Origin of the sequence: Corynebacterium sp. AOP12-C2-36 (assembly GCF_052379185.1) — a bacterium.
Lineage (GTDB): Bacteria > Actinomycetota > Actinomycetes > Mycobacteriales > Mycobacteriaceae > Corynebacterium.
The window spans coordinates 171,652-229,322 of the sequence record NZ_JBQSYJ010000001.1 but is presented as its reverse complement, the minus strand read 5'-3'; the positions used below and the strand labels follow the sequence as shown (position 1 = coordinate 229,322).

The 57,671-nt window shown below is 68.3% G+C and carries 44 protein-coding genes (2 of these 44 only partly in view); 16 read left to right on the top strand and 28 right to left on the bottom strand.

The window, feature by feature from the left end:
* On the top strand, positions 1–298 hold the 3' end of the coding sequence (locus ACT3UN_RS00995; protein ID WP_301444024.1) for an L-threonylcarbamoyladenylate synthase. Its footprint begins 494 nt before the window's first position; only the last 298 of its 792 coding nucleotides appear in the window; the start codon falls outside the window, past its left edge; its stop codon occupies positions 296–298.
* Between the two features lie 28 nt (positions 299–326).
* On the opposite strand, the gene ACT3UN_RS00990 is transcribed toward ACT3UN_RS00995, so the two are convergent.
* From ACT3UN_RS00990 to rimP, 8 genes are all read right to left on the bottom strand, one after another.
* Complete coding sequence (locus tag ACT3UN_RS00990) at positions 327–1,088, bottom strand: 4'-phosphopantetheinyl transferase family protein (protein WP_444655807.1); 762 nt, start codon at positions 1,086–1,088, stop codon at positions 327–329.
* On the bottom strand, positions 1,085–1,972 hold the full coding sequence (locus tag ACT3UN_RS00985; protein WP_441578735.1) for a metallophosphoesterase family protein: 888 nt from the start codon (positions 1,970–1,972) through the stop codon (positions 1,085–1,087). Before ACT3UN_RS00985 ends, ACT3UN_RS00990 begins: the two co-directional genes overlap by 4 nt.
* Before the next feature lie 36 nt (positions 1,973–2,008).
* Positions 2,009–3,358: an MATE family efflux transporter gene (locus tag ACT3UN_RS00980; protein WP_444655805.1), complete on the bottom strand. Its 1,350-nt coding sequence runs from the start codon at positions 3,356–3,358 to the stop codon at positions 2,009–2,011.
* Positions 3,355–3,798: a 30S ribosome-binding factor RbfA gene (gene rbfA, locus ACT3UN_RS00975; protein ID WP_301443632.1), complete on the bottom strand. Its 444-nt coding sequence runs from the start codon at positions 3,796–3,798 to the stop codon at positions 3,355–3,357. The genes ACT3UN_RS00980 and rbfA overlap by 4 nt, the downstream gene beginning before the upstream one ends.
* Positions 3,799–3,989: 191 nt before the next feature.
* On the bottom strand, positions 3,990–6,965 hold the full coding sequence (infB, locus tag ACT3UN_RS00970) for a translation initiation factor IF-2 (RefSeq protein ID WP_444655803.1): 2,976 nt from the start codon (positions 6,963–6,965) through the stop codon (positions 3,990–3,992).
* 125 nt (positions 6,966–7,090) lie between these two features.
* Positions 7,091–7,501: a YlxR family protein gene (locus ACT3UN_RS00965; protein ID WP_441578732.1), complete on the bottom strand. Its 411-nt coding sequence runs from the start codon at positions 7,499–7,501 to the stop codon at positions 7,091–7,093.
* 132 nt (positions 7,502–7,633) lie between these two features.
* Positions 7,634–8,743, bottom strand: coding sequence for a transcription termination factor NusA (gene nusA, locus ACT3UN_RS00960; protein WP_444655801.1), 1,110 nt, complete (start codon positions 8,741–8,743; stop codon positions 7,634–7,636).
* Entirely contained in the window at positions 8,740–9,297 is a 558-nt protein-coding gene (gene rimP, locus ACT3UN_RS00955) for a ribosome maturation factor RimP (protein ID WP_301444236.1), read from the bottom strand. Before rimP ends, nusA begins: the two co-directional genes overlap by 4 nt.
* Positions 9,298–9,300: 3 nt before the next feature.
* Here rimP and ACT3UN_RS00950 point away from each other — a divergent pair, with 3 nt between their 5' ends.
* Positions 9,301–10,308: a hypothetical protein gene (locus ACT3UN_RS00950; RefSeq protein ID WP_444655799.1), complete on the top strand. Its 1,008-nt coding sequence runs from the start codon at positions 9,301–9,303 to the stop codon at positions 10,306–10,308.
* A 324-nt stretch (positions 10,309–10,632) separates the two neighbouring features.
* On the opposite strand, the gene ACT3UN_RS00945 is transcribed toward ACT3UN_RS00950, so the two are convergent.
* Entirely contained in the window at positions 10,633–12,387 is a 1,755-nt protein-coding gene (locus tag ACT3UN_RS00945; protein WP_444655797.1) for a proline--tRNA ligase, read from the bottom strand.
* Positions 12,388–12,438: 51 nt separating this feature from the next.
* Between ACT3UN_RS00945 and yaaA the strand changes: the two genes are divergently transcribed.
* Positions 12,439–13,218 carry a peroxide stress protein YaaA gene (gene yaaA, locus ACT3UN_RS00940; RefSeq protein ID WP_441578729.1) on the top strand — a complete coding sequence of 260 codons (780 nt, stop codon included), beginning with the start codon at positions 12,439–12,441 and terminating at the stop codon, positions 13,216–13,218.
* Positions 13,219–13,259: 41 nt separating this feature from the next.
* Here yaaA and cobA read toward each other — a convergent pair whose 3' ends face one another.
* Both cobA and mqo read right to left on the bottom strand, forming a co-directional pair.
* On the bottom strand, positions 13,260–14,273 hold the full coding sequence (cobA, locus tag ACT3UN_RS00935) for a uroporphyrinogen-III C-methyltransferase (RefSeq protein WP_441578728.1): 1,014 nt from the start codon (positions 14,271–14,273) through the stop codon (positions 13,260–13,262).
* 22 nt (positions 14,274–14,295) lie between these two features.
* The gene (gene mqo, locus ACT3UN_RS00930) at positions 14,296–15,798 is read right to left on the bottom strand and encodes a malate dehydrogenase (quinone) (protein ID WP_444655795.1); all 1,503 of its coding nucleotides are present in this window, start codon (positions 15,796–15,798) and stop codon (positions 14,296–14,298) included.
* 202 nt (positions 15,799–16,000) lie between these two features.
* Between mqo and ACT3UN_RS00925 the strand changes: the two genes are divergently transcribed.
* The 3 genes from ACT3UN_RS00925 (at position 16,001) to ACT3UN_RS00915 (ending at position 19,716) form a co-directional block, all read left to right on the top strand.
* The gene (locus tag ACT3UN_RS00925; protein WP_441578726.1) at positions 16,001–17,161 is read left to right on the top strand and encodes an alpha/beta hydrolase; all 1,161 of its coding nucleotides are present in this window, start codon (positions 16,001–16,003) and stop codon (positions 17,159–17,161) included.
* 181 nt (positions 17,162–17,342) lie between these two features.
* A complete protein-coding gene (gene mtr, locus ACT3UN_RS00920; protein ID WP_441582264.1) occupies positions 17,343–18,788 on the top strand; it encodes a mycothione reductase in 1,446 nt (481 codons plus the stop codon).
* A 76-nt stretch (positions 18,789–18,864) separates the two neighbouring features.
* Entirely contained in the window at positions 18,865–19,716 is an 852-nt protein-coding gene (locus tag ACT3UN_RS00915; protein ID WP_441578724.1) for an SDR family oxidoreductase, read from the top strand.
* A gap of 102 nt (positions 19,717–19,818) precedes the next feature.
* Here ACT3UN_RS00915 and ACT3UN_RS00910 read toward each other — a convergent pair whose 3' ends face one another.
* From ACT3UN_RS00910 to ACT3UN_RS00890, 5 genes are all read right to left on the bottom strand, one after another.
* Positions 19,819–20,022: a hypothetical protein gene (locus ACT3UN_RS00910; protein WP_301442902.1), complete on the bottom strand. Its 204-nt coding sequence runs from the start codon at positions 20,020–20,022 to the stop codon at positions 19,819–19,821.
* 114 nt (positions 20,023–20,136) lie between these two features.
* The gene (locus tag ACT3UN_RS00905) at positions 20,137–21,171 is read right to left on the bottom strand and encodes an ABC transporter substrate-binding protein (protein ID WP_444655793.1); all 1,035 of its coding nucleotides are present in this window, start codon (positions 21,169–21,171) and stop codon (positions 20,137–20,139) included.
* Complete coding sequence (locus tag ACT3UN_RS00900) at positions 21,165–21,941, bottom strand: ABC transporter ATP-binding protein (protein ID WP_301442900.1); 777 nt, start codon at positions 21,939–21,941, stop codon at positions 21,165–21,167. Before ACT3UN_RS00900 ends, ACT3UN_RS00905 begins: the two co-directional genes overlap by 7 nt.
* Positions 21,938–22,705: an ABC transporter permease gene (locus ACT3UN_RS00895; protein WP_444655791.1), complete on the bottom strand. Its 768-nt coding sequence runs from the start codon at positions 22,703–22,705 to the stop codon at positions 21,938–21,940. The genes ACT3UN_RS00900 and ACT3UN_RS00895 overlap by 4 nt, the downstream gene beginning before the upstream one ends.
* Positions 22,702–23,778, bottom strand: a complete 1,077-nt coding sequence (locus ACT3UN_RS00890; protein WP_441582265.1) for a LacI family DNA-binding transcriptional regulator — start codon at positions 23,776–23,778, stop codon at positions 22,702–22,704. Before ACT3UN_RS00890 ends, ACT3UN_RS00895 begins: the two co-directional genes overlap by 4 nt.
* A 131-nt stretch (positions 23,779–23,909) precedes the next feature.
* On the opposite strand from ACT3UN_RS00890, the gene ACT3UN_RS00885 reads away from it, so the two are divergent.
* Both ACT3UN_RS00885 and ACT3UN_RS00880 read left to right on the top strand, forming a co-directional pair.
* Positions 23,910–25,160 carry an aryl-sulfate sulfotransferase gene (locus tag ACT3UN_RS00885; RefSeq protein ID WP_441578720.1) on the top strand — a complete coding sequence of 417 codons (1,251 nt, stop codon included), beginning with the start codon at positions 23,910–23,912 and terminating at the stop codon, positions 25,158–25,160.
* 69 nt (positions 25,161–25,229) lie between these two features.
* Positions 25,230–26,624, top strand: coding sequence for an acetamidase/formamidase family protein (locus ACT3UN_RS00880; RefSeq protein ID WP_444655789.1), 1,395 nt, complete (start codon positions 25,230–25,232; stop codon positions 26,622–26,624).
* Between the two features lie 40 nt (positions 26,625–26,664).
* On the opposite strand, the gene ACT3UN_RS00875 is transcribed toward ACT3UN_RS00880, so the two are convergent.
* The 3 genes from ACT3UN_RS00875 to ACT3UN_RS00865 all read right to left on the bottom strand — a co-directional run bounded on the left by ACT3UN_RS00875 (position 26,665) and on the right by ACT3UN_RS00865 (position 28,363).
* Complete coding sequence (locus tag ACT3UN_RS00875) at positions 26,665–27,444, bottom strand: TM2 domain-containing protein (RefSeq protein WP_441578718.1); 780 nt, start codon at positions 27,442–27,444, stop codon at positions 26,665–26,667.
* 68 nt (positions 27,445–27,512) lie between these two features.
* Positions 27,513–28,073: a putative molybdenum carrier protein gene (locus ACT3UN_RS00870; protein ID WP_444655787.1), complete on the bottom strand. Its 561-nt coding sequence runs from the start codon at positions 28,071–28,073 to the stop codon at positions 27,513–27,515.
* Complete coding sequence (locus ACT3UN_RS00865; RefSeq protein WP_444655785.1) at positions 28,070–28,363, bottom strand: helix-turn-helix domain-containing protein; 294 nt, start codon at positions 28,361–28,363, stop codon at positions 28,070–28,072. Before ACT3UN_RS00865 ends, ACT3UN_RS00870 begins: the two co-directional genes overlap by 4 nt.
* 141 nt (positions 28,364–28,504) lie before the next feature.
* On the opposite strand from ACT3UN_RS00865, the gene ACT3UN_RS00860 reads away from it, so the two are divergent.
* Positions 28,505–34,792, top strand: a complete 6,288-nt coding sequence (locus tag ACT3UN_RS00860; RefSeq protein WP_444655783.1) for a DUF4011 domain-containing protein — start codon at positions 28,505–28,507, stop codon at positions 34,790–34,792.
* A 61-nt stretch (positions 34,793–34,853) separates the two neighbouring features.
* Here the strand turns inward: ACT3UN_RS00860 and ACT3UN_RS00855 are convergent, their stop codons facing one another.
* Complete coding sequence (locus tag ACT3UN_RS00855) at positions 34,854–37,955, bottom strand: exonuclease domain-containing protein (RefSeq protein WP_441578716.1); 3,102 nt, start codon at positions 37,953–37,955, stop codon at positions 34,854–34,856.
* A 234-nt stretch (positions 37,956–38,189) separates the two neighbouring features.
* On the opposite strand from ACT3UN_RS00855, the gene ACT3UN_RS00850 reads away from it, so the two are divergent.
* The 3 genes from ACT3UN_RS00850 to ACT3UN_RS00840 all read left to right on the top strand — a co-directional run bounded on the left by ACT3UN_RS00850 (position 38,190) and on the right by ACT3UN_RS00840 (position 43,140).
* On the top strand, positions 38,190–39,206 hold the full coding sequence (locus tag ACT3UN_RS00850) for a DUF3883 domain-containing protein (protein WP_444655781.1): 1,017 nt from the start codon (positions 38,190–38,192) through the stop codon (positions 39,204–39,206).
* A 116-nt stretch (positions 39,207–39,322) separates the two neighbouring features.
* Positions 39,323–41,338 carry a DUF2075 domain-containing protein gene (locus ACT3UN_RS00845; protein ID WP_444655779.1) on the top strand — a complete coding sequence of 672 codons (2,016 nt, stop codon included), beginning with the start codon at positions 39,323–39,325 and terminating at the stop codon, positions 41,336–41,338.
* On the top strand, positions 41,335–43,140 hold the full coding sequence (locus ACT3UN_RS00840; protein ID WP_444655777.1) for a DNA/RNA helicase domain-containing protein: 1,806 nt from the start codon (positions 41,335–41,337) through the stop codon (positions 43,138–43,140). Before ACT3UN_RS00845 ends, ACT3UN_RS00840 begins: the two co-directional genes overlap by 4 nt.
* A 669-nt stretch (positions 43,141–43,809) precedes the next feature.
* Here ACT3UN_RS00840 and ACT3UN_RS00835 read toward each other — a convergent pair.
* The 5 genes from ACT3UN_RS00835 to ACT3UN_RS00815 are packed head-to-tail and all read right to left on the bottom strand — an operon-like array spanning position 43,810 to position 48,346.
* Positions 43,810–44,463 carry a CoA transferase subunit B gene (locus ACT3UN_RS00835; protein ID WP_441578713.1) on the bottom strand — a complete coding sequence of 218 codons (654 nt, stop codon included), beginning with the start codon at positions 44,461–44,463 and terminating at the stop codon, positions 43,810–43,812.
* Positions 44,460–45,230, bottom strand: a complete 771-nt coding sequence (locus tag ACT3UN_RS00830; protein ID WP_301443677.1) for a CoA transferase subunit A — start codon at positions 45,228–45,230, stop codon at positions 44,460–44,462. Before ACT3UN_RS00830 ends, ACT3UN_RS00835 begins: the two co-directional genes overlap by 4 nt.
* Positions 45,227–45,544 (bottom strand): AtuA-related protein, encoded by a 318-nt coding sequence (locus tag ACT3UN_RS00825; protein WP_301443678.1) that lies wholly within the window; start codon positions 45,542–45,544, stop codon positions 45,227–45,229. The genes ACT3UN_RS00830 and ACT3UN_RS00825 overlap by 4 nt, the downstream gene beginning before the upstream one ends.
* Positions 45,544–46,929: an acyclic terpene utilization AtuA family protein gene (locus ACT3UN_RS00820; protein ID WP_441582267.1), complete on the bottom strand. Its 1,386-nt coding sequence runs from the start codon at positions 46,927–46,929 to the stop codon at positions 45,544–45,546. Before ACT3UN_RS00820 ends, ACT3UN_RS00825 begins: the two co-directional genes overlap by 1 nt.
* A 40-nt stretch (positions 46,930–46,969) precedes the next feature.
* Positions 46,970–48,346, bottom strand: a complete 1,377-nt coding sequence (locus tag ACT3UN_RS00815) for a CitMHS family transporter (RefSeq protein WP_444655775.1) — start codon at positions 48,344–48,346, stop codon at positions 46,970–46,972.
* A gap of 152 nt (positions 48,347–48,498) precedes the next feature.
* Here ACT3UN_RS00815 and ACT3UN_RS00810 point away from each other — a divergent pair, with 152 nt between their 5' ends.
* The 4 genes from ACT3UN_RS00810 to ACT3UN_RS00795 all read left to right on the top strand — a co-directional run bounded on the left by ACT3UN_RS00810 (position 48,499) and on the right by ACT3UN_RS00795 (position 56,396).
* Positions 48,499–49,458: a LysR family transcriptional regulator gene (locus ACT3UN_RS00810; RefSeq protein WP_444655773.1), complete on the top strand. Its 960-nt coding sequence runs from the start codon at positions 48,499–48,501 to the stop codon at positions 49,456–49,458.
* A gap of 573 nt (positions 49,459–50,031) precedes the next feature.
* The gene (locus ACT3UN_RS00805; RefSeq protein ID WP_444655771.1) at positions 50,032–54,057 is read left to right on the top strand and encodes a Pls/PosA family non-ribosomal peptide synthetase; all 4,026 of its coding nucleotides are present in this window, start codon (positions 50,032–50,034) and stop codon (positions 54,055–54,057) included.
* A gap of 9 nt (positions 54,058–54,066) precedes the next feature.
* Positions 54,067–55,536 (top strand): heparan-alpha-glucosaminide N-acetyltransferase domain-containing protein, encoded by a 1,470-nt coding sequence (locus ACT3UN_RS00800; RefSeq protein WP_444655769.1) that lies wholly within the window; start codon positions 54,067–54,069, stop codon positions 55,534–55,536.
* 14 nt (positions 55,537–55,550) lie between these two features.
* Positions 55,551–56,396 carry a hypothetical protein gene (locus ACT3UN_RS00795; RefSeq protein ID WP_444655767.1) on the top strand — a complete coding sequence of 282 codons (846 nt, stop codon included), beginning with the start codon at positions 55,551–55,553 and terminating at the stop codon, positions 56,394–56,396.
* A gap of 11 nt (positions 56,397–56,407) precedes the next feature.
* On the opposite strand, the gene ACT3UN_RS00790 is transcribed toward ACT3UN_RS00795, so the two are convergent.
* The 3 genes from ACT3UN_RS00790 to ACT3UN_RS00780 all read right to left on the bottom strand — a co-directional run.
* The gene (locus ACT3UN_RS00790; RefSeq protein WP_301444065.1) at positions 56,408–56,890 is read right to left on the bottom strand and encodes a nuclear transport factor 2 family protein; all 483 of its coding nucleotides are present in this window, start codon (positions 56,888–56,890) and stop codon (positions 56,408–56,410) included.
* Positions 56,891–56,966: 76 nt separating this feature from the next.
* Complete coding sequence (locus tag ACT3UN_RS00785; RefSeq protein WP_444655765.1) at positions 56,967–57,152, bottom strand: hypothetical protein; 186 nt, start codon at positions 57,150–57,152, stop codon at positions 56,967–56,969.
* Positions 57,153–57,167: 15 nt separating this feature from the next.
* Positions 57,168–57,671: the 3' portion of a cholesterol oxidase substrate-binding domain-containing protein gene (locus ACT3UN_RS00780; RefSeq protein ID WP_301444067.1), read on the bottom strand. 1,182 nt of this gene lie beyond the right edge of the window; the window shows 504 of its 1,686 coding nt (coding positions 1,183–1,686); its start codon lies beyond the right edge, outside the window — the gene reads right to left on this strand; it ends in the stop codon at positions 57,168–57,170.

Here is a 57,671-nt window from a genome sequence, read left to right as displayed (position 1 = left end):
CCGTGGCCTGATCGAGGGCATCGGCGACGAGATCGCCGGCGAGGCCGACCTGATCATCGAGGGCAACGACTACGTGGCCTCGATCCAGCCGGACAAGAGCATCGACACCCGCTACGAGCAGGGTGTGATGGTCTCCATGGTCGACGACGACGGCACCCTGGTCCCCGAGCAGAACGGTGAGCGCGGCGTGACCCCCTGCCCCACCCTGATCCGCAAGGGCATCTACAACGACGAGATCGTGCTGATCCTCGCCGACCAGTTCAACTCCTGGGACTTCCGCCAGGGCGGCTACTACTGATCCGTACCGGTCAGTTGGAAGACCCCGGTCAGTTGGGGATCGCGCAGACGGTGACCACGTAGCCGTCGCGGATCACCCAGTGACCGCTCAGGGAGGGCAGCGGGGTGGGCTGCGAGAGCACCCGGGCGTGCCAGCGGCCGCCGACCTCAGGGGACGAGGCGGCGGACGAGGCGGCGGCGCCGAAGGTGTCGGCGACGTCGAGCTGCAGCTCGACCTCGTCGAAGTCCAGGAAGCGTCCCACCACGGGGAACCATGCCTTGTACACCGCCTCCTTGGCACTGAACAGCACGGTGCCCAGCGAGCGTCCCGGGGCGCGCTGCGCGGCGCGCTGCAGTGAGCGGCGTTCGCGCGCGGAACTCACCGCGGACAGCACGCCGTCCGGCAGGCGTTGGGCGACCTCGACGTCCAGCCCGAGACTGCGCCACCGGTCGGTGCGCGCCACGAGTGCCACGCGCAGCCCGCGGGTGTGCGAGATCGTGCCGGTGACGTGGTCCGGGAACAGCGGCATCCCCTTGTCGCCGCGCAGGATCGGGCCGTCCACGCCGAGTCCGCGCAGCGCGCGGTGGGCGCACCAGCGACCGTCGCCGAACTCGGACCTGCGCGAGTCCACCGCGGCGCCGACGATGCGGCGCTCGTCGTCGTCCAGTTCCTCGTAGTGGGCCAGGTCGATGAGGTCGCCGGGGTGGTACTCCACCAGGCCGGCGTCCGGCGGGACGACGTCCCGGGGCACCACCGGGGCGCGGTCGGAGTCGCCGAGGCCCACGGCGACGTAGGGGGCTGCGATGATCATCCCGCTTCCTCTCCGGTGTTGTCGGTCAGCACCGGGTACGGCCAGAGGTCCCGTTCGCGGCGCTGTTCGAGGGTCCGCTCGCGCTCCCGGGGGTAGCCCAGCGACACCTCGACATGACGGACACCGTCCACCTCGGTCACGACCGGGATGTGCAGGTGCCCGTAGACGACGGTCTCGGCACCGAAACGTACCGGCCAGTCCTGCGTGTGCCGGCTTCCCGACCACAACGCCACCTCCGGCAGCCGCAGACGCGAGGTCACCTCACGCACCAGCGGCCAGTGGTTGACCAGCACCGTCGGCCCCGAGACCTTCGACAGTCGCCGCACAGTGTAACCCAGCCGACGCTGGCACCAGAGCGGAACGTCCACATAGGGTGCGATGGCGACCTGGTCGGTGAACACCACCCCGTTGCCCTCCGCCGCCGACAGCGCGGACTCCACGCTGACCAGCGGGTCGCGCCAGGAGTGGTCGTAGAGGGTGAACATGGGCACCACCGTGCGTCCGGCGAAGCGCGGGTAGGGGTCCTCCGGGGTGAGCACGCCCATCGCCTGGCAGCCCTTCACGAGCTCCTCGTACTTCTCCTCGGCGTGGACCTCGTCGGCGGCGCGGGAGAACAGTTCGTGGTTGCCGGGCACCCAGATGACCTGGGCGAAGCGTTCGGAGAGTTCGCGCAGCACGTCCAGGATCGTGGAGGTGCGTTCGGCGACGTCGCCGGCGACGATCAACCAGTCGCCGGGATGACGCGGGCGCACGGTCTCGTCGACCAGTTCGCGGTTGCCGCGGGCGGCCACGTGCAGGTCCGAGACGGCCCAGAGCGTACGCGTGCGCCCGCCCGGGTTCGCTCCGGGTTTGCCGTCGGGGTTGCCGTCCGTCTCGTCCTCCACGCCAATCACCCTGACCACTCTAGTCACTTCAGTCTCTTACGTCACTCCCGGTGCCCGGGTCCACCGCCCGCTGCGGTAGCGCCACACCACCGCGGCCAACCGGATCACGATGAAGGCCAGCAGCCCGCACCACACCCCGGTCAGCCCGAGGTCGAAGGCGAAGGACAACCACACGCCGGGCAGGAAACCCACCAGTACCGAAACTATCGACGCGGTCCGCAGGAACGCTACGTCCCCCGCGCCCAGCAGCACACCGTCGATGGCGAAGACGACTCCGCCGAGAGCGACCATCGCCACCAGGATCCACCACGGCCCCCACATCGTGGAGAGCACCGTGTCGTCCGTGGTGAACAACCGGGGGATGACGTGCGCCCAGGCCGCCAGCAGCCCGGCGAGCACCAGACCGGCACCCACGGAGAACCGCAGCACCTGGTTGCCCACCCGCCAGGCGGTCCGCACCGAGGCCGAGCCCAGCGCGGCACCGACGAGGGCCTGCGCGGCCACCGCCACCGAGTCCAGCACCAGCGTCAGGAAGTTCCACAGCTGCAGCATCACCTGGTGGGCCGCCAGGGACGACTCCCCCATCCGTCCGGCCACTGCCGCGGCGGACAGGAACGCCACCTGGAAACTCATCGAGCGCAGGATCAGGTCGCGTCCCATCGACAGCTGCGGACGGATCACCGCCCAGCTCGGGGTGACCGGCCGCCCGTCGCCCTCGCGGCGCCAGGTGCGCACCAGGCACACCACGAAGCAGGACGCCGTGATCACCTCGCCGAGCACGTTGGCGTACGCCGAGCCGACCAGACCGAAACGGTCGACCGCCCACGGCACCGTGACGACCATCGGCAGCACGCCGGCCAGGGTGAAGTACAACGGGGCGCGGGTGTTCGCCACCCCGCGCAGCCAACCGTTGCCGGCCATGGTCAGCAGCGCCGGGATCACCGACAGCGAGGTCACGCGCAACCAGCGCGCCGCCTCGGCGGCGACGGGAGACCCCTCACCGCCACCGGTCAGCGCCGCGGTCACCGGGGTGGCGAAGACCGCCACCAGCACCGCCAGCACCGCGCCGACGGCCACCGCCACCCAGGACGCCTGGATGCCCTCGGACACGGCGCCGGGGGTGTCCCCGGCACCGTGCCTCCGCGCCGCCCGCGCCGTCGTCCCGTAGGACAGGAACGTCAGCTGGACGGTGACCTGCGCGAGTACCGTCGCGCCGGCCGCCAGGGCGGCGAGTTCGGACGCGCCGAGGCGTCCGACGACGGCGGTGTCCCACAACAGGTACAGCGGGGTGGCCGCCAACACCGCGAGGGCGGGCCACGCCAGACCGAGGATGGTCCGGGTGTCCGCCCTCACGTCGTTGGCCGAGCCGGGTGGGGTGGTGCTCACTCCTCCGGCTCGTCGGCCGACTTGTAGGGGTCCGCCTCGCCGGCCGGGGTGGCGCCTTCGGCCTGCGCGCGCACACGCGAGTCGATGTCGCGGGCCTTCGCGAGCAGCTCCTCCAGGTGCGCCGAGGCCTCCGGCACGGTGTCGAGTTCGAAGCGCAGCGTGGGGGTGAAGCGCACCGACAGCTGGTCGCCGACGATCTTGCGCAGCTGGCCGCGGGCGCGGTGCAGCGCCTCGGCGGCCGCGGCGGTGTCCGGCTCCTCGTCGACGGTGCGTCCGCGCACGGTGTAGAACACCGTGGCGTCGTGCAGGTCGCCGGTGACCCGGCAGTCCGTCACGGTGACGAACTCCAGCCGCGGGTCCTTCACGTCGCGCTCGATCGCCGAGGCGACGATGGTCATGATGCGCTTCGCCATACGGGCGGCGCGGGCGTGGTCAGCCATCTGGGGCTCCCCTTCTTCCTGGACGCTGTGGGTCCGGTGGACTTCTTACGGGTTGATTCTAGTCGGTGGCACGGCAGACACGACCCGACCCCGCCCCGCGGGGGACTCATGGGTGAGTCACCTCGACGGGACGGGGCCGGTGGTGCGCCGGGGATCAGGGCTCCCGGCAGGCCCGAAGGCTGCGGCTGACTCTACTTGCCGTCCTTCTTGTCCTTCTTGACGTCCTCGCGCGGGACCTCGACCAGCTCGTAGGCCTGGATCGTGTCGCCGACCTGGATGTCCGGGTAGGACAGGACCATACCGCACTCGTAACCGTGGCTGACCTCGGTGACGTCGTCCTTCTCGCGGCGCAGGGACTCGATGGTGGCCTTCTCGGTCACCACGCTGCCGTCGCGGATCAGGCGGATCTGCGCGTTGCGGCGCATCTTGCCCGTCTGGACCATCGAACCGGCGATGAGGCCGACGGCGGAGGCCTTGAACAGCTGACGGATCTCGGCGGTACCGACCTCGCGCTCCTCGTAGACCGGCTTGAGCATGCCCTTGAGAGCCTGCTCCACCTCGTCGATGGCGTCGTAGATGACCGAGTAGTACCGGATCTCCACGCCCTCGGAGTTGGCGACCTCGGTGGCCTTGCCCTCCGCACGGACGTTGAAGCCGATGATGATCGCGTCGGACGCGGCAGCCAGGTCGACGTTGGTCTGGGTGACAGCACCCACACCGCGGTCGATGATGTTCAGGCTGACCTCGTCGTCGACCTCGATCTGCAGCAGGGAGTCCTCCAGCGCCTCGACCGTACCGGCGTTGTCGCCCTTGAGGATGAGGTTGAGCTGGCTGGTCTCCTTGAGCACCTTGTCCAGGTCCTCCAGGCTGATCCGCTTGCGGGACCGGGCCTGCATCGCGTTGCGGCGACGGGCGTTGCGCTGGTCGGCGATCTGCCGGGCGGTCCGGTCGTCGTCCACGGCGAGCAGGTTGTCGCCTGCACCGGAGACGCTGGTGAGGCCCAGGACCTGCACCGGCATCGACGGGCCTGCGGCCTTGACGTCGTCGCCGTGCTCGTCGACCATGCGGCGCACACGACCGTGGGCGTCACCGACGACGATGGAGTCACCGACGCGCAGCGTACCGCGCTGGATGATGACGTTGGCGACCGGGCCACGACCGCGGTCCAGGTGCGCCTCGATGGCGACACCCTGGGCGGGCATGTCCGGGTTGGCGACGAGCTCGAGCGAGGCGTCGGCGGTCAGGACGACGGCCTCGAGGAGGTCCTCGATGTTCGTGCCCTGCTTGGCCGAGATGTCGACGAACATGGTGTCGCCGCCGTACTCCTCGGGGACCAGACCGTACTCGGTGAGCTGGCCACGGATCTTCTCCGGGGACGCGCCCTCCTTGTCGATCTTGTTCACCGCGACCACGACCGGGACGTCGGCGGCCTTGGCGTGGTTGATCGCCTCGACCGTCTGCGGCATCACGCCGTCGTCCGCGGCGACCACGAGGATCGCGATGTCCGTCGCCTTGGCACCACGGGCACGCATGGCGGTGAACGCCTCGTGACCGGGGGTGTCCAGCAATGTGAGCAGACGCTCGTCACCGTTGACCTCGACCGGCACCTGGTAGGCACCGATGTGCTGGGTGATGCCGCCGGCCTCGCCGCCACCGACGTTGGTCTTGCGGACCGTGTCGAGCAGGCGGGTCTTACCGTGGTCGACGTGACCCATGACGGTGACCACCGGGGAACGGTGCTGGAGGTCCTCACGACCACCGACGTCCTCACCGAACTGCAGGTCGAAGGACTTCAGCAGCTCACGGTCCTCGTCCTCCGGGGAGACGACCTCCACGGAGTACGCCATCTCGTCACCGAGCAGCTTCAGCGTGTCGTCCGGGACAGAGGCGGTCGCGGTGACCATCTCGCCGAGGTTGAACATCGCCTGGACCAGTGCGGCCGGATCGGCGTTGATCTTCTCGGCGAAGTCGGACAGCGACGCGCCACGGCGCAGGCGAATCTTCGCGCCCTTGCCGTTCGGCAGCTTGACGCCACCGACCACGCTCGGGGCCTGCATCGCCTCGTACTCGTTACGCTTCTGCCGCTTCGACTTACGTCCGCGACGCGGTGCGCCACCGGGACGGCCGAAGGCACCTGCGGTACCGCCACGACGTCCGCCGCGTGCGCCGCGGGGACCACCGGGTCCACCGGATCCGGTGCTGCCCTGGCCGCCACGGCCACGACCGCCGCCGCCACCGGTGCTGGCCTTCGCCGGCATCTGCCCGGGGCTCGGGTGGCTGGGCATCGAGGCGGGACTGGGACGACGCCCACCCGGCTTCGCTGCGCCGCTACCGCCCGGACGCGGTGCCGGACGACCGGTGGAACCACCGGGACGAGGCATGTCGGACTTGGAGCCCTGACCGCCCTGGCCACCCTGACCTGCCTGCGGGCGCGGTGCGGGACGCTCCGTGCCGGAGGAGAAGGGGTTGTTGGCCACGCGCGGGGCGCGTCCACCGGGCTTCGGGCCCGGCTTGGCACCCGGACGGGCACCGCCCGGCTTCGGCCCCGGGCGCGGGCCCGGCTTGGACGACGCGGCGTCCTGCGCGGAGGCGGGCGTCGCCTCGGCGGACTTCGCGGCGGGCTTGGGGGCGGGCTTCGCCGCACCCGGCTTCGGACGCTCTGCCGCCGGCTTCGCGGCAGGCTTGGCGTCGGTCTTGGCGTCGGCAGGCGTCGCGGCCGGGGTGGTGGCTGCAGACGTGTCCTGCGCAGGAGCCTCGTCGGCCGGGGTGGCCGGACGTGCCTGGGCAGGGGTGGGCTTCGCGGCAGGCTTCGCACCGGGCTTTGCGGCACCGGGCTTCGCCGAGGTCGCGGGACCCGGCTTGGCGCCGGGCTTTGCGGCACCGGGCTTCGCCGAGGTTGCGGGCCCCGGCTTCGCCGCTGCGGCGTCGCCGGACGCCTGGGCGGTCGGCTGACCGCTCAGGTCCGGCAGGGCTGCGCCGTCGGCGCCGTCCTGCTTGGACTCGGCGGACGCGCCGTAGTGGTTCTTCATCTTCTTGACGACCGGCGGTTCCACCGTCGAGGACGCCGACTTCACGAACTCACCCTGCTCCTTGAGCGTGGCGAGAAGTTCCTTGCTTGTCGTTCCGAGCTGCTTAGCCAGCTCATGGACACGTAGCTTTCCGGGCACTGCTCTCCTTCGTTATGTCGGAGTCGCAGGCCGGTGGCCCGTGGATCTTCACTCCACGAGGTCGACTACGTACGACTCCAGGTCAGTTGGACACTCATCGCTGATGCTGCTTCATCGTGCGCTCATCAGTAATCGGTTTCCTTTTCCTTCTCGGCCACCGGGCTGGTGGTCAGATGCGGTGACTGCCGACCCGTCGACGGCCCCGGCACGTTCCCACGTCCACCACGGGGGCGGGTGTTCAGGAACTCCAGTACAGGGGTCGTGTCCACGTCGGCGGACACTTTCAGCGCCCGGACAAAAGCCCGGCGCTGTACGGCGGTCTCGTACGCCTTGACGTCCGCGGTGATCCACGCACCACGGCCCGGCAGGCGCCGTCCGGGATCGGGCACGACACGAGTCGTGCCCTCTCCCCCACCGGTGACGTCCCTCACCGCGACACAGCGCAGGAGCGCGGACGCGGGACGGACGGCACGGGTGGCGATGCAGGTCCGCTGGGGACCCGCATCCGACGAGGCGGTGGTGACACGATCAGACACGTGCAACCTCTATTCTCCTCGCCGTCAGACCGATACACAGTCTAACGTGCGACAGCCCCGCGGGGCCAACCGCCACGACGACGGGGTGCCCCGCACGTCCCCCACCTGTGCGGACGCTGAATTACAGGCGTGTCAGACCTGCGCCACCGGGTCGCCGAGCTGGTTCCCGCTCTGCTCGTCCGCGTCACGGTCGGCACCGTCGGCACTGTCGGCACGGTCCTGCCGGACGCCACGGTCGCCCTCCTCGCCGCCGTCGGGGTCGGACTCGGGGCGGATGTCGATCTTCCAGCCGGTTAGCCGGGCGGCCAGGCGGGCGTTCTGGCCCTCCTTGCCGATCGCCAGCGACAGCTGGTGGTCCGGCACGATCGCGCGGGCGACCTGCATGTCGTGGTCGGTGACGTCCACACGCACCACCTTCGACGGTGCCAGGGCGTTGCCCACGTACACGTCCGGCTTGTCGGAGTGGTCGACGATGTCGATCTTCTCCCCGCCGAGCGCCTCCATGATCGCGGTGACACGCTGGCCGCGCGGGCCGATGCAGGCACCCTTGGCGTTGAGGCCGTTGACCGTGGAGGTCACGGCGATCTTCGAGCGGTGGCCGGCCTCACGGGCGATCGCGGTGATGTCCACCGACCCGTCGGCGACCTCCGGGACCTCGAGGGCGAACAGGCCACGCACCAGCTCCGGGTGCGTGCGCGACAGCAGGATCTGCACCCCACGCTGCCCCTTGTTCACCGCGGTGACGAAGCACTTCACCCGGTCGCCGTGCTCCAGCTTCTCGCCGGGCATGTGCTCGGCGGCCAGGATCAGGCCGTCCTGCCCGTCGGCCTCGGTACCCAGGTGGACCACGGTGATGCCGCGGTCGTTGGCGCGGGCGTCACGGTTGACGACACCGGAGACCACCGTGCCCTCCAGATCCGCGTAGCGGGTGTACGTGGAGTCCGCCCGGGCGATGTTGATCTGACCACGGATCGCGTCGCGCACGGCCTTGGCCGCCGCCCGGCCGAAGTCCTCCGGGGTGTCGTCGAACTGCCCGGTGACGTTGCCGTCCTCGTCACGCTCCACACGCAGCACCGTGACGGTGCCGTCGGTCCGGTCGATCTCGACACGGGCCGGCCCGTCCACCTTGGTCAGCTCCCGGTAGGAGTCCAGCAGGGCCGCGGAGATCGCCCCCAGCAACGCGCTGCGGCGCACGTGCTCGATGTTCTCCAGGGCGGTCAGGGCACTCAGGTCAATTTTCACTTGTCGTCCTTCTGCGCGTGCAGCGCACGGTACTTCTCGGGATCAAGGCCCACCAGCTCACGTTGGTCCGCCGGGGGCTCGGAAAACTCAACTTCTACCAAAGCACCGGCCACCGAGGCCAATCCGCGGGGCTCGACGCGGGGGGCGGCCTTCTTGCCCTCGCCGTCCAGGACCAGCCACACGGTGTCGTCTTCCTGCTCCACCGCGGCGACGCGCGCGGCCTCGCCGCCCACTGACACCAGTCGTCCGACGTTGCGACGGAAGTGCCGCAGCTGCGTCAGCGGCGTGTCCAGCCCCGGGGTGGTCACCTCGAAGGTGTACCCCGGGCCGAAGCGCAGCGCGCCGGACGTCTCACGCGCGTCGAACTCCGCCGAGACCTCCCGACTGAGCTCCTCGAGCTGGTCGAGGTCCGGACGGTCGTCGGCGTCGACGGCGACACGCACCGCCGACTTCGCCCCCGCCCTGGTCACGGTGATCGATTCGAGGTCGAGGCCGAGCTGCGCGGCCAACGGGGAGATGACCTCGGCGAGGTCCTGTTCAGAAGGGAAAGCCATGCCGTGAAGACTATCACCGGTGCGGGATGGCACTATGGGACCGTGCACGCCAGCGATCCCACCCCGTCCCCCGCCCGACACCCCGGGCGCCTCGTCCGACCTGTCGTCGCCGTCGCCGCGACGTTGGCCATCGGGGCCACCGGTGGCGCGCTGACCGCCTGCTCCAGCGAACCGCCCCGCCCCGACCAGGGCCTGGAGTCGCTCGTGGCCCAGCTGGGCGAGTTGGAGGGCACCGACGCCGCCGGGGGGACGGCGATCTTCACCGAACAGGTCGACGCCCTCAACGACGAGATCGTGCGACTGTGCGGCACCGACCGTGACGGGCAGCCGCCCGAGGGCTGCGAGCCGACCGGGGGAAGCACCGGGGAGGCGACGGACGTCAACGACGTCCGTGAGTTGATGCTGCGGCTCATCGAACGCGAGGACGCCGACAGCGACACCGCCCCGGACGACGACGCCGAACGCGGCCGGGCCGTCCTGCTCACCGGGCTCTTCGCCGCACTGGCCACCCTCGACGACTCCACCGCCGGTGGCAGCGCCATCGACCAGGAGCTCCTCGACCTCGGCTTCGGCGGTATCGGTGAAGACGGCGAGGTCTCCGAGCAGACCGCGCAGGCGCTGGCCCCGGCCACCGAACTGGTCAACCAGGCGGTGTACCTCTCCGGCGTGGTACTGCCGGTCGCCGGGTCCAACCGCTCCACGGTCACCACCGTGGCCAGCCGGATGCGCACCGTGCGCGACGAGCTCACCGCTGCCTCCGGGGTCGCCGCCGACGTCGGCTACAGCACCCCGGACGACTTCACCCCGCCCACGGACTCGTCCTCGGCCGCGGGCACCCTGCTCGAGGCCGTCCACGCCGTCACGGTCGCCCTGCGCGATGCCGTGGACGAGGTCGACGACGCCGACCGTGCCCTGGTCGCCACCCTGTGCGCCATGTCCGCACGTGCGGAGGCCGCCCTGGAGGACGCCCTGGGCCAGGATCCGCTCGACGTCAGCGTGCGCGGCGAGTAGGCGGTCCCGGTAGCCGGCTCCGCACAGGCGGTCACAGACGCGGGAAGGGCCCGCCGGGTGTTCCGGCAGGCCCTTCGCTCGTTCTGCTTCTTCTTGTCGGGGATCCGTCGGGCCCTGGTGCGTAGCTTCAGGTGCTCCTGAAGCTGCTCCGGGTCCATCTTCCGGCTCCCCGCGAGGCGGGAAAAGTGTGACGTATTCCTGTCCGAGACTCTCACCTCCTCACGACTCGTGGCGTGCTGTGTGCACCTTGAGCGTACAGGTCGCCCCAGGGCCGCGCGAGCGACCTGAGGGCTCAAGGTGGGAGGGCCCGGACGGGCGGGACGTCTAGCCGCGGCGCTCCAGGAAGAGGTCCACCGCGGTGGTGTAGGCGATGTTGTCCACGTCGCCGGTGAGCCGGTTGCGCAGTTCCACGGTGCCCTCGGCGAAACCGCGGCCGACCACGAACACCAGGGGCACGCCCAGCAGCTCGGCGTCCTTGAACTTCACGCCGGGGCTGACCTTCGGGCGGTCGTCGAACAGCACCTCCAGGCCGGCCTCGGCCAGCTTGGCGGTCAGGTTCTCGGCGGCCTCGCCGGCGGCGGCGTCCTTGTTGGCGATGACCACGTGCACGTCGTAGGGGGCGACCTCGCTGGGCCAGCGCAGACCCTTGTCGTCGTGCATCTGCTCGGCGAGCACCGCGATCAGCCGGGAGACGCCCAGGCCGTAGGAGCCCATCGTGGGCACCGAGCGCTTGCCGTTGACGTCCAGGATCTGCACGTCGAAGGCCTCGGTGTACTTGCGGCCGAGCTGGAAGATGTGGCCGATCTCGATGCCGCGCTCCAAGGTGAGCGTGCCCATGCCCTCCGGTGCCTCGTCGCCCTCGCGCACGTTGGCGGCCTCGACGTAGCCGTCCGGGGTGAAGTCGCGTCCGGCGACCATGTTGACCACGTGGTGGTTGGCCTTGTCCGCCCCGGTGATCCAGGACGTGCCGGTCACGATGCACGGGTCGGCGAGCACGCGCACGTCGTTGTCCGCCAGGCCCCGCGGGCCGACGTAGCCCTTGGCCAGGAAGGGGTTGGCGGCGAAGTCCTTGTCGTCGGCGAGCTCCACCGTCGCCGGCTCCAGCGAGGCCTCCAGGCGCTTCATGTCGGCCTCGCGGTCACCGGGCAGCAGGACACCGGTGAGCTCCGGCTCGCCGCCGGGCTCGGTGACCTTGACCAGCAGGCACTTGAGCGTGTCGGTGAGCTGCACCTCCCGACCGTCGACCGTGATGCCCTCGGTGCGTGCCCACTGCACGAGCGAGTCCATCGTCGGGGCGTCCGGTGTCTCGTACACCGTGGCCTCGGGCAGCCCGTCCACCTCACGCTCCTGCGGGTGCGGGGTCACGACGGCCTCGACGTTGGCGGCGTAGTCGCCGTCGGTGGCGCGCACGAAGGTGTCCTCGCCGTTCGGGGAGATCGCCAGGAACTCCTCGGAGGCCGAGCCACCCATCGCGCCGGACGTGGCCGCACAGATCGCGTACTCCACGCCCAGCCGGTCGAAGACCGCCTGGTAGGCGCGACGGTGCGCCTGGTAGGCCTGCTCAAGGCCCTCATCATCCATGGTGAAGGAGTAGGAGTCCTTCATGATGAACTCACGGCCGCGCAGGATGCCGGCACGCGGACGCTCCTCGTCGCGGTACTTGTTCTGGATCTGGTACAGGGTGACCGGGAAGTCCTTGTAGGAGTTGTACTCCCCCTTCACCAACGAGGTGAACAGCTCCTCGTGGGTCGGGCCCAGCAGGTAGTCCTGCCCCTTGCGGTCCTTGAGACGGAACAGCGAGTTGCCGAACTCCTCCCAGCGTCCCGACGCCTCGTAGGCCTCACGCGGCAGCAGCGCCGGCAGGCTGATCTCCTGGGCGCCGATGGCGGCCATCTCCTCACGGACGACCTTCTCCACGTTGCGCAGCACCCGCAGGCCCAGCGGCAGCCAGGAGTACACGCCCGGAGCCGCCCGGCGGATATACCCGGCACGCACCAGAAGCTTGTGGCTGGGGACCTCTGCGTCCGCAGGGTCGTCGCGCAGGGTGCGCAGGAAAAGGGACGACATCCGGGTGATCATGACCGGTACTCTAGTTCAAAGCAGTATGTGTGTATCGCTAGGGTGTACCGCATGTTTATCCTGCTCCCCCCGTCCGAAACGAAGGCGTCCGGCGGCGACGGCCCGGCCCTGGATCTCGACTCCCTCTCATTTCCCTCACTGAACGAGATCCGGCGCCGCAACATCGCCGACCTCTCCGCCCTGGAACCGGACGCTGCGCTGGACGTTCTCGGTATTTCGGAGACCCTGCGCGGCGAGGCGGAGGCCAACACCCGGCTGCTGTCCGCCCCCACCGTCCCGGCCATCCGGCGCTACACCGGCGTGCTCTACGACGCCCTCGACGTGACCACCCTTTCGGTGCCCGCCAGGGCCCGCCTGGGGGTGGGGTCGGCGCTCTTCGGTGTGCTCTCCGCGGACGACCCGGTGCCGCACTACCGGCTCTCGTCCGGCACGAAGTTGCCGACCCGCGAGGGGCAGGACGCCCCGGCCACGCCGCCGACGATGAAGGCACGCTGGGGTTCGGCGGTGACCGAGGCGCTGCGGCAGGTGCCCGGCACGGTGGTGGACCTGCGCTCCGGCGGCTACCGCCAGCTCGGACGCCTGCCCGGTGCGGTGACGGTGCGGGTGGAGTCCGTGCGGGAGGACGGCTCACGCAAGGTCGTCAGCCACTTCAACAAGCACTACAAGGGCCTGCTGGCCCGCGAGCTGGCGTCGGCGGACGTGGATCTGACCACCCCGGGGGACGTGGAGGGTGTCGCCGAGATCGCCCGCAACGCCGGGCTGACCGTCGAGGTCAACCAGGCGAACAGCGCCGGGAAGGCTCCGGCCGACTCGCTGACGCTGGTGGTGTGACCGCTCGCGGCCGGAGAGTGGTAACACTTCCGTGCGGCGGATCAGCTGGACTGCGCCGCTTCGTCGATGCGCCGGGCCGCGGCCTCGCCGATGACGATGATCGCAGGCGAGCCGAGTCCCTGCTCCTCGATGGTCGAGCCCAGGGTGTCCAGGGTCGCGGTGGTGACGCGCTGCTGCGGGGTCGAGGCGTTCTCCACCACGACCGCCGGCGTTGACGCGTCGCGCCCGCGGGCCACCAGTTCCGCGGCGATCGCCCCGGCGTTGCGCACGGCCATGATCAGCACCAGCGTGCCGGTCAGCCCCGCGACCGCCGGCCAGTTCACCAGCGACTTCGGGTGCCCCGGCGGCACGTGGCCGGACACGACCGTGACGTCGTGGTTCAGGCCGCGGTGGGTCAGGGAGAGCCCGGCCGCCGCCGGCGCGGAGGTCACCGAGGTCACCCCGGGGATCACCCGCACGGGCACACCGGCGTCCACGCAGGCCTGCACCTCCTCGTGGCCACGCCCGAAGATGTAGGGGTCCCCGCCCTTGAGACGCACCACCCGGTGACCGGCCAGCGCGCGCTCGACCATGAGCTCGTTGATGCGGTCCTGGGAGACCTGGCGGGAGTACGGGATCTTGGCCACGTCGATGACCTCCGCACCGCGCTCGGCGGCTTCCTCTGCCAGCGTCACCGCGCCGAGGTGGTCGGCCAGGACGACGTCGGCCTCCTGCACCGCGCGTACACCGGCGACGGTGACCAGGTCGGCGTCCCCCGGGCCACCGCCGACGAGCGTGACTGTGCCTTCAGCGCCGGCACTCGCGACGGTGGTCTCCCCCGCCCGCCGGTCGTCCACCGGGACGCCGTGTGCGGCGGCCCAGGCGACGGCGTCGGACGCTGCGTCCTGCGCGGTGGCCGCGGGTACGCGCACCAGCGCGAAATGCGCGTCCCCCGGTACGTCCCCGGCACGTCCCACCGTGGGGACGGCCCCCTGGTCACGAAGCAGCTCGGCGGTGACGGCCGCGTCCGGGCCGTCCACCACGAGCACCGGCACACCGGTCAACACAAGACTCATGGTCGTGCAGTCTAGTCCCCTGCTAGTCGCCGAGCTTCAGGGTCTTCTGGCTGCGCTCCCACTGCTCGTTGAACAGCGCGGTGTCCTTGGAGATGCGTCCGCCGTAGGAGGGGATCATCTCCTTGAGCTTCGGGGCCCAGTCTGCCATGCGGTTGCCGAAGCAGCGCTCCAGCACCTCGATCATCGCCGAGGGGGCGATGGAGGCGCCCGGGGAGGCACCCATCAGGCCGGCGATCGAGCCGTCACCGGAGTTGATCAGCGCGGTGCCGAACTCCAGCGAACCGAACTTCGGCGCACCGATCGGCTTGATGACCTGGACGCGCTGACCGGCGGTGACCAGCTCCCAGTCCTTGCCGTCGACGTTGGGCATGTACTCGCGCAGCGACTCCACGCGGGCGGCCTGGTCCTTCAGCAGCTCCTCGACGAGGTACTTCGTGAGCCCCATCTCCTGGGCGGCGACACCCAGGTAGGACGGGATGTTGCCCGGGCGCAGGGACTTGAACAGGTCCAGCAGCGAACCGTTCTTCAGGAACTTCGGCGTCCAGCCGGCGTACGGGCCGAACAGCAGGCCCTTCTTGCCGTCGATGATGCGGGTGTCCAGGTGCGGCACCGACATCGGCGGGGCGCCCTTGGCGGCCTTGCCGTACACCTTCGCCGAGTGCTGCTCGATGAGCTCCTCGTTGGTGCAGCGCAGCCACTCGCCGGAGATCGGGAAACCGGCGTAGCCGCGGATCTCCGGAATGCCGGCCTTCTGCAGCAGCGGCAGGGCCATTCCGCCGGCGCCGACGAACACGAAGTTCGCGTGCACGGTGGACTTGTCGCCGTTGTGCAGGTTCTTCACGGCGATCTTCCAGCCGGAGCCCTCGCGGGTGATGTTGGTGACCTCGTTGCCGTAGCGCACATCCACGCCCTCGGCCGTGACGGCGTCGAGGTACTGGCGGGTCAGGGCACCGTAGTTGATGTCCGTGCCGGCGTCCGTCCAGGAGATCGCGACCGGCTCGTGGAAGTCACGGCCGTCGGCCATCAGCGGAAGCTTCTCGGAGAAGACCTCCTCCGAGTCGGTGTAGTGCATGTTCGGGAACAGCGGGTGGTCCTTCAGGGCCTCGTAGCGGGCCTTGATGTAGTCCACCTGTGCCGCGCCGTGGCCAAAGGAGGTGTGCGGGGTCTTGTTGATCCACTCGCTGGGCTCGCCCAGGGTGCCGTTCTCCACGAGGTAGGACCAGAACTGGCGGGAGGCCTGGAACTTCTCGTTGATGCCCACGGCCTTGGAGATGTCGATCTTGCCGTTGACCTCGGGCGTGTAGTTGAGCTCGCACAGGGCCGAGTGGCCGGTGCCGGCGTTGTTCCACGGCGAGGAGGACTCTGCCCCGGGGACGTCCATGCGCTCGATGATCAGCTGGCTCCAGTCGGGCTGGAGCTGACGCAGCATCACGGACAGGGTGGTGGAGATGACACCGGCGCCGATGAGGGCGACGTCGACGTGATCATTCTGGGAAGGTGACACGTTAAGCTCAATCCTTTTCATCGCTGCTTGTTCGCCGCAACCCGGTGATCGTCCGGGCTGCCCCAAGGGCAGTCCCATAAACCACACGCGGCGTCCACAATGGTGCGATGATACGTCCCGGGTCGCTCGCCCGTACAACCCGCCCCCACCGCCGGCGCCGGGACCGGTCCTGCCCCCGCACGCCACGACGGGCCGCACCCGAGGGGCACTAGACTTGCCTTCCGTGAACGCCCTCAGCCACCAGAATCTCGCCAGCGTCCTGTCCCGGCCCCTCGGACAAAGCGTCCATGAACTGGCCTTCGAGCCCGATCTCCTGGGCGACGGGTACTCTCGCCACACCGTCGATTTCGGGATCGACCCGGACGAGGAGACCTCCGCCGGACGTGGGGGCGAACCAGGCACCGTGTGCGCCACCCTCGTCCGGTACCGCCCGCAGGACACACCGGAATGGGGGGAGCGTCCGGCGGTGCTGTTCGTCCACGGCATGACCGACTACTTCTTCCAGACCCACGTCGCCGAACACTTCCACGGACTCGGCTACGCCGTCTACGGCATCGACCTGCGCAAGTGCGGACGCTCCCACCGCGAGGGCCAGACCTGGCACCACGTGAGTTCACAGTCCCTCTACGACGAGGACCTCGCCGTGGCGCTCTCGATGCTCAGCGCCGGCCACGGCAGCACCACCCTGGTGGGCCACTCCACCGGCGGGCTGGACGTGACGATGTTCGTCGCCCGGCTGCACGCCGCCGCCCGTCTCGGCGACGAGGCCCGCGGCGTCCTGCACGACAGCGTGGACGCCGTCGTGCTCAACAGCCCGTGGCTGGACCTGCAGTTCGACGCCGCGACGAACTTCATCATCCGGCGGCTCTTCCCGCTGGTCTCCGGCATCTGGCCGACGTGGCACGTGCCCGGGGGCATCAACCCCAGCTACGGCTACAGCCTGCACGTCTCGCGCAACGGCGAATGGGACTACGACCTGGAGTACAAGCCGACCTCGCCGCGTCCCAAGCAGGTCAGCTGGCTGGTCGGGGTGAGCAAGGAGATCAACAAGCTGCACACCGGCGGGTTCTCCACCGGGGTGCCCACGCTGCTGCTGTGCTCCGACGCGCACGGCGCCGGCCGCATGGTGGCGGACACGTCCGGTGCGTCCGGTGCGTCCGGCGGGGCTGGCGGTTCGGGCGCGAAGGTGCCGGAGCCGAGCTCGTACGTGACCGACACCGTGCTGCGTCCGGCGCAGATGGTGGCCGCCGCACCGCTGGTCGACCCGTCCTGCGAGGTGCGCGTGGTGCCCGGGGCGATGCACGACATCTTCCTGTCCTCCCCCGCGGTACGAGCCGACGCCTTCGCCGCGGTGGACGCCTGGCTCCCCGGCGCCGCGGAGTAGCGGAACTGTGGAGTAGCGGAGTAGCGGAACTGTGAAATAGTCGCCCGCCCAGGAAGGGTTTCGGGCCGATCGCCTACCTGGAAGGGTGATCGCGCAACATCCGCCCACCATCCGCGCGACAAGCACGAGACAAGCAGGCGTCCCCGGGAGCGGTCACGCGCCGCTGCGTACCATCGGGGGAATGACTGAGACTCCAGAACACTTCGACCTGATCATCGTGGGCACCGGCTCGGGCAACTCCATCCCCGAGGAGCTCAACGACCGCCGGATCGCCATCGTGGAGAAGGGCATCTTCGGCGGGACCTGCATCAACGTCGGCTGCATCCCGACGAAGATGTACGTCTACGCCGCCGACGTCGCCCGCGAGCTGTCGGACGCCTCGCGCTATAACCTCTACCCCGTCGGCGGTGCCGCGGACGCCCCGGCACCGGTCGCCGGCTGGCGGGTCGACTGGGAGGCTCTGAAGGAGCGCGTCTTCGGTCGGCGTATCGACCCGATCTCCCGCGGCGGCGAGCAGTACCGCCGCGGCGAGGAGACGCCGAACATCACCCTGTTCAGCGACATTGCGTCCTTCACCGGCGAGCGCACCCTGCGCATCGGCGAGGGGCAGGACGCCCGGACGATCACCGGCGACCAGGTGATCCTGGCGACCGGCACGCGCACGTGGGTGCCGCCGGTGATCGAGGCGTCCGGCGTGCCCTACCGCACGAACATCGACGTGATGCGCATGGAGAACCTGCCGCGCACGATGGTGATCCTCGGCGGCGGCATCATCGCCGTGGAGTTCGCCCACGTCTTCTCCGCGCTGGGGGTGGACGTGACGGTCGTCAACCGCTCCGAGCGTCTGCTGCGCCGCTTCGACGAGACGGTGTCCTCGCGCTTCACCGAGGCGTCCGGCTCACAGTGGACGAACGTGCTGGGACGCACCGTCACCGACGCACGCGCCGACGGCGGCCTGGTCACCCTCACGCTGGACGACGGCCGCGAGATCGCCGCCGACGAGCTGCTCCTCGCCCAGGGCCGGGTGCCGAACGGCGACCTGCTCAATGCGTCGGCCGGCGGTGTGGAACTGGCCGAGGACGGACGGATCCTCGTCGACGACTACGGGCGCACGTCCGCCGCCGGGGTGTGGGCGCTGGGCGACGCCGCCAACGAGCTGCAGCTCAAGCACGTGGCGAACCAGGAGGCCCGCGCGGTGTTCCACAACGTCGCTGCACCTGCCGCCGATCCTGCCGGGCTCGAGGCGTTCAAGCACGACAACGTGCCCGGCGGCATCTTCTCCCACCCGCAGATCGGGTACGTGGGCATGAGCGAGGACGAGGCACGCGCCTGGGCGTCCGACAACGGCCGTACCGTCACGGTGAAGGTGCAGGAGTACTCCGACGTGGCCTACGGCTGGGCGATGGAGGACACCACCGGGTTCTGCAAGCTCATCGCCGACGCCGACTCGCACCGCCTGCTCGGCGCCCACATCATGGGCCCGCAGGCCGCCACGCTGATCCAGCTGCTGGTCACCGCCATCGAGTTCGACCTGGACCTGCAGGAGTTCGCCACGAAGCAGTACTGGCCGCACCCCTCGCTGAGCGAGCTGGTGGAGAACGCGGTGCTGGGTCTGGAGCTGCGGTAGGTTCGGCGGTAGGTTCGGCGGTAGGTTCGGCGGTAGGTTTGCAGCCGAAACCCTCGACTTCACAGGAGGCCCGACGATGCGGTGTGTGGTGACTGGAGCAGCGTCCGGGATAGGACGCGAGGTGGCGTTGCGCCTGGCGCGCGAGGGCCACGAGGTGGCCCTGGTCGACCGGGACGAGACAGGGTTGGACGCCACGGCGCGCGACGTCACCGGCATCCGCCCCGGCGCCCTGCTCGACGACCAGGTGCTCGATCTCACCGACATCGACGAGGTGCGCGCATGGGCGTCGCGGATCACCGGGGAGTTCGGCGCGCCGGACGAGGTGTTCCACGTCGCCGGCATCGCGATCTGGGGCGATCCGCGCACCCTGCCGCACGACAAGTGGGTCAAGGTCATCGACGTGAACCTGATGGGTACGGTGCACGTGGTCGAGGCGCTGGCCCCGGCGATGGCCGAGGCAGGGAAGATCGGTACCGGACGCCACGCGCGTCCGCGCCGGCTGTGCTGCGTGTCCTCCGCAGCCGGCTTCATCGGCCTGCCGTGGCACGCGGCCTACGCCGCGTCCAAGGGCGGGGTGCTGGGCATGTGCGAGGTACTTCGATTCGACCTGGCGCCACACGGGGTGAGCGTGCACGTGGCCGTACCGGGTGCGGTGGACACACCGCTGGTGCGCACCATCGACATCGACGGGGTTGACAAGTCCGCCAAGCGGGTGGCGAAGGTGACGAAGCTCTTCCAGGGGCATGCCGCGAGCCCCGCCGAGGCCGCGGACAGGATCGTGGACGGCACGCGCAAGGGCCGCTACATGGTCTACACCAGTGCCGACATCCGGGTGGGCCGGTGGGCGCAGGTGAACATGCCGTGGGCGTATCGGGCGGTGATGAGGCTGCTGAACCGGGGCTTCCGCTGGGCGTCGCAGGGGTCTTAGAGGGCAGGACGCGTGGCCGCCGCGCCTCCCCTACGCAGCGGGCAACCCCACAGGGTGGTGTGACCATCCTGTGGGGTTGCCCGTTGCGGTGGCGGCGCGAACCTAGTTCGAGGAACCGCCGGCGCTGCCGATGACGTCGGCGATGGAGCCGGAGACGTCCTGGTTGTGCTCGCCGCTGCCGATGGTGCCCTCGATGCCCGCGGCGGATCCGCCGACGGAGTCCAGGACCTGCTTGAAGCCCTGCCAGAGGCCGTGCAGGAGGGTGGAGATGCCGTCGCCGAGGGAGCTGACGATGCTGAGATCCATGAGAATCTACCTTTCGTGGTGTGTACAGTAAATGCCGTTTACGGTGTCTCGTCTCAAAGCATAACCAATCGTTACCGGACCGTGACATTAATGGAGGTAATGTCACCCCCTGAACTAGAGCCTCCCGGGGTCGAGGACGCCGTCCACCTTCTCCCCCACGTCCTCGCCGCCACCTTCCTGACCACCACTGTCCGAGCCACCACTCTCCCGGATCCACTCGCCTTCCCTGACCATCAGGTCGCGCAGTGCGGAGGAGTCCGAGGGGGCGTAGTCGTACTCGTCCCAGCGCTCCCTCACGGTGGCCTCGTCCACAACGCCGCCTCCGCCGCCGCCGGATCCGACGAGGCTCTCCGCCAGGATCGCGCGGGAACCCTCCGGGTCGTCGGCGATCGTGGCGGTGGCGTCACCGACGGCGTCGACCAGGCCGTCCACCTTCCCCGGCGCCTCGCGGAGCAGGGTGTCGGAGACCACCAGCAGCATGGTGCCGGTGTAGAGCTCCGGCGGCACCTCGATCTCCACGTAGTCGTCGCCGAGGGCCGTACGGGTCGGCTCGTAGAAGGTGTCGAACATCAGCCCGGCGTCGATGTCGCCATTCGCCAGGGAGGTGGCGAAGTCCGCCGGCCCGATGTTGACGATCTCGGCGTCGACGTCGTTCTCGGCGAGCAGTTCGTCGAGGATGAAGTTCATGTTGGTGCCCAGCGTGACCCCGACCTTCTTGCCGTCGAGCGAGCCGATGTCCTCGACACCGGAACTCCTGTTCCCGATGACCCGGTAGTTGTCGTAGCTGCTCAGCGCCGCGACCGCGGTCACGTCCTGGTCGCGCAGCGCGGCTGCCGCCAGCGGGAACTCGGTGAGGACGGCGGCGTCGACGCCCCCGCCGAGCAGTGCCTCGAGGGCGTCCCTGCCGCTGTCGAAGGGGGTCGTGGCGACGTCGAGCCCGTGGTCCTGCCAGTAGCCCTCCTCCCCCGCCACGGCGATCTGCGGGGCCGTCCAGCCCGCGGACCAGCCGAGCGAGACGTCGGCACCGTCCGGCGAGTCGTCCTGCGATCCACCCGAGCAGGCGGACGTCCCTGCGAGGGAGGCCACGGTGGCCAGGGTGGCCAGGGCCAGAAGCGCCCGGCGTGGCCGGTGCGGTGACGTGTTCAGCATGGTGTCCTCAGGTTCTCTCTGACCGAGTGGTCGATGGTGCGCAGGATCGTCCTGCGCAGGCTGGCGTGGTCGTCACCGGGGTTGGTGGCGTCACGCGGGCGGGGTGTGGTCACGACGTGGTCGGCCACGACGGTCCCCGGGGACGGGGACATCACGTGCACCGTGTCGCTGAGCAGCAACGCCTCGTCGACGTCGTGGGTGACGAACAGGACCGTGGTCCTGCGCTCGGCCCACACCGAGGTGAGCAGTTCCTGGGTGTGGCGGCGGGTCGTGGCGTCGAGGGCGCCGAAGGGTTCGTCCATCAGCAGCAGGGCTGGCTCCGCCGCGAGCGCCCGTGCCAGGGCGACACGCTGCTGCATGCCCCCGGAGAGCCGGGACGGGTAGCTGTCGGCGTGCCCGGCCATACGCACGCTGTCCAGGTACTCCTCGGCGACGGCCCGACGGTGTAGACGCCCCGGCACCAGCGGCCGCAACGCGACCTCGACGTTGGCCCGGGCGCTCAGCCAGGGGAACAGGGCGTACTGCTGGAAGACCACCCCGATGTCCGCCCCGGCACTGCGCACCACCCGTCCGTCGAGCGTGACCTGCCCGGCGTCCGGTGCGGTGAAACCGGCGGCGATGTTCAGCAACGTGGACTTGCCGCACCCGCTGGGCCCCACGAGGCTGTGGAAGGACCCCGGCGCCAGCGACAGTGTCGTCTCCGCGAGTCCGGAGGTCGCGGTGAACTGCTTCGAGACTCCGGTGATCTCCACGGCTCCCGGGGCGTTCATGAGCGCTCCCACCGCAGCAGCTGTCGTCCGGTCGTGCTGATCAGCAGGTCCACCGCGGCGCCGAGCACGCCGAGGGTGACCAGTCCCACGAACATGGCGTCGGTGGCGAGGTACTGGCGGGACTCCTGGAGCTGGAAGCCGATCCCGGAGGACGCACCGGTCAGTTCCGCGGCGATCAGGCTGATGAATGCCACCGAGGCTCCGAGTCGCAGTCCCGTGACGATCGACGGGGAGGCCGCGGGCAGCACGACCACCAGGAACTGCCGTACCCGTCCGACCCCCAGGGAGGTCGCGGCACGAAGGTAGGTCTGCGGGACCGCGAGCGCGCCGGCATGGGTGTTCAGCCACACGGTCAGCCCCACGGCGTAGGCGATGACGGCGTACTTCGACTCTTCGCCGATGCCCAGCCACACAATCGCCACCGGTACCAGCGCGATGGCGGGCACCGGACGCAGCAGCACCAGAATCGGGCCGAGCAGCCTGCTGACCAGGGCGATCCTTCCGGTCGCGAGTCCGAGGACCACGCCCGCGCCGGCGCCCAGCGCGAATCCGACGACGACTCGGGTCAGTGACGGCACCACGTTGTCGGCGAGGTAGCCGTGGGAGTACAGCCCGCGTGCGGCCGCGGCGACGGCGGACGGGCCGGGGAACATCTGCGCGTCGTCGACGACGACGGCGGCGAGCTGCCAGGCCAGCAGGAACAGTGCCAGCGAACCGGCGAACCACGCCGCGGGGACGAGCCGGCTGATGTGTCGTGTACTCACCGGTCACCTCCCGGGACCACGGTCGTCGCGCCCTGCTCCAGGGTGAAGCGCACGGGGGCGGGCGGGCCGTCTGCCCGTCCTGCTCCCCGGATGAGCGCCAGGGCGTTGGACGCCACGGCGTCCAGGTCCTGCCGGACGCTGGTGAGCGGGAAGAACTCGTGTCCGGTCACCGGTCCGCCGTCGAAGGTGACGACGGAGACGCCACCGGGGACGTCGCGTCCTGCGTCCGTCAGCGCCCGCAGGACGGCCCCCGCCTGACCGTAGGTACCGACGACGAAGGCGTCCGCCACCGGCGCACCGGTGCCGGACGCCTGAAGGTGGTCGGTGACGGCCCGGTAGGCGTCCGCGGCCGTGAGGTCGGTGGGGATGCGCGGCGCCGCGGCGTCCTGCGCGCCGAGTGCCGTGCGGAACCCGTCGTAGCGACGCTGCACCGTGTCGCGTCGCACCCCTCCGGTCTCCTCGTCGGTGAACCCGCCCACGAAGACCGGGCGCGTGGCGCCGGTGGCGAGGACGTGCCTGGTCGCCAACGCGCCGGCGTGGGCATGGTCGGCGGAGACCACACCACCGCCGCTCACACCGGAACTGTCCAGGCCGCGGGTGTTGTTCACCCACACCACCGGGACCCGGGCCGCGGCACAGACCGCCTCGGTCGCCGCGGCGTCGCCCTCGCCCAGCACGATGATGCCGGAGACGCCCGCGTCGATCAGCCGGGACGCGGCGTCCGCCTCCTTCGCCGGGTCGAAGTCGGTGTTGGCGAACAGCACGAGGTGGTCGTGACGTCCTGCCACGCGTTCGACCGCGTCGGCCACGCGGGAGAAGAAGGGCATGGTCACGTGGGGCACGAGCAGTCCGAGCATGGCGGTGGCCGCGCCGGTGCGCAGTGCGCGGGCGGTGCGGTCGGGGCGGTAGTCGAGGTCGACGAGCGCGGCCTCGATACGGGCGCGCAGGGCGTCCGACACCGGGCGCGGGCTCCCGCTCACCACGTAGCTCACCGCCGTGGTGGACGCGCCCGCGTGGGCTGCGACGTCGGCCAGGGTCGCGCGGCGGCGCGTTCCCCGGGATGTGTTCGGCATGGTCGTTCTCCTTGCAGTCTGCCGGTGGGACGCCGCCCAATGTAGGGGCGGGCCGATGTGGTGTGAAACGTTTCACTCACCACGATCCAATCGGTTCACGCTGCTGCCCGCGCTGTGTAGCTTGCGGGCACATGACACATCACAGAACCACCGGAGTGACCGTCCACGACCCCGCCTACGCCGGCGACGGCTACGTGCTCTTCGCCGCCCCCGACGGCGTGACCCGCCTGATCGACGACCTGGGCACGGTCGTGCGCAGCTGGGACCACCCCGGCGTGCCTTCCCGCGTGATCGACCCCGCGCTGGTCGGCGGGGAGAAGGGCCGGATCGGCCTGCAGCTCACACACCTGGACCCCGCCACCGAGGACCACGGCGGCATCTACCCGAACCGCACCGTGGGCGAGGTCTCGTGGGACGGCGAGGTGCGCTGGGAATGGGGCACGCAGACTCCCGGCGGTGCCGCCCGGCAGAACCACGACTGGCAGGTGCTCGACAACGGCAACCGGCTCTACCTGGTCACCGTCCCCCGGGTCGTGGAGGCTCTCGGCCCCGACACCGTGGGCGACCAGGGGCTCGTCGAGGTCGACCCCGGGGGGAACACCGTGTGGCGCTGGCTGCTCGGCGACCACGTCGACGAACTCGAACTCGACGACCGTGGCCTGGCGGACCTGCGGGCGAGCGCCCGGCGACACCCGGACACCCCGTGGGGCTACGCCGAGCTGAACACCGCCAACGTCATCGGCCCCAACCACCTGCACGGCGGGGACCCCGCCTCCCCCTTCACCCCGGGCAACGTGATCATCAGCTCACGCAAGGCGAACGTGGTCGCCGTCGTCGACCGGGCCGGCGGCGGTGACCGGATCCTGTGGCGGCTCGGGCCCTACTTCGACAGTGCCCCCGGCGACCACCACGAGCGCATCCTGCACCGCAGCGTCCCCCGCCCGCTGGACCAGATCTCCGGGCAGCACAATCCCCACCTCATCGCCGAGGGACTCCCCGGGGCCGGCAACCTGCTCATCTTCGACAACCAGGGAGGCGCCGGGTACCCGCCGGCGGCGTTGGGCATCTACCCGGGCTCACGCGTGCTCGAGATCGACCCGCTGACCCGCCAGATCGTGTGGCAGTACACCGCCGAGGACTCCGGGCGCCAACCGTGGGAGTTCTTCAGCGCCTTCGTCAGCAACGCCCAACGCCTGCCCGACGGCACCACGTTGATCACCGAAGGCATGCACGGGCGGATCTTCCGCGTCACCCCGGACGGACGCATCGTGTGGGAGTACGTGTCCCCCTACTCCGGAACGGCCGCCCCCGGCAGCGACACCGAGAGCTTCCTCGTCTACCGCGCCCAGCACGTGCCCCCGGAGTGGGTGCCGGTGGGCTGAGCGGAGCGCAATGCCGGGGACACCTCGGTGAAATACGGTGTCAACACCCCGCCGATACCGTCGGTATACATGACGTTTACACCTGGTTCCCCCTCCCCCGCCACCACCGCCGACCGCCTGTCCCGCACCTTCGGGCGCCGCCGTTTCCTGCAGATCGCCTCGGCCCTCGGCGCCGTGGGCGCCACCGGCGCCGCGACCGGCCTGACCGCATGCGGGCAGGACGCACCGGGCGCCGCGGCGTCCCCCGGCACGGCATCCGGCACGGCGTCCGGCGGAGCGTCCGGCGGAGCGTCCGGCGAGATCCTGCAGCCGGGCACCGGCTCGCTGCAGGCCGACCACTACCTGCCCTCGGAGGTCGACAAGGTGCTGTGGGGCTACCTGCCGTCCACGGACAGTGAACCGGTGCTGCGCATGCGCTCGGGGCAGACCGTCACCGTGGACACCGTCAGCCACGAGGGGATCATGGAGGACCAGGGACGCGACCCGGACGCCTGGTTCGGTGAGCAGGGCGTGGACCGCGCCGAGGTCCTCGACGACGCGCGAGACATCGCCGCCAACTACGACCGCACACCGCGCGACTTCGACAAGGACGGCCCCCACGTGGTCACCGGCCCCATCTTCGTCGAGGGCGCCGAACCCGGCGACGTCCTCAAGGTCGAGACTCTGGAGACGGCCCTGCGCGTGCCCTACGGTGTGGTGTCCAGCCGGCACGGCAAGGGCGCGTTGCGTCAGCTCCCCGACGGCGGTGCCCCGGACGGCATCAGCCTCGACGAGGTGATGCCGCCGGTCGGTGCCGACGGCACCGGTGGGAACGTCTCGGTGTTCACCCGCGCACACGACGGTCGCGGTGTCATGACCTCCGGGGAGCTCGAGCTGAGCTTCCCGCTGCGCCCGTTCATGGGGATGATGGGCGTGGCCACCACCGACGGTGGCGGCCCCACCGACGACAGCCGCAACTCCATCCCCCCGACGCTCGGCGGCGGCAACATCGACATCCGGCACCTCGCGGTGGGCTCGGCGCTCTACCTGCCGGTCTTCGCCGACGGCGCCCTGTTCTACACGGGTGACCCGCACCACGGCATGGGCGACGGCGAGGTCGCGTTGACCGCCATGGAGGGCTCGCTGCGCACCACGTTCCGGCTCACGGTGTGCAAGAAGGGCGACCACTCGACCCCCTCGGTCGCGTTCTCCTACCCCTTCGGCGAGACCGGGGACGCCTGGATCCCCATCGGCCTCTCCGACCCTGACGGTCTGGTCAACGGCTCCGACCGCGACCTGAACGTGGCGATGCGCCGGGCGGTGGTCAACGCCCTGGACTTCCTGGAGACCGACCTCGGCATCGAGCGGGCCGTGGCCTACGCCTACCTGTCCGCCGCCTCCGACTTCGCCCTGTCGCAGGTCGTGGACATCACCACCGGCGTGCACGGGCTGATCTACAAGGACGGGCTCCCCGCGTTGGGGTGAGCGGCGCCGCAGGTCAGGTGACCAGCTCCGGTGACCTCAGTCAGGACAGCTGGTAGCCCTCGGCGTCGCGGGCGTAGCGTCCGCTGCCGACGAGGATCAGGACGAACTCCACCATGGTCCAGACCCACAGCGCGAACATCATCGCGGAGCTGAGGAGGATGAGCAGCACACCCGCGCCGAGCAGGGTCTCGTCGTTGTCGTAGTACACGCTGCCGGTCATGGTCGTGTAGGTCTCGCTGCTGGCGACGATGAGGCCGTAGCCGCCGATCATGATCACCCACGAGACGAGCAGGATGACCAGCTGCGCGATGGCCCTGCCCTTGTTGCCGATGTAGAAGTTGTGGGCGCCGAAGCCGCCGAGGAAGAACGCGAACAGTGCCGCGGCGACCTTCGACTTCCGCGACACCGGCGGCGCGGCGTAGCCGGCCGGGTAGGACGCACCGGCCGGGTAGGCGCCGGGCTGGGTGGGTCCGCCCGGGTAGGGCTGGACGCCCGGGGCGCCCTGCGCCTGCTGAGCAGCCTGGGAATCGCCGCTGCCGGGGTAGCCCGGGTATCCCGGGACCGACTGCTCCTGGCCGTAGCTCTGGCTGTAGCCCTGAGCGTAGGACTGACCGTAACCCTGGCCGTAACCCTGCCCGTAGGCCTGGGTCTGCTGGTCGGCGGAGGCTTCGGGGGTTTCAGGGGTCTCCATGCCGGACCAGCGGCCCTTGGGCGCCTCGGGAGTCTCAGGGGTCTCAGGGGTCTCAGGCACCTGCGGCGCGTCGGAGTTGTCGGACGAGTCCGGGAAGGGGTTGTCCGAGGGCTTGGAGGAGTCGGTCACGGTGCTCTCCATCGTGGTGTTGACGACATAACGGGTTTAAGACTGTGGGAAGCATACCTTGTGTCCCCTCACCGAGGTTGACCGGCATTAATAATCTCGTGAACCAGCCCGGTCGACGTCGCGTAAGCTCCCGCCCACTCGCTCTCCCGCGGCCCGGCGACGTTGAGCACCAGGGCCCTCCCCGCAGCCGCCCGCAACCCGCGCAGCCAGGTGACTGCATCCTGCGCTCCCCCGGCGCCGACCACCAGACAGGGCCGGTCGTAACCGGCGGCGAGCCGCTCGGTGAGCGCGGTCCCCGGGGAGGACGCACCGGTGCCGGTGAGGATCAGCGTCACGTCACTGTCGCGGACGTTCCATTCCGTGCGCTGGGCGGGATCTGCCGAGAGGGTTTCCGACAGTTCCGGGTAGTCCACCAGCAGGCCTGGGGCGCTGGGACGGTCCTCCGCCCAACCGCCGGCCGGACACCAGCCGGTGGTCGCGACCCCGGCGGCCCTGGCCGCGTCGAGCGCTCCCCTGTCCACCCCGGACTGTCCGCCAGAACGGATGACGGAGAGGAATTCGTGGGGGCTGGGCAACCCCCGGCGCAAAAGCCCATTCATCTCGACCAGCCGGGTGACATTCGGACTCACGGCTTCGCCAGCCCGTCGACGATGAGGCCAATGTCGACGAAGTCGTCGTACAAGTTAGGTGCCGCGACCGATTCGGGATCCATCACCACGCTCACCTCGAGGGTGCTGAGGACCCGGTAGACCATGTCCAACGGGGCGGTCCACTTGTCCCCCAACTCGAAGGCGTTCAGCCACTGCCGTCCCACGTTCGCCTTCTCGGCGAGTGCGGACTGGGTGATCCCCTTCTCCAGGCGGACTTCACGGAGCTCCGGGCCGAGGTCGTCGGGACGATGGACAGTCACTGTCGTCATTCGACGACAATAGCAATTGTCGCCGCACGGCGACACCCCGGTGCCCCTCGTTCGGGTCGCAAGAATCACCTCAATCGGCGTCGCGTCGATAATCCGGCACCGGAACCACTATTTTTCCCAACAGATACACTATGGGAAAACATGACCGGCGTTGTGCCGCCATACAGCGCTCCGCCACAGCAGAAAAGACCCCGGATGCCTTCCACCTCGCTCTACAACCGCGTCGACCTCACAGTCGGCGGCGTGTCCGTCTCCGTCTACTACATGGGAGTCACCAACTACGCGCTCGCGAACAACCGTATTCCCGTCGTCCAGCACATCTTCGTCGACTCCGACGAAGAGCTCGCGGATCCGACACCCGTCGGAGAGATCTCCGTGCACGCAAGCGTCGACGGCGATCAGCTTTTCACCAGTGGCCCCATCACCCTGCCCTCCATGGACCCAGGAACGACCAATTTCCTGGAGCCCTACGACCTCACCCGCGTCCCCGTGGCAAGGACACTCGAGTCGACCGAGGCGCGTGGCGGCGAGTTGACGATCTCGGTCAAGCTGGGCGACGAACTCGCCCAGGAGACCGTCGACCTCCAGGTCCTGGCGCCGGACGAATGGTTCAACTCTCCGCTGTACTACGAGTCCCTGGCTGCCTTCGTCCAACCGAACTCGGCTAGCGTCACCCCGCTGCTGAGTACGGTCGGCGATCTGTTGGAAGAGCACACCGGCAGTTCGTCGATAGACGGCTACCAGGCAGGAGCTGTCCGCGTCACCGAGATCGCCGCAGCGGTTTTCGAGGCACTCCGGGGTCACGATATCCGCTACATCAATCCCCCTGCCTCCTTCGAACAGACCGGCCAAAGGGTCAGGAGGTCCTCCGAAGTTCTCACCACGAGACTAGGAACCTGCATCGACCTCTCGGTCGCTTTCGGAGCGGTGGCTGAGCAATGCGGACTGCACCCGGTCGTCATCATGATTCCCGGACATGCCATGGCCGGGGTCCTGATGACCGCGGATCCCTTGCCCACCCCGGTGATCACAGAACCCACGGTGATCAACAACTACATCCGCAGCGGTCGACTTCTGCCGATCGATGCTGTCTTCTATGACAAATCCGCCGGCTCGGCCTTCCGGGAAGTGGTTGAACGATCCCGGAAAACCCTCGAGGACACTGTCGTCCACGGCGTCATCGACGTTTACGGCTCCCACCGGGACGGAATCCACCCGTTCAGCGACAGCTCGATCGGTTCGTCCGCCGCGGCAACCACGGCTGACGCCACTGCTACGGAAACCAGGTCGGTGGCCGGTTCCGTCGGTAGCACGACGACGGGGACATGGACCCTCCCCGACCTCGGGACGAACTCAGACGACGGCGCCTACAGTGACACCGATGACCCGAGTCCCGCGCGCGTTCAGAAGTGGAAACGTGAGCTTCTCGACCTGTCTCTGCGCAACCGCCTGCTGAACATGCGTACGGGACCCGAGGTCCTTGACTTCACACTTGCCCCAGGCACCTTGGCAGACCTGGACGACATGATCCACGACGGCCAGAAGATCGCCGTCCACCCTGTCGACGACGTCAGCGACAACCGCCGTCTCCAAGGCATCAGGAAAGTGACGGACCTGCCCTCAGAGCAGGTCGCCGATGACCTCACGGCACGGAATCGGGTGTACGCCGATCTATCGGACGCCCGCTACAGCTCGTGGTTCCGTACCCTCAACCGCCAGGTGCGCACCTACACCGAGGAGACCGGGGCTTCGAACCTGTACCTCACCCTCGGCGCCATGGTCCACCAGAACTCCGCAGGTTCTACCGCACTGGCACCGTTGTTCCTCATCCCGGTGAAGATCGTCGGAGGCCGGGGCAACGCCCGCTTTCAGGTCCAGGTGGACACCACCCAGGAGGCCACCCCGAACCACAGTCTCGTCGAATGGCTCCGGCAGGTACACAACGTCACCATCGATGACCTCGCCCGGCCGAAACTCGATGAATCCGGGCTGGACATCACGCACGCCTTGACCGCCATCTCGGCCTCCCTCATCAAGGCGAACCTCCCCTACACCGTGGTCGAGTCCTCCCGGCTGATCATCGCGAAGTTCTCGACCTATGGCATGTGGAAAGACCTCCGGGACAACTGGGAGACGTTCCTGGACCGCCCGGTCTTCAAGCATCTGACGATGCATGCCGGCAACGACTTCGCCGACCCAGCGGAGAAAGCCACAGGAGTTCCGGCGGAACGGGTCGTCGTGAGAGAGGACGAATTGGCCCTCCCCGTTCCCGCCGACGGTGCCCAGCTCCGTGCCATTACGGCCGCGGCCGCCGGGTACAGCTTCGTCTTGGAGGGACCTCCGGGGACCGGGAAGTCGCAGACGATCACGAACCTCATCGCCCAGTGCATGAACCTCGGAAAGCGGGTGCTGTTCGTCGCGGAGAAGCAGGCCGCGCTGGACGTCGTCCGTGACAGGTTGTCGAGAGTCGGACTCGGCCCATTCACTCTGGATCTGCACGGTACGGAACAGCGTCCAGCTGCGATACGTCAGCAGCTCAAGGAGGCCATCGACGCCGAGATGCACTACGACATGCATCTCTGGGACGCAGCCGTGGCCAATCTCAGGGCCCGGCTCGCACCGTTGTCGGAGTATCCGGGACAGATCCACGACGCCAACGGGGCCGGGTATTCGCTGTGGTCTGCCGTCTCGACCCTGACGGTGGACGGCGAGGGACCAACGGCTCCCGTGCCCGAGCACGTCGTGGCCACGCCCGCGGCACCCCTCGTCGAAATCCGTTCCATGGTCTCGTCCCTGGCATCCCAGGCACAGGTCACCGACTTCAGCGCCACCTCACGGTGGAGCCTTGTGGGGGCTGTTCCTGCCACCTCTGGTGGACTGATGTCCGCTTGGAAGCAGCTTGAACAGGCGCAGAGCCTCTTCAGCAAGCTTCCTGAGCTTGCCCGGGTCGTTCAACGTGACGACATCGACAAAATAGTTGACCAGCTCCGCGAGGTCGAGTCGGTCCCCGCCGCCGATCGTCTCAGTCGGGAACAACAGCGCAGGTACGCCAATACCCCTGACCAGCTCACGGCGCTGGCCAGGGAGGTGGACAGGATCGCGGCAGATTTCCAGGCCGCAGCCGCCTTGTTCTCCTCGTCCTTCATCCGATCGGGGGACCCGGCGGTTGTGTTCCAGAGCCTGGAAGCCACGAGAAAGGGGCTCCTCGGGAAGAAGAAGCGAATGGAGGCCTACAGGCGCGCACTGACCGTCGCGGTCCCGCCTGCCGTCATGGAGATCGATGTCGACGGCGCCTACGCCCCCGACCGCGTGGAGCCACAGCTTCGCCGGATCCCCCAGTTGCGGGCGGTTGCGGAAGACCTCGATAGGCGAATCGGCGCGGTTGCCGGCGCCGAAGCCCTGACCGGCAGGACCCCCGCCGACCCCGCTCTCCCGGCCGATCTGTGGCAACGGGGCGATGACCTGCGACACGCGATCACCAACTCCGCTCGACACCCCGAGCTCGTGGCACTCGAGGATCATGCCAGATCGGCGGGAATTGAGGTACCGCTTTCGGAGGTGATCACGGACATCATCGGTGCCTGGCAGGCATGGACGAAGGTCCTTTCCGCCACTCCCCACTCCGTGGATACCTGGATCACGGCACAAGGGGAAACGGGCTGGGTGGATGCCTGGCTGTCGGTCTCCTCCGCATGGGGTGAGGACATCGAGAACTCGGGCTCTTCACTGCCGACCCGTACCGCCCAATGGGAGGACGTCGCCCGCCCGCTACGCGGCATCGGGCTGACGGAGTTGGTGTCGATCGTGGAGCAGGGCGACCTGGCTCCCCGCGACCTGGAAATGGCGCTGAACCGGGGCCTCGCCACCGCCTCCGTCGCCGAGCGGAGTCATCGCTTCAACCTGAGCTCCTTCCACCGGACTCTGCGTGAAGAAGAACTGTCCCAGCTGCACCGCGCGATCGCACGCGTGCAGGACGAGGCCACCCGAGCGCTACCCGCCCGCCTCCTGGGGCGGCGCCCCTACATCGCCGGGCAACTCGATGGGAAGGCCGCACTGCTCAGGCGGCAGTTGGACGCGAAGCGCAACGCGAAGTCCTTCCGTTCTCTGCTCGGAGAGTTCGGGGACGAGATCCTCGCCACCACCCCCTGCTTCTTCGTCAGTCCTGCGTCACTGGCGACATTCGTCGATTCCAGCTCCGTGACGTTCGACACCGTCATCTTCGACGAGGCCTCGCAGGTCACCGTCGACCAGGCCATGGGCGCACTGGGGCGGGCGAAGTCCGCCATCATCGTCGGCGACAGTAAGCAGATGCCCCCGACACGAATCGGGAAGACGTCGACGGCGAACGATGATGACCTACCAGTCGAAGACGACAAACAGAACGACGCGATGGCCGACGTGGACGACCTCGAGTCGATCCTCTCCGAGGCGGTCGAGTCCGGACTGCCTCAGCTGTGGCTGTCGTGGCACTACCGTAGCCAGGACGAGTCCCTCATCGCCTTTTCCAACGACCGCTACTACCAGGGGAATCTGTCGAGTCTTCCTTCCCCCGGCGGTGTCCCCGGCGCCGGGGTATCCGTGCAACAGGTTGGTGGGCAGTTCATCCGTAAGGAGGACGTCAAGGAGACAGGGGCCGCCTTGGGCACCAACCCTGTGGAGGCACGGACCATCGTGGAATCGATTGTCAGGCGTGTCAATGATCCGCTGACCAGCCAGGAGTCTCTTGGCGTGGTGACTTTCAACGTCCCGCAACGTGATCTCATCCAAGATCTCCTCGACGAGTGTGGCGACCCGTTGGTCTCACGCCGCCTCGTCCCCGGACAGGACGGGATCTTCGTCAAGAACCTCGAGAACGTCCAAGGCGATGAACGCGACGTGATTCTCTTCTCCACCGCATTCTCCAAGAAGACCGACGGAGGATCGATGCCGATGAACTTCGGCCCCTTGTCCCGTACCGGCGGCGAGCGTCGACTCAATGTGGCGGTGACCCGGGCGCGTAAGGAAGTTGAGCTGCTCTGCTCCTTCCAACCGTCCGAGATCGACCTGAACCGTACGAAGTCGGCAGGGCTCCGGGATCTTCGTGGCTACCTCGAGGCAGCGGAGAAGCACGGCACCCCCGGTTCGCGGCACAGTTCTTCAGCATCGGTGAACGTCAACACCATCCGCGACGACCTGGCCTCGGCCCTGCGCAACCGCGGCTGGGTGGTCGAGACCGACTACGGGCTGTCGTCCTACACCCTGGATCTGGTGGCGCGCCCAGCCGACGACGACCGGTGGCACGCAGCAGTCCTCACCGACGGCGACAAGTGGAACAACATGTCGACCGTCGCCGACCGTGACCTCACCCCCGCGCTTCTGGAGAAGCTCATGCATTGGGCCACTACGGTCCGTGTCTGGCTCCCGGAATGGATCGAGGACCGCGACGCCGCCATCGACCGGGTTGATGCGGAGATTCGTGCCGCCGGCGAACAGATCGCCCAGCAGGACGCAGACCGTGCCCGCATCATCGCGGAGGCGGAGGCAGCGCTAGAGGCGGAGCGGACGCGTATCGCTGCCGAGCAGCAAGCCGAGGCAGAGGCTCGCGAACGTGCATTGGCTGAACTGGAGGCTGATGACCAGGCCGCGGGCCCCGAATCCCCAGAAGGCGCAGACGCTTCGGACGTCGAGGCCGTGGTCGACGACCTGTTGGGACGTACAGACACTGACATCGATGACGAAGAAACTCCCGTCCAGTGGTCCGGGCGCCAAGGCGGACAGGAACTCCCCGCAAACCCGTTCGCAGACAATTCCGCCGTCGGTCAGTCGGATGAACCGGCACCTACAGTCGCGTATGCCAGGGCTACCGACCGCGAGCCTGCTCCCAGGCCCACCATCGAATCCAGCGGTGATCCTGCACTTCCGACGACGCGCCCATACGAAGCGCTGGCGGTCTCACCTCCATTTGGTGAGCGCGAGGAACTGGAGAAGGGCTTCTCCAAGTCACGGAGTTCCGAACTCGTGGAGCAGGTTTCCCGGATGATCGCTGACTCAGCCCCCGTCAAGCTCGATCTACTCCGGTCAGCGATCGCGAAGCGGTTCGGCCGGCAAAAGACCTCGAGGAAGGTGAACACAGTCATCGACCAGCTCATTCCAGAGGAACTGATACACAACGAGGGAAGTGTCGTCGACGATTTCGTCTGGCCGACCGCGGCAGGACCAGACGGTTGGAACCATGTCAGACAGTCCGAAGGTCGACGCAACCTGCCGGACATCCCGCTGAAGGAGATCCAGTGCGCAGCGCAGCTCGTACTCTCTGACTGGCCCCAGCTGGCTCAGCCCGACCCCGACTCCCGTGAAAAGCTCCAGCGCGAGATCATGGCGGTGTTCGGGCTCGGCAGGCTGACCAAGCCCTCAAGGGACAGGATCGACTGGGCCGTGGACTCCTTGTAGCGACGGGAGCGTGGCTCCCTACCTGACCCGGCTGGATGTCGTGGGATGACTCCGCCCCCGGTCACATCCACAGCCGCTCGAGCAGCTCCACCGCCTCGTGGTCGGAGCGGTGGCGGAACCTGGCGAGGATCTTGCGCCGGGGCGCATCAGCCTTCAGCCCCAGTGCCACCGCCACGGCGGAGGTGTTGTCCACGTCATTTGCGGACGCCTCAGCGCCGACGTGCTCGGCGAGCCAGGCCATGCCTGCACCGGAGTCGAGGGTCGCCGGCAGACCCGGTGTGACGGAGAAGAACTCGCCGTTGTGCAGGTCGACCCATACCCTCTGCCCCAGACCGATGCGCTGGTCGTCGAGGATCCGCTTGATCGAACCAACGGCGCTGTTGCCGATATTTCCCCAGGTGAGCCGCTGCGCACCCCAGTCGCTAGGGATCTCCCGGGGCTCGCCCCACTCCAGCCCCAAGCTCGCGGTCAAGCCGTTGGGCACGATGAACCCGGAACCCCGGAGGTGGTCCTTGTTCACGGTCATCAGGTGGCACCAGCGTCCGTCTCGCATGTACACCGCATTGGAGTCCTCCGGCTCCGCGGTGTTGACCATCGGCTCGGTACGGCGACGGACGATGCCGTCAGACAACTCGAACTCCCCTGTGGCTGCGTAGGTGCGCACCGACTGTGCGGACACCCCGAATTTGCGGGGCAGTTCCTCCAGAAGATCGTCGATGGGAACGCCGGCTTCTGAGGACTCGGCGGACTCTAGCGACTCTGCGGCGTCTAGTCGCCGGCCGATGAGGTCGGCGATGCCGGTGTACTCCTCCAACCCCCACCTCGTGAGCGCCCACCGGTCGATGCTCACCCGTGAGATGGCGTCGCTGGCGCCGAGGCCGTTGCGGAAGGATCGCTCGGACTTGGTCTCGTTGCCCGCGGAGTAGATCTCCATGGCACCCATCGGCTCACCAACCATGGACAGCACGGCCGCGGCCCTCGCCGGGATCGACCCGGCACGGGTGAAGACGTGCTCCCCCGCCATGTGGAAGCCGCAGGTGCGCAGCCATTCCCGCAGCACCTTCTCGTCGTCCAGGCTGGAGCGCTCCAGGATGTCCGCCACCCGGGCCACGCCCTCCTCGTTCGCCATCGGGGTCACCAGGTTGCCGGTGCGCTGGGCGGCGGTCGGAAGGTCAGGGAAGCACACCCAACTGTCGTCGACCCGGAAGTCGTCGTCGAAGGCGTCGAGGATCTGCCACAGCGGCACCTCCCAGCCTGGCTGGGTCACGGCGAGTTCGGGGAAGACCCCGGTGACTGCCTCGAGCGTGTTCACCGGGTGCGCGTGGACACGGATGCCGGCGAGAAGGTCCGCGACCGGCCCACTGGTGACGATGGGCCGCAGGCGGGTCATGAGCTTCTTCTCAACCTGCCGGACGCGTTCGCGTGTCACCCCGAACTCCGAGCCGAGTTCGTCGAGGGTGGCGGCATCCAGCGCGACGAAGCGCTTGCGCAGGATCAGCTGTTCGCGCTCATCGCAGGCGGCCCAAGCACGTGCGAGGACGTCCTGGACGGTGCCTCTGCGCATGGTCGTCGCGATGCTCAACGCGCCGTCCTCGTCGCCGGCGCGCGCCAGGAGGTCCTCGACGTAGGACGGCAGTTCACCGTCGACCGCGGAAATGCCGGCATGCTCCACCGCCGCGCGCAGGCTGCCGTGGGTGCGTGCCAGGTAGCTCAGCAGTCCGGTGGCGACGTCGACCGCCTCCCCGAGGATTTCGCTGAAGGCCTGGTCGTCCTCGTCGTAGAACTGCCCGGACAGCCCCGTCTCGGCGTCATCGTCGTCGAAGGACTCTGCCGTGTCCGGTTCGTCGTCCTGGTGGCGATCGTGGCGCGAGGCCTCCAGGACGGTGCGTGGGTTGATCTCCCCGCTGCCGGAGTTCTCCAGTTCCCCGAGCAGGCGGGCGAACCCGGATTCGGAGACCACCGGTATGCCCAGGTCACGTGCCTTGGCGGCCTTGCGGCTGAAGGAGTCCGGGTCGGCGGCGACGAGTAGCGCCGAGGCCTTCTTTACCCCTCCCACGTCCAGCCCGGCCTCGGTGGCGCGTGCCTCCCACACCTCGCGGGGGATCTCGGTGGCACCGGTGAAGGTCACCCGGTCACCAGGCGCCAGGTGCAGTCCCGGACGGGCCTGCGCTCCCCTGCCCGCGCCCACCGTGCCCGCGGCGTCCGGCGATTCCAGGAACCGAGAAATCTCATCTTCGGGAACGCCGAGTGCCCGTGCCGCGGCCAGCAGGTCGTCGTGTTCCTCCTCGGTGACGGTGCCGTCGGCCCAGGCGAGGACGGCGAGCTGGCGGATGAACCCGGTGTGCAGGTCCACCGCGGTCTCCCGGCTGATGCCAAGGTCAGCGGCACAGTCGGTGAGTTGCTGGACCTCGTGGGCGGACAGCACCCGGTCGAGCATCGCCGTGGACAGCAGGTCCAGGTACTCATCCACGTTCGCGTCGCCGGCCAGCGGGATGCCGGAGGAGAGCTGGTTCAGCCACACCCCGTCGTGCACGCCGGACGCCACGCCGGTGCGTGGGCACAGCGCGACCTCGGCCCCGCTGCTGAGTTCGGCGACCGGCAGCTCCACGGTCCTGAGACCACCGAGGAAGCCCTCCACGGTGCTGCGGTGGGTCCCCAGGTAGTGCTGGAGCAGTTCGGCGGTGGCTTCGGCGTCCCCGAGAGCGGCGTGGGCGTGGGCGTTGTTGATACCTGCGGCGGCGAGTGCGGTGGACAAGCTACGACCGGAGGCCGGCAGCACGGCGCCAGTGAGCTTCTGGGTGCACAGATACGACTCGGCGAAAGGCGCAGCGGTGATACCCAGGCGGGCGAACTCGGCGCCGAGCAGCCGGGTGTCGAAGGGTGCGTTGTGCGCGACGAAGATGCGCCCGCTCAGCTGCTCGGCGAGATCGCCGGCGATGTCGGCGAAGCTCGGGGCGCCGATGAGGTCGGTGCCGGAGATACCGTGGATTCTGGTGTTCGGGATGTCGCGCTGGGGGTTGATCAGCGTGGACCAGCGGCCTGTGACGGTACCGTCCGCGTCCGCGTGGACCACCGCCACCTCGAGGACGCGGTCACGGTTGCTGAAACCGGTGGTCTCGACATCGACCACGGCGAAGGGACTGAGCTGAGTCTGTGAAGTCATCAAGGGGAAAGTATATCCTGCGCCCCGGACGCGAACGAGCACGCTGTTCGAACAGCAGCGAGGAAACCGACGCCACCGCCTGCAGGTCCCAGGTAGTGTGGTCGGCGCAAGAGCGACCCGACAGGCTTCCACCCGGACATGCCTCCACGTCGCACGAGAATTTCGTGCTTCCAGGAGACCAGTGTGGACCGTCGTGTCGCCTCACCGACCCCGATCCGGGTCGGAGTTATTTCAGTGCCCATCGCCCCAAAGAACGCCGCGGACTACGAATTCGCGCTCGACAGCGGAACGTGGGGTTCACGGCGTGAGCTCGATTCCGCGGACCCGTCGGCTCCCCGCCCTCACGATGTGCTGCTCATCGCCACGGGTTATCAGCGCCGAGATCCCGAGACCGCGAAGGGAACGACCAGCAACCCATGGGTCGGCCGGGAGATCTACAACCGCGGCACCATCGGCAACACGTTCGCCGTCAAGGTGACCGGGCCTATGTACACGTCCGCCTCGCCGCACTGGCCGGGCGAGGACGGAAGCGAAGGTATTCGATACCCCTACCGCTTCCCCATCACTCCCCTGGGGTCGCGGGAGGACATCGCCATCGAGGACTTTCCGCCGGAGCTCCATGACTGCTTCCACCTATCGATCAACAACGGATCCCGTCCCATCGTGGCCGAGGTCCAACCGGAGCATGCTCAGAAACTCGCAGAACTCCTCGGGTCAGCCAGCCGGGAGGAGCCGATCGGGTCCGGACCTGACACCAAGGTGGACTACATCGATCCCTTCGACGTCCTCTACAAGAGGTCCCCAAAGAACAACGCCGGAGCAGGACGCCAGCAGAACCCGAAGAAGCGCAAGGCGATCGAGCTCCACGCCGAGGACGAAGCAGTGAAGCACTACGAGAACCTGGGATGGACGGTGAAGCGGATCGGAGCACCCTACGACCTCAAGTGCACCCGCGGCGACGAATACCTCCGTGTCGAGGTGAAGGGGACGACGGGCGCCGCCGGCGAAGTGGAGTTGACCGTCAATGAGGTCGCGAGTGCCAGGGAGCATCCGTCGGAACTCTTCGTGGTCTCGAACATCTACGCCCGCCCTTCCAAGGACGAGGAGGACGACGGGGGCCTGGACTTCGTCGCCACCGGCGGCCGCGCCCATGTCCTGCACGCCTGGGAGCCGTTGGAAGACGACCTCTCAGCAACCAGGTACTGCTATCGCCTTCCCCAGGATCAGGCAGAAAGCTTCGAAGTCGAATGAACCTGCGCGGGCGCAGAACCGTCAAGGTAGTGTGAACCGGGTAAGAGCGACCCGACAGGCTTCTATTCAGACATGCCTCCACGTCGCACGATGTTTCGTGCTGCCTGGAGAATGTTTTGCCCCTGCTTCGGACCTCCGCCTCCGAGATCCTTGACCGGTTCACCGACCCTTCGACCCTGTCCGAACTCATGGCACAACAGGCCCACTTCCGCGGTCTCGGCGGGGTGAACACCGCAGAGCTGAACGCCTGGGAGGCCAGCATCCCGGTGCTGGCCAGGGTCCTTTCGGACGCCGGCCTCGGTGCGGTGCCCGTCCTCCTCGAGCACCAGCTTCCGCTGATCTCGAAGCGGGTGGACGCGGTGCTCGCCGGCACGCACCCGACGACCGGCGAGCCCTCCTACGTGGTCATCGAGCTCAAGCAGTGGTCGAGCGCGACCTCATTCGAGGGCAACCCCGAACTGGTCGACGGTCCCGGGCTCCTTGGTGCCCCTCGGTCGCACCCGGTTCTGCAGGTCGACGACTACCGCAGCTACCTCACAGATTTCGCGACGGTCCTGGCCGGTCACCCGGAGCGCGTCCACGGCGCCGCATTCCTGCACAACGCCATGTCGAGGGCGGACATCGCCGAGCTGGACGATCTGGTCACGACCACCGACTCCAAGCTCTTCACCGGCGCAGAGATCGCAGACTTCTCCGAGTACCTCAAGAGCCGCCTCTCCCCCGTCTGCGACCCTGCCCCGGCCGACGAGCTGATGAGCACCTCGTTCGCCCCGTCACGCCAACTCCTCGACCATGCTGCGGCAGAGATCCAGGAACGCGAGGAGTTCGTTCTCCTCGACCGCCAGCACGATGCCGTGCGTCTCGTGCTGCACCAGGTGAAGAAGGCCCACCAGGCGGACAGCAAGCGGGTCATCGTGGTGTCTGGCGGCCCGGGCACCGGGAAGTCAGTGGTCGCGTTGTCCCTGCTGGGTGAACTCGCCCGGGACGGTCGCCGGGTCATGCACGCCACCGGATCCAGCGCCTTCACCAAGTCGCTGCGCAAGATCGCCGGGCACCGCAGCACCGCGACACAAAAGCTCTTCCTGTACTTCAACAGCTTCCAGACTGCCGAGAAGAACATGCTGGACGTCCTCATCGCCGACGAGGCTCACCGCATCCGTGAGACGTCCACCGGCAGGTACACCCCTGCTGCGCAGAGGGCGCAGAACCGCCCGCAGCTCGACGAGCTCATCGACGTGGCCCGCACCCCGGTGCTCCTGCTCGACGAGAACCAGGTCGTGCGCCCCGGCGAGCTCGGCTCGCTCTACGAGATCACCCGCTTCGCGGAGGAGAAGGGACACGAGGTCGTGCACGTGCGGCTCACCGAGCAGTTCCGGTGCGGCGGCAGCCTCAGCTACACCCGCTGGGTGGAGAGCATCCTCGGGTTGGACGCCGACCTCGACATCACCGGGCTCCCCGACGACGATCTCGCCGAGACCGACAGCGACCCGCTGCCCGACATCGACTTCGCCGAGCTCCACAACATCCAGGTCCGTAACCTTCCCCCGGGCGAGCCGCCGGTGCTGGCGCCTGACTCCCACGTGTCGGTCACGGTGGCGGACTCTCCTGAGGAGATGGAGGAGATCCTGCGGAAGAAGATGTCCCGTGGCTTCTCCGCCCGCATCGCCGCCGGCTTCTGCTGGTCCTGGACGAAGGTGAAGAAGGGCGACCAGGAGCTCGTCGACGATGTGCGTCTGGGCGACTGGTCGCGCCCCTGGAACAGTCCTGCCGAGCGGCGCATCAAGAATGCGCCTCCGGGTTTCCGGTGGGCCACCGGCGAGGGCGGCTTCGACCAGATCGGCTGCATCTACACCGCCCAGGGCTTCGAGTTCGACTGGTCCGGGGTGATCATCGGCCCGGACCTTGTGTGGCGCGACGGCGACTTCGTCACCGTCCGGTCAGCTAACGCCGACCCCTACCTGGCGAAGAAGGACCTCTCGGACCACGACTTCGACGTGCTCATCCGGCACGTCTATAAGGTCCTGCTGACCCGCGGGATGCGGGGGACGGTCATCTACTCCCCTGACCGGCAGACACGCGAGATCTTGCGGGATCTGCTCTCAGAGCAGGCAGAGGCGGAGGTCGACCAGTGAGCGCACCCACCACCCCGGGGTCTCCGCTGGCCGCCCACTCGTACTCCATCCGCACCTACGAATTCTCCACCGACGGGCACATGGAACTGCACCAGGACCGCCTGATGCATGACTGGCCGGTCGTCTACGTGCTGCACCGGCCTGCCACGTCCCGCAAGGACACAGGTGAGGTGTACATCGGCGAGTCGTTGAACATGGACAAGCGCTTCGGTGACCACCTCAAGAACGAGGCGAAGGCCGGGCTCCAGGTCGCCGAGGTGATCGTGGACGACACCTTCAACAAGTCCTCGTGCCTCGACCTCGAGTCGTTCCTGATCAACCTCAGTTCCGGCGATGAGTCGAACCGGACGTTGAACAGCAATGCCGGCCAGCAGGAGAAGAACTACTACAACCGTTTCTACTACCAGCTGAGATTCAAGGAGATCTTCGAGCAGCTGCGGGCCAAGGGCATCTTCTCGAAGTCGATCCGGGAGATCGAGAACTCCGAGATGTTCAAGTACTCGCCGTTCAAGTCGCTCAACGAGGACCAGATGTCGGTGGTCAGCGACATCCTGGACGGTCTGGTGGAGGACCTCGGTTCCCCGGCCGGCACCAACCAGGTGGCGGTCGTCCAGGGCGACCCGGGGACGGGAAAGACCATCGTCGCCACATTCCTCATGAAGCTGCTGGCAGACCTGGGGTCGTTCGTCGACGACGGTGACGAGAAGCGGGAGTCGGTCTTCGAGGACTTCTACCTCGAGGACGTCCGCGCGTTGTTCCGCCACCGCCGTATCGGCCTGGTGGTGCCGATGCAGGATCTGCGTAGGACGTTGACCCGGGTGTTCTCGGCGACTCCGGGGCTGTCCGGGGACATGGTGCTCAGTCCTCGGGAGGTCGCGCTCGACGAGCGCCGCTTCGACCTGCTGGTCGTCGACGAGGCCCACCGGCTGAGCCAGTTCGGCGCCCAATCGATCGGCACGCTGACCAAGGAGTTCCGGGAGATCAACGAGTCCCTGTTCGGCGGGGATCGGCCCGAGGCGTCACAGCTGGACTGGATCCGCGCCCGTTCCGACAACACGATCCTGATGGTGGACACGTCGCAGACCGTGAAGCCGATCGACCTGTCGACGTCCGTGCTGCGAGCCTTGATTGACGCGCAGGACGCAAACCACCGCCGCGAGTACAGGCTGCATTCCCAGATGCGCTCGGTCGGCGGGAACGACTACATCGACTACATCAAGCAGGTGCTCTCCGCGTACCCTCCGCAGGCACAATCCGACTTCGGCCCCTACGAGGTCGGACTGGTCGACGATCCACGCGAACTCGTGGAGCTGATCTGCAGGAAGAACAGCTCCCACGGACTCTCCCGCGTGGTCGCCGGCTACGCCTGGGACTGGGTGAGCAAGAAGAACTCACAGGACTACGACATCCACCTGGCCAATGACGTGCACCTGCGCTGGAACTCGACCATCACGGACTGGATCAACTCCCCCAAGTCCGTGGACGAGGCGGGGTCTATCCACACCGTCCAGGGCCATGATCTGAACTTCGCCGGCGTGATCATCGGCCGCGATCTGCAGTACGACCTCGAGGCCGAGAAGCTCGTAGTCAGCAAGGACGACTATAGGGACAAGACCGGCAAGCGGAACAACAAGCTCGCCGGCAAGACCACCACGGACGAGATGCTCTTGGAGTTCATCACGAACATCTACTACGTTTTGATGACCCGAGGGGTCCACGGCACCTTCATCCATGTGGTGGACCCCGGCCTGCGGGAGTACCTGGGCAGGTATTTTCCGACGATCTCTCAAATCGCCCCTTAACCGAGATGATTCATCTGGGTATCGCCTCTGGGCGGTATGGTCACCCGTTCTTCCCAATCGCGTTGAGATGAAGAGACCGTTCATCGCCGACCGATCTGCCCTGTCAGCGAAAGTAGGAGAATAGGCGCCGGATGCATATTTCTTCCTCCTACCGGGAAGCATTCACCGCCAAGATAGGCACAGCGAAGTCTCTGATACTGCCGTTGCCACAAGCACTACAACCCATGCCATGGGCACTGCCATCAATATATTCCTGTAGATGATTTCGGTATCCGACATTACTGAAAGTAACGGAAATCCTGCGTCAAGGAATACCGGAACAGGAACAGATGGTATCGCCGTAGTCACGTTCGCAATAAAAGTGATCACTACCCGGCATTACGATCTTGGGCAATTGATTTACTGGATATTTCGATGGCCGATGTTCACATATCATATCCTTCGGTGTTGTCGTCCGATATAGGCGGTGCCAGTATCGATGCCCCGGACAGCAATACTCGGTTGCAACACATCCGAATTCGCTACCCTGGCCAGCTTAGATACTAGGCCGCTGATCAACGGGAAAGACCCAGACGCGACACGAACAGACGAAGCATTATTTATGCGGGTGCTACAACGCTTTCTTCGTACTTCTTGGCGGCTTTCCGGGGGCCAGGCGAATTGCCCGTACTAGGAGACCTCCAGCTCCACCCCGGTCGCCGCCGCAACATCCTCCACGCTGACCCCAGGCGCGGTCTCGCGCAGCACCAGGCGTCCACCGAACCCACCGTCACCGTCGCGCACCACGTCAATCACCGCCAGGTCCGTGATGATGCGGTCCACCACGCCCTGGCCGGTCAGCGGCAGCGTGCACTCCGACAGGATCTTCGGCGAACCGTCCTTCGCCACATGGTTCATCAGCACGATCACCTTGCGCGCACCGTGCACCAGGTCCATCGCCCCGCCCATGCCCTTCACCATCTTGCCCGGCACCATCCAGTTCGCCAGGTCACCGTGGCGCGAGACCTCCATCCCGCCGAGCACCGCCACGTCCACGTGTCCGCCACGGATCATGCCGAAGGACAACGAGGAGTCGAAGAAGGCCGCACCCGGGTTCACCGTCACCGTCTCCTTGCCGGCGTTGATAAGGTCGGCGTCCATTTGATCCTCCGTGGGGTACGGCCCGGTGCCCAGGATGCCGTTCTCGCTGTGCAGCACCACGTGCACCCCCTCCGGCAGGTGGTTCGGGATCAGCGTGGGCATGCCGATGCCCAGGTTCACGTACTGGCCGTTCTCCAGCTCCTGGGCGGCACGCGCCGCCATCTGCTCCTTGGTCCAGCTCATGCCGACACCGTCCTCTTCTCGATCCGCTTGTCCTGCTCCCCGGTCTCCACCACTCGGTGCACGAAAATGCCGGGCAGGTGCACCTGCGCCGGGTCGATCTCGCCGGGCTCGACCAGACGCTCCACCTCGGCGATCGTCATCGTGCCAGCCATCGCGCACAGCGGGTTGAAGTTCATCGCCGACTTGGCGAACACGAGGTTGCCCTCCGTGTCCCCCACCTCCGCGTGCACCAGGGCGACGTCCGCAGGAAGCGCCTCCTCCAACACGAAGCGACGCCCACCGAACTCGCGGACCTCCTTCGGCGGGGACGCCACGGCGACCGAGCCGTCCTCCCGGTACTTCCACGGCAGACCGCCGTCGGCGATGGGCGTGCCCACGCCCGCCGGCGTGTAGAACGCCGGCACGCCCACACCCGCCGCGCGCAGCTTCTCCGCGAGCGTGCCCTGCGGGGTGAGCTCGACCTCCAGCTCCCCGGCGAGGTACTGGCGGGCGAACTCCTTGTTCTCCCCCACGTAGGACGCCACGACGCGGCGCACCTGCCGGTTGTTCAACAGCAGGCCCAGGCCCCAGTCGTCGACGCCGCAGTTGTTCGAGTAGATCTCCAGCTCCCCCACCCCGGTCTCCACGAGGGCGGAGATCAGGGTGTCGGGGATGCCGTTGAGGCCGAAGCCGCCGACGGCCAGGCGCGCGCCGTCGCTCACGTCGCGCACCGCCTCCTGCGCTGTGGCGACGACCTTCGAGGTCGGGCCGGTTGATGTGTGGTTCATCGGGTCTCCAGTTCTCCGATCGGGAGGGTGAGCATGTGGTAGCTGAGTGTCTTACCGTGACCGTCGAGTACCGGCGAGCCGGTGACCCCGCCGCCGAGCACGCCGCGCAGTTCACAGACGAAGGACTCCACGGCGGTGACGTCCCGCACGGTGACATCCTCCGTTCTACACCGGAAGTGCTCCGCCACCGCGGATGCGGTGAGCCGGTCGCGCAGGAATGCATGGTCGGCGCTGCTGCGCGGCAGGACGGCGACGATGAGGGTGTCGCCCTTGTCGCCCGTGCGGGCGTCGGCGTAGGTGTCGAGGACGGTCATCAGAGGGTTCCTTTCGCTGTGTTCATCATGCTCTCGGTACTCACCGTGTTCACTTCTGCGGCGATGTGTTCGCGCGGCAGCAGGGTCGAGCGGATCGCCAGGACTTCGCTGAGGCCCTTGCGCGCTCCCCCGCCGGCGGCGGGCCCGGCGCAGTACAGGGCCTCGACCTCCCAACCGACGGCGTGTGCCTGCTCCCTGGTGTCCACCCGCGCGGCCACGCGCACCCGCACCTCCGGGGGTTCGGAAGCAGCGGGGGTCATGTTCCGGAACGCCGCACCGGTACCGATGAACTCCACGCTGACCTGCTCAGGGTCGATGCCGTGCACCGTATGCAGACGCTGCCGCACGATGTCCCACGCCAGGTCCGCGCGCTCGCGGGCTCGCGGCCCGGCGTAGCTGATCTGGCCCTCGCCGAACCAGCCGCCGCGGAAGCCGAGGGTGACCTTCAACGTCCCGGTCCGCGGGCGCCCCGTGGCGCCGCTGACACGCACGGCGTCCTGCCCGACCTCCTCGATGCTCACGCCGGAGAAGTCGGCGGTCACGTCCGGGGTGAGGTAGGCCGCCGGGTCGGCGACCTCGTAGAGCATCTGCTCACGCACGGTCTGCCGGGTGAGCATGCCGCCGGTGTCGGTCAGCTTGCCGAGTACCGCGGTAGCATCCTCAGCAACATCTGCAAAGGGGAACCCGAGGTCGGCCATGCCGGGCACCGGTTTGGTCACCGGGTCGGCGAAGTACCCGCCGGTGACCTGCCCGGCGCACTCCAGCAGGTGGCCCACGAAGGTGCCGGCACCCAGGAGCGCCCAGTCGTCCAGGTCCCACCCGAACTCGTGCACCATCGGTGCCAGGAACAGAGACGGGTCGGCCAGGCGCCCGGTGACCACCACGTCCGCCCCAATGTCGAAGGCGGGCAGGACCTGCTCCACGCCCAGGTAGGCGTGCGCGGAGACCAGCCCCGCCGACTCCGTAGTCTCTGCCGACAGGGCCTCGCCGGTCTCCCACACCTGCGGGTCCTCTGACCGCACCTGCTGCAGGACGCTGTCGCCGGTGAGGTAGGCCACCGTCACAGTGCGTTCCGGGACGACCTCGGCGGCGACCTTGGCGATCAGCCGCGCGGCGGCCTCCGGGTTCGCCGCACCGGAGTTGGTGACCACGGTGGTGCCGTGGGCGACGGTGTGCGGCAGGACGGCGCGCATCCGTGTCTCCAGCAACGGGTCGTAGCCGGCGTCCGGGTCGCTCAACCGACGCAGCTGCCCGGCGGCGACGGTGCGCTCCCCGAGGCACTCGAAGACGAGGTAGTCGAGGTCGGCGTCCTTGGCGAGCTTCACGGCCGGGTCGAGGCGGTCGCCGGCGAACCCTGCGCCGGAACCGATTCTGATGGTTCTCATCGAAAGTATCTCCTAGAAAGTCAGTGCTAGAACGTCAGGGCTAGAACGTCAGGGCGCCGGTGATGACCGCGGTCACGGTGATCACGATGGTGGTTCCCCACGCCCACAGGAAGGTGAACCGCTGGTGCTTGCCCAGCTCCACCTTCGCCATGCCGATGAGGATGAACGTGGACGCCGTCAGCGGGCTCAGCGGGAAGCCGGTGGTCATCTGCCCGGCGATCGCGCCGCGGGCGATCATCGCGGGGTCGGCACCCATGACCTCGGCGGTGTGGGCGAAGACCGGCAGGACGCCGAAGTAGAAGGCGTCCGGGGTGAACACCAGGCTCAGCGGCATCGAGACGACCGAGACGAGCACGGGCAGCACGCTGCCGAAGCTCTCGGGGATCACGTCCGCGAGGCTCTGCGCCATGTTCTCGATCATGCCGGAGTTGCCGAGGATGCCGGTGAACACGCCCGCGGCGAAGACCATCGAGGTCACCAGCACCACGTTGGCGCCGTGGTCACGGAAGAGCTTCTGCTGGTCCTTCCACTTCGGGATGTTCACGCAGGCGGCGAGGGTGAACGCCACGATGAAGCACACCTCCATCGGCACGGCGTGGGTGAACAGCACCGCCACGAGGGTGAGGATGAGCACCAGGTTCACCGCCATGCGCCACCGCGGGACGCCCGCGTCGCGGCGGGCGTGGTCGGCCTCGTCGCCGGGGTCGACGGGGTCGACAGCGTCGGACGCTGCGGCGGCCGTTGCGTCGGACGTTGCGTCCTGCGGGACGTCCTGCGCTGTGTTGTCAGCATCCAGCCGGATGGTGCCGATGCGCTTCCGCTCCATGCGTCCGATGATGTAGGTCGCCACCAGCACCCACACGCCGCCGGCGATCATGGGGATGATCATCGGGGTGAAGACCTCGGAGGCGTCCATGTCCAGGGCGGCCATCGCGCGGATGGTCGGCCCGCCCCAGGGGAGCATGTTCATCAGGCCCGCGCCGAGGGCGACGATCGCGGTGAGGGCGATCGGGCGCATCCCGATCCGACGGTAGATCGGCAGGAAGGCCGACAGGGTGATCAGGAACGTCGCGGCACCGTCGCCATCCAGATGCACGCACATGGTGACCAGTGCGGTGCCGATGGCGATCTTCACCGGGTCGCCCTTGGCCCAGGCGACCATCCGGCGGATCAGCGGGTCGAACAGGCCCGCCTCCATCATCACCGAGAAGAAGAGGATGGCGAAGGTCATCATCACCGCGATGGGGGCGACCTGCAGCAGGCCCGCGCCGATGAAGTCGCCCAGGTCACCGCCGTGGCCGGCGAGCACGGCGAAGACGATCGGCACGAGGACCAGGCCCACCAGCACGGAGGTGCGGGTGAACAGGGTGAGTGCCAGGAAGATCCCCACGGTGAGGAATCCGTACAGAGCAAGCACGAGGCTCTCCTTTGTCGGCGGAAGGGGTGCGGACCCTGGTCAGGTCGGTCGGCCGAGATGGCCGTCCTGTGACCTGGGTCGCGTGGATGATCCGATTATGAGCCGCCACATTTAGTTGCGTCAAACAATAATCTTGCATAGATTCTTGCGGTATGCGGATAACTGACATCACCGTCGAGCAGATGCGCGCCACCGTCTGCGTCGCCGACCAGGGCGGATTCACCCTCGCCGCCGACCGCCTGGGGCAGTCACAGTCCTCGCTGAGCCGCACCGTCTCCCAGGTCGAGAAGGCCACCGGCGCGCGCCTGTTCGACCGCACCACCCGCAGCTTCGCCCTCACCGACGCCGGCACCGAGTTCCTGCGCGCCGCCCGGGTGGTCCTGGAGACCTACGACCGGGAGATCAACAACCTCGCCAGCTACCTGCGCGGGCCCAGCGGGGAACTGCGCCTGGCCACACTGCCCTCACTCGCCGCCACCCTGCTGCCGCCGTTCATCGACCGCTTCCGCCGCACCTTCCCCAACGTGGGCGTCAGTCTGCAGGACCTCATGGCCGCCAACATCATCGAGCAGTGCCGCTACGGCACGGTGGACCTGGCCATCACCGCAGAGGACCCCGAGCTGCTCGACAGCCTCCCTGACCACTTCCGCTTCTCCCCCATCGCCGAGGAACACTTCGCCTGCATCCTGCCGGTGACCCACCGCCTGGCCGACCGGGACGCCATCGACTGGGAGGACCTCGCCGGCGACTCCTTCGTCTCCTTCACCGAGGCCAGCTCCGTACGACGCATCACCGACCGCGAGCTCGGCGCCCGTGGCATCCGCCCGTCCCAGACCGTGACCGCCGGGACGATCTCGGCGGTGACGGGCCTGTGCGCGGCGAACCTCGGCATCTCCGCCGTCCCCGGCTTCGTGATCCCCATGACCCGTGTCGCCGGCGTGGTCCTGCGCCCCTTCCGCGGCGAACCGGTCACCAGGACGATCGGCGTGCTGCAGGACACCACCCGCACACTCTCGCCGGCGGCGCGGGAGTTCCTCACCCTGGTCGCCCACTCCACGTCCGCCGACATGACGCTGCCCGACTTCACCACGTGGACGGGACTGGGCGCCTGACCCCGGCACCGGCACCGCCGGCACCGCCGCCTCCGCGAGAATTATTTGATGTGAGTACGGAAACAAACCCTCACGATGCCGACATCCGTTCGTTACCCACCCCTACACTTCAGCAATGCTCGGCTATATAGCGTGGGGGCATTTTCTTGGCAAATACCTCTCGTTGACGTGCGCGAATCCGTCAGAATGCGCAGAATTACTCCCGGTCTGCTCAATTTCATTCGCGCTGATCTTAATTGCCCGATATCCATAAGCGTTTCCCTCGTGCCATAAATCAGCCACCGTCAAAAGTGGTGGGTCCGGTCACATGACTTCTATAGTCGCGCCCACCGAAGGACATGTAACGGTCCTTCCAGAAAAACGCCGACTAACTGAATGAGAACAGAGGTCATCCGACCCGCTGGAACTGACGAGTTTACGTCAATTAACAACGTACTTGTCGTGCCAACCATCTGTGTCCGTTTCCGCCAGATCCATGCACCTCGCCATTCAGAAAGGGACATCCGGGCGCCCGGATGCCCCGCCAGTCGGTCACGGGAGAAAAAGGAAGAATCCTCGACGGTAGGGACATCAATGAAACGTAGTTCACCACAGGACGTACACAGGCCGGTCCATGACAGCGCGACCGACCATCCGTCGTCCGCCATCTTCGGTGTCGCGCAGGCACCGGCCCCGCGAACGCTGATCGACATCCTCAACAGCACCACGGTCGCCCACCCCGACGCCCTGGCCCTGGTGGGCGGGGACACCGAACTCACCTACGAGCAACTGGCCGCCAGCATCGCCGAGCAGGTCGAGCGGCTGACCCGGGCAGGCATCCGGCCCGGGGACCGGGTTGGTGTGCGCGTACCGTCCGGCACGACCGACCTCTACGTGGCGATCCTCGCCACCCTGGCGGCCGGAGCCGCCTACGTCCCGGTGGACTGGGACGACCCCGATGCGCGGGCACGCAAGATCTGGGCCGAGGCCGACGTCGCCGCCGTCTTCGGCGCCGGCCTCGCCCTGGAACCGGCACAGGACCCCGCGCAAGAAACGGCGCGGGAACCGCGCCCGGCCACGCTCACAGCGGACGCTCCGTCCTCCCCCACGGTGGGCGACGACGCCTGGATCATCTTCACCTCCGGCTCCACGGGGACACCGAAGGGCGTGGCCGTCACCCACCGCGCCGTGGCGGCCCTCGTCGACGCCGAGGCCAGGATGTACCTGACCCGCGACCCCCTGCATCCGGGTGACCGGGTCATGGCGGGGCTGTCCGTCGCCTTCGACGCCTCCTGTGAGGAGATGTGGCTCGCCTGGCGCTACGGCGCCGCCCTCGTCGCCGCGCCGCGGGACGTGGTGCGTTCCGGCGACTCCCTCGGAGCCTGGATCACGAACAACCGGATCAGCGCGGTGTCGACGGTGCCCACGCTGGCGTCGTTCTGGCCGGTCGACGCCCTCGACAACGTCCGCCTGCTGATCTTCGGGGGCGAGGCCCTCCCCGTCGAGCTCGTGAACCGGCTCGCCAGGGACGGCAGGGAGTTGTGGAACACCTACGGCCCCACCGAGGCCACGGTCATATCGACGGGCCAGCTGATGGACGAGGTCCAGGACGGTCAGCCGGTACGTATCGGCAGGGCGACACCCGGGTGGAGGCTCGCCGTGGTCGACCCGTCCACCGGTGAGCCGGTGCGCTGGGGAGAGTCCGGCGAACTCGTCGTCGCCGGGGTGGGACTGGGCCGCTACCTCGACCCGGTGAAGGACGCCGAGGTCTACGCGCCGCTCCCCGCCCTCGGCTGGGACCGCGCCTACCGCACCGGCGACCTCGTCGTCGCCGACCGCGAGGGGCTCGTCTTCGCCGGCCGTGCCGACGACCAGATCAAGTTCGGCGGACGCCGCATGGAACTCGGCGAGATCGACCGGGCGCTCGCGACGATCGAGGGTGTGGGGGCGGCGGCGGCCGCCAAACAGACGACCCCGGCGGGGTCGGACGTCATCGTCGGCTACGTCGTCCCGGACGACCGGCACCAGCAGACCGGTGAGCAGATCGACCTCAGGGCCGCCCGGGAGCATCTGCGGGCCGTACTGCCCGGAGGCATCTCCCCCACGCTGTGCACGGTGGCGGAACTGCCGCTGAAGACCTCCGGGAAGGTCGACCGCTCGGCCTTGCCCTGGCCGCTGCCGGACGACGGCGGAGGGATCTCCACGCTGCCGGCGGAACTGCACGCGCTCGGGCAGATGTGGACCGACCTGCTGGGGCCGGTACCCCTGGACGCCGACTCGGACTTCTTCGACCTCGGCGGGTCCTCCGTGGCCATCGCCAAGCTCGCCACCTCGCTGCGCGCCACGCACCCGGCCGTCAACATCGGGGCGCTCTACGACCACTCCACGTTGACGGGCATGGCGGACTACGTGGCCGGTCTCCGGGAGAGCAACGAGTCCCGGCCGATGCCGGCCGGAATGCCCTGGTGGTCCGGCGTCGTCCAGTTCCTCGTGGTCTGCGGCATCTACGTCCTCAACGCGGCCCGCTACATCGTCGGCTCCATCCTGGTCATCTGGGTCCTCGCCTTCTTCTTCGAGGCCGGCTGGGTCCCCTACCCGCCCCTGGCGCCACTTCTCGTCGGTTGGCTCGTCCTGTTCTCGCTGCCGGGGAAGGTCGTCCAGGCGACGGTCGTGGCACGTCTGCTCACCCACCGGATCACGCCGGGCACCTACCCTCGCGGCGGGCTGGTCCACCTGAGGATATGGGCCGCCGAGCGCGTCCTCACCTACCTCAAACTGGAACCGCTGCTGGGCACACCGGTGACGCCGGTGCTCTTCCGCCTGTTCGGTTGCCGTGTCGGACGCGGCACGGAGCTCCAGACCTTCCCGCCGGTGACCGGCCTGCTGTCCGTGGGCGACGACACCACCCTGGAGCACGAGGTCGACGTCAACGGCCACTGGCTCGACGGCGACACGCTCCATGTCGGGGTCATCCGGGTCGGCGACGAGGTACGGGTCGGCATGCGGAGTTGGCTGGGGCCCGGCGCCGACCTGCGCGACGGGTGCGAGATCCTCGCAGGCTCCTCCGTCGCTGGATGGGTGCCCGCCCACCGGCTCTACGGTGGTTCACCCCCGGCCGACTGGGGGGAGGCGGGCCTCACGTGGCCGGAGCAGAGCCCCGAGGACGCGGCCGGCGACGGCGCGGTGGGGACACTCTCGCGCCTGCCGCACCGGCTCCTCTACATGGTCGGCCTCGCATGGATGGGGTTGCTGCCGCTCCTGGCGATCCTGCCGGGGACGTTCCTGGTTCTGCCGCACGTGGTGGAACGCACCCGCTACGAGGACGTCTTCCCCACCTTCGCCGCCTGGGTCCCGGTGTTCACCCTGCTCACCATCCTCACGTGGATCTCGCTGGTCATCGTGACCGTGCGGCTGTCCTCGCTGCTCATCCGCCCCGGGTACTTCCCGACCGAATCGACCACGGGCTGGGCGTTGTGGCTCACCCACACGATGATGCAGAAGACGCTCACCTCGACCTACTTCCTCTACGCGGCGTGGTACACGCCCGCATTCCTCCGACTGCTCGGGGCGAGGGTCGGCCAGGGCAACGAGATCTCCACGGTCGAGACGATCCCGCACCTCACCTCCATCGGTGACAGGTGCTTCCTCGCCGACCACTCCATGTGCACCGCCTCGCGGCACCGTGCCGGCTGGATCCATGTGGGGACCACCGTCCTCGGCAACGGGTCCTTCGTCGGCAACTCCGGCATCGTCGGGCCGGACTACGACCTCCCGGAGAAGTCGTTGATCGCCGTGCTCTCCTCGACGCCCTACCGGGCGGAGCGCGGGACCTCGTGGCTGGGCCGCCAGACCAGGGAGATCCCCCGCCGTCATGTCGAGGCCGACCTGTCGAAGACCTTCAACCCGGGGCCGGGGCTCAGGGGCGCGCGTGCCAGCGTGGAATTCCTCCGCCTCGTCCCACCGGTCATCGCCGCCTACCTCGACCTGTTCATCGTCTGGGCGGGGACCACGGTCTACATGCGGTCGGAACCCGGCTGGCCCGGGATCTGGACGGTCTGCCTGTGGTCGGTGCCGATCGTGCTCGTCGCAGGCGTGGTGGCCTGCCTCGTTCCGGTGCTGGCGAAGTGGCTCATCGTGGGCCGGTTCACCGCAGGGGAACGCACGCTGTACTCGACCTTCGTGTGGCGCAGTGAACTCGTGGACAACTTCGTCGAGATGCTCGCCGTCCCCTCCCTCATCCGGGTCTCCCTGGGCTCCCCGCTCTACAACTGGTGGTGCCGGCTCATGGGAACCCGCGTGGGCAGGGCGGTCTGGTGCGAGACGTGGTGGCTCCCCGAGTTCGACATCATCTCCATCGACGACCACGCGACGGTCAACCGCGGCACCGTCCTGCAGACCCACCTCTTCCACGACCGCGTGATGTCCCTGGACCACGTCTCCCTGGGCGCGGGCTCCACTCTCGGACCGAACAGCTTCCTGCTCCCCGGGGCCTCGATCGGCGCCCGGACGACCGTGCGTCCCGGCTCCCTGGTCCTGCGTGGGGACGCCATCCCCTCCGACTCCGTGTGGGCCGGAAATCCCGTCACCCACGTCAATCCCGTCACCCACGTCAACCGTTAGGAAAATACCTTGGACACCTCCCCCGAAACAGGCGGTGCACGAGCCCGCCCCGACACCTGGCCCAGCCGACCTGCATCCCTGGTGCCCGCATCCGGCAACGGAGCACTGCCGGACGCACCGGGCGTCCCGAAGGAGGCCGCCGCCGACAGCGTCCGGCCCCTGCCCGGCCCGGCGCGGGTCCGTCCCATCTGGGACGGTGAACACGAGCTGGACCCCACGTCCTTCGCACCTCCCCCGCCGCTGGGCGAGTCCCACGGATCCGCGCAACGGTGGAGCAGGCGGGCCGCCTTCGGACCCGTCGATGACCCGCGCCGGATCACAGGACTGGACGCGGCGCGGGGCTTCGCGCTCCTGGGGATGGTCGCGGTCCACACGATGCCGGCCTACAACGAGCTGACCGGCGAGCCGACGATGGTGTGGAGACTGTTCGCAGGGCATTCGTCGGCGCTCTTCGGAGTGCTCGCCGGTGTCACCATCGCCCTCATCACCGGGGCCAACAACCCGCACACGGGCCTGCGCCTGCGCCGTGACAGGGTGTCGCTGGCCGTGCGCGCCCTCATCATCCTGGCTATCGGGCTCCTCCTCGACCAGGTGGGGGTCCCCGTGTACAACATCCTCCCCTACTACGCCCTGATGTTCCTGGTGGCCATAGCGCTGACGGGGCTGCGGATCCGTCATCTCCTGGCCTTCGCCCTCCTCTTCACCGCCCTCGGGCCGGTGGTCATCAGGCTGGTGGCCGCGTGGGGCGGCTACACCACGACGCTCAACCCCAGCTTCACGGACGTCGCCGATAACCCGCTCGACATGCTGATCACCCTCACGGTCGGTGGAACCTACCCGGCCGTGACCTGGATGGCCTACATCTGCGTCGGGATGACCCTGGGCAGGCTGGACCTGCGCTCCGTGGTCACGCACATCTGGCTGGTCGTCGTCGGCGGCGGTACGGCCGCGTTCGGCATCCTGCTCTCGACGTTCCTGCTCGACTACGGCCGGGTGTTCCGCAACATCTACGAACTGACGGACGGCTACGACGCGACCGACATCCAGGAGGTCCTGGACTACGGGCCGGACGGACGCCTCCCCACGGACACGTGGTGGTGGTTGGCGACCTCGGGTCCCCATACCAACACCACGTTGTCCGTCGTCTCCGCGGCCGGGCTGGCGGTGCTGGCGATCGGCGTGTTCCTCCTGATCGCCAGTGGTGTGCGGGAACTGCTCACCCCCCTCATCGCCGTCGGCTCGATGACCCTGACCATCTACGTCTCGCACCTGCTGTTCCTCAAGTTCGCGTTGGACGCGGACTGCGACAACAGGGTCACCCTCCTCATCGTCCAGATCGTGGGGGCGGTTCTCTTCGCCGTCGTCTGGACCCTGGTGCGGGGCCGGGGCCCGTTGGAGGAGATCGTGTCACGGATCTGCCGGTTCGCGACACGGGGCGTGGGCCGCACCCCGACACCGAACCCGACCCCGAGCTCATGAAGAAAGGACGTTCCGTGAAGCGAACCAGCGTGGTGTCCACCTGTCTCGTCGCCTCCCTGCTGTTCTCCGTGTCCGCGTGCGGTGGTGACGGCGGCGGGAACGACGGGAACAGTGATCCCGTCGGCAACGGCGGCGGCAAGCACGTCCGCCCGCCCTCGACGATCGGCGGCACGGGCCGCGGCGGTGAGTCCGCCTCCGCGACACCGTCCGAAGAATCCAGTCAGGACCCCACGCAGGGACCCTCCCAGAATCCCTCCCAGGACGAGGTGCCGCTGCCGGTGTACCTCTACCCCAACGGCCGGGAGGTCGTGCTGACCGCGCCCGGCTCGTCGCTGGCGTTCGGCGACGCCGCGACGGTCGCCACGGCGGACGAGGAGGGCAGGCTGCTCGTGTGGTCGATCACCGCCCACGACGGCGTCCCGCGTGGCCGGGAGAGCGTGAGCCTGCTCGACCCCCTCGCCGGTGACAGCGTCGACCACTACCTGTGTTTCGCCTTCGACATCGTGTACCTCGGCGCGGTCCCCCGCTTCACCGACGACCCCGTCGTCCTCACCGCGCTGCCGGACGCCACGTCGGCGGTCCCCACACCGATGATGGTCCCCATGAGCCGGGACGGCCTCAACGGGAACCAGGTGGTCGGCAGCGTGGACGACGGCTGCGGGATCCCCCCGGTCAGCCGTCTCCCCGTCATCCAGAGCGAGCTGGTCGCAGGACGCCGCTACGCCCGCGGCGTGTTGTCGCACGCCCCCGCCGACCCCGACTGGCCGAGCGTGCCGGTCGGCCTGCGGTTCGACTACGGCGGCGGCGTCCCCGGCGCCTCCGCCGACCGGACGCGACCGGCCTCCGTCACGTGGCGCTAGGACAGGTCGCGCTAGAACATGGTGTTGGAGTTGGCTGACGTGGCCGGCACGTCCTGGATCACGTCCCAGTGCTCCGTGATCTCCCCGTCGACGACGCGGAAGATGTCGACCACTGCCTGGCCCCGGTCGTCGGGGCCGTTGGTGGAGTGCACGTGGAGGTACACCAGGTCTCCGTCCTCCGCGGTGCGCACGATCTCGCTGCGGTAGGCGGGGTTCTGCTCGAAGTAGTCGGTGAAGAAGTCGACGAACGGGGCGCGGCCGTCGGGGAGCTCGGGATTGTGCTGGATGTAGTCCTGCGCGATGACGTCGGCCGCCGCCGGGTCGTGCCCGTTGAAGAAGTCCTCGTAGAACGTGGTCACGGTGTCGAGGTTCGAGGAGTCCTTGACCGCCGACACCTGCTGTGTCGAGGCGTCGGCCACCGCGGTTGCGTCCTCGGGGGCGGAGCAGCCGACGAGGCCGACGGCCAGCACGGCGGCGGCCGTTACGGTGGTCACTGAGGTCACTGTGGTCACTGTGGTGATCGGGCGAATTCTCATGGTTGTCCTTCCGGTTGTACGGCGGGGTGGGGTGTCAGCTGCCCAGGATCGACAGGCTCAGCCCGGTCGATCCGAGGGCGGTGACGGACGAGCCGAGGGCCACGAGGCCGCCGGTGAGGGAGACGAGACTGTCGGACAAGGTCGGGAAGTCCAGCCGGACCGACGAGGCGATCGCGCCGAGCGAGGACAGGACGATTCCGTACACGGCATCGAGAAACATGGTGGTCTACTTTCTTCAGGCGAAAAGGGTGGTCACGAACGGTGAGGCGAAGACGCCCTTCGGGTCGTTGCCGCGCAGCTCGGCGACGGCGTCCCTGGCGTCCGGCAATGAGTCGACGTAGAGGTCCGAGAGGCTGCTGTTGGTCCAGGGGCCGGCCGGGGTGTGCGCCCACCGTTTGGCCCATTCACCCCGCAGTGTCGCGTAGCCGCCGATTCGGGAGCGCAGGGTCTCCTCCAGCTCGGCGTAGAACTCGTCGGCGTGCGGGGTGCCCGGCAGGGTCAGGACGTCCAACCAGATCACGGTGTCCTTCTCCGGACTCCCCGGTACACGGGAGGCGCCGGAGAGCGAGGACGCCACGGCGCCGGCGACCACGCTGTGGGCGGGGTCGTCGACCTCGCTGACCCTGAGTTCGACGACGCCGTTGATCGGGTACTTCCGCTGACCCCGGTAGGTGTCCAGGAGGCTGGTGTACACCGCGGAGAAGTCGTGGGCGACCCGTTGGAGCTCGCTGCGTGGGAC

Bases quoted from the DNA above. Each gene is read 5' to 3' on its own strand.
- ACT3UN_RS00990 (WP_444655807.1), bottom strand. From the start codon at position 1,088: ATGATCATCGCAGCCCCCTACGTCGCCGTGGGCCTCGGCGACTCCGAC.
- rbfA (WP_301443632.1), bottom strand. From the start codon at position 3,798: ATGGCTGACCACGCCCGCGCCGCCCGTATGGCGAAGCGCATCATGACC.
- rimP (WP_301444236.1), bottom strand. From the start codon at position 9,297: ATGGCTTTCCCTTCTGAACAGGACCTCGCCGAGGTCATCTCCCCGTTG.
- ACT3UN_RS00945 (WP_444655797.1), bottom strand. From the start codon at position 12,387: ATGATCACCCGGATGTCGTCCCTTTTCCTGCGCACCCTGCGCGACGAC.
- yaaA (WP_441578729.1), top strand. From the start codon at position 12,439: ATGTTTATCCTGCTCCCCCCGTCCGAAACGAAGGCGTCCGGCGGCGAC.
- cobA (WP_441578728.1), bottom strand. From the start codon at position 14,273: ATGAGTCTTGTGTTGACCGGTGTGCCGGTGCTCGTGGTGGACGGCCCG.
- mqo (WP_444655795.1), bottom strand. From the start codon at position 15,798: ATGAAAAGGATTGAGCTTAACGTGTCACCTTCCCAGAATGATCACGTC.
- mtr (WP_441582264.1), top strand. From the start codon at position 17,343: ATGACTGAGACTCCAGAACACTTCGACCTGATCATCGTGGGCACCGGC.
- ACT3UN_RS00915 (WP_441578724.1), top strand. From the start codon at position 18,865: ATGCGGTGTGTGGTGACTGGAGCAGCGTCCGGGATAGGACGCGAGGTG.
- ACT3UN_RS00910 (WP_301442902.1), bottom strand. From the start codon at position 20,022: ATGGATCTCAGCATCGTCAGCTCCCTCGGCGACGGCATCTCCACCCTC.
- ACT3UN_RS00905 (WP_444655793.1), bottom strand. From the start codon at position 21,171: ATGCTGAACACGTCACCGCACCGGCCACGCCGGGCGCTTCTGGCCCTG.
- ACT3UN_RS00900 (WP_301442900.1), bottom strand. From the start codon at position 21,941: ATGAACGCCCCGGGAGCCGTGGAGATCACCGGAGTCTCGAAGCAGTTC.
- ACT3UN_RS00890 (WP_441582265.1), bottom strand. From the start codon at position 23,778: ATGCCGAACACATCCCGGGGAACGCGCCGCCGCGCGACCCTGGCCGAC.
- ACT3UN_RS00885 (WP_441578720.1), top strand. From the start codon at position 23,910: ATGACACATCACAGAACCACCGGAGTGACCGTCCACGACCCCGCCTAC.
- ACT3UN_RS00880 (WP_444655789.1), top strand. From the start codon at position 25,230: ATGACGTTTACACCTGGTTCCCCCTCCCCCGCCACCACCGCCGACCGC.
- ACT3UN_RS00865 (WP_444655785.1), bottom strand. From the start codon at position 28,363: ATGACGACAGTGACTGTCCATCGTCCCGACGACCTCGGCCCGGAGCTC.
- ACT3UN_RS00860 (WP_444655783.1), top strand. From the start codon at position 28,505: ATGACCGGCGTTGTGCCGCCATACAGCGCTCCGCCACAGCAGAAAAGA.
- ACT3UN_RS00855 (WP_441578716.1), bottom strand. From the start codon at position 37,955: ATGACTTCACAGACTCAGCTCAGTCCCTTCGCCGTGGTCGATGTCGAG.
- ACT3UN_RS00835 (WP_441578713.1), bottom strand. From the start codon at position 44,463: ATGAGCTGGACCAAGGAGCAGATGGCGGCGCGTGCCGCCCAGGAGCTG.
- ACT3UN_RS00830 (WP_301443677.1), bottom strand. From the start codon at position 45,230: ATGAACCACACATCAACCGGCCCGACCTCGAAGGTCGTCGCCACAGCG.
- ACT3UN_RS00825 (WP_301443678.1), bottom strand. From the start codon at position 45,544: ATGACCGTCCTCGACACCTACGCCGACGCCCGCACGGGCGACAAGGGC.
- ACT3UN_RS00820 (WP_441582267.1), bottom strand. From the start codon at position 46,929: ATGAGAACCATCAGAATCGGTTCCGGCGCAGGGTTCGCCGGCGACCGC.
- ACT3UN_RS00810 (WP_444655773.1), top strand. From the start codon at position 48,499: ATGCGGATAACTGACATCACCGTCGAGCAGATGCGCGCCACCGTCTGC.
- ACT3UN_RS00805 (WP_444655771.1), top strand. From the start codon at position 50,032: ATGAAACGTAGTTCACCACAGGACGTACACAGGCCGGTCCATGACAGC.
- ACT3UN_RS00785 (WP_444655765.1), bottom strand. From the start codon at position 57,152: ATGTTTCTCGATGCCGTGTACGGAATCGTCCTGTCCTCGCTCGGCGCG.